The organism is Fructobacillus sp. ChS1-6f1-1-27 (assembly GCF_059579415.1).
In genome coordinates this window covers 1-57671 of record NZ_JCAOER010000007.1, presented here as the reverse complement: position 1 = coordinate 57671, position 57671 = coordinate 1, and the positions used below count along the sequence as shown (strand labels likewise).

The window sequence follows — 57671 nt, the reverse complement described above, 5'->3', positions numbered from 1 at the left end:
ATGTTTTTCAAAACTTTGTTGACCATTTTCGGCCAAAAATGGATGCGGTTGGCGTCATTCGGAATGGTTCCTTGAAGGAACCAGATGCTTTTATCCACCGAGAGGTACCAAAGCCCCGTCCGAAGGCTGATGAAGTCTTAATTAAGGTTTTGGCTTCGGCGGTTAACCCGGTCGATACCAAGATGCGGGCTGGTTACCAGGATACTGGGGCCTTTCGGATTTTTGGTTTAGACGTCGTTGGCCAAGTTGAAGAAGTCGGTAAGAAGGTGACCGGGTTTGAAGTGGGTGACCGGGTCTTTTATGCTGGTAAACAGCTTCAATCTGGAGCTGATGCTACTTACCAAGCCGTCAATGCGGACTTGATTGCTCAAGCCCCAAAAACATTGGATAATGTTGATGCAGCCGCAATGCCATTAACATCGATTACGGCTTATGATGTTTTACACCATGGCTTTCATTTGCCAGTTGAAGAAGGTGCTGGGACTGGTAAAACAGTTTTGATTATTAATGGTGCTGGTGGTGTTGGGTCTGTCTTGATCCAAATGGCCAAGTACCTGGACTTAACAGTTATTGCCACGGCTGGCTCAACGGACTCCAAAAATTGGGTCCGTAAACTTGGTGCCGACTTTGTTTTAGACTACCATGAAGACTTAGTCCAGCAGTTGGCTGCCATCGACCATCCAACCGTTGACTATATTGCCAACTTACAGGATACAACGGCTTATTGGAATTTGATGGTTCAAACAATTAAGCCTTATGGTGAAATTGCGGCGATTGTGGATACAACCTTGCCAGTTGACTTGGGAGACTTGAAGAGTAAGGCTGCTTCATTTGCCTGGATCTTTATGCTAGCCCGGGGCAACGAAGACTTTAACTTGGCAGAGCAAGGTGAAATTTTGGCCAAAGTGGCAACCTTGCTTGATGATGGTGCGATTAAGCCAACCGTTACCAAGGTCTACCAAGGCTTAACCGCTGATAATATCCGCTTTGCCAACCAAGATGTTGCTGGCCACCACACCACGGGAAAGGTGGTAGTTGATTTCTTAGTTGATGAAGATGGTCAAAGCGAGGTTGCTGAAACCCAGTTAGACCATGTAGCACCCGTTGAAATTACTAATCAAGAACAAATTAACCAAGACTAGTTTAACCAGGAACAGACTTGTTCCTGGTTTTTATTTAGAAGAAGGAATCAAGATGATCACTTATCAAAAAATTGTCTGGCAGGTGCCAGCTGAACTTCAAGACATTGCCGTGGCCACTTTGGTTGCAGCTGGGGCTGATGGGGCTGAACTGGGAGATGCTGATGCCAAGGGCTTAGTATCGGTAACGGTTTACCAAGATATTAGTGTTCCAAACTTCGACGACCTAGTCCAGGGATTTACGCAGGGACTAGTCGACTTAAGCGCTCGGGGGCTGACGATTGACCCAGAACCAGTGGAATCGACCCGGTTAGATTCTAGTCTGTGGGAAAATGAGTGGAAAAACTATTACCACGCGGCCCGGGTTACCAACCACTTTACAGTTGTCCCCGCTTGGGAGGACTATCAAAAAGTCCAGGACCAAGAGAAGTTAATTGTGATGGACCCTGACCAATCTTTTGGAACTGGAACACATTCCACAACCGCTTTAATGCTCCAAGCGCTTGAAATGGTTGTCCGTGGTGGTGAAAAAGCAATCGATGTTGGGACTGGGTCGGGTGTTTTAGCGGTGGCCGCTAAACACTTGGGTGTTGGTGACTTGTTAGCCACTGATATTGACCAAGACGCGGTGACAACGGCCAAAGAAAACCTGGCACTTAACCCGGTTGCTAAAGATGTTTTAGTGGTTGCTTCTGATTTGATGAAAGATGTACCAGCTGAATGGCACGACTTAGACTTAGTGATGGCCAACATTTTAGCCGATGTGATTACGCCTTTAATTCCCGAGGTTTATCCTCGGCTAGCAACCGGTGGGATTTTCTTGGTCTCAGGCATTTATGACGACGTGAAAGGTTCAATCGAACAAGCATTATTGGACCAGGGCTTTTTGATTATCCAAGAAATGAAACAGGGCACCTGGCATGCTTTTGTCGCTAAAAAGGGTGAGTTAGAGGCATAAGGAGTAACTATGCACCGTTATTTTTTAACTGATACAATTGATGGGCAGATTGTTTTAAACCAACCAAGCGAGACTTACCACCACTTAGTTCGGGTGCTTCGAGCTAAAGTTGGAACCAAGGCGGAATTTGTCGACCAGAACCAACACTTGGTTTTGGGGCAAGTAGCAGTCCTAGATGAAAACCAAGCGGTAATCGATGTGTTAGAAGACCTCGACCAGCAAGTTGAGTTACCTATCCAAGTGACGTTAGTCGTTTCGCCAGTGAAAAACGACCGGACAGACTGGTTTGTCCAAAAGGCGACAGAACTAGGCGCTCATCGGATTATTTTGACGGAGATGGAACGGACGGTTGTTTTTTGGGGTAAGCAGCAAGAAAAGCGGTTGGCTCGGTTAAAAAAGATTGCGCTCAATGCAGCTGAACAGTCTCACCGCTTGCAAGTCCCAACAATTGAATTGAAAAATTGGGATGAGCTTTTGACCCTTGAAAAGAACCAGGGCTTGGTCGCTTGGGAAGAATCTGCAAAGCAAGGTGAGAGTGCTACGCTAGTGCAAGCGGTCCAAAATAGTCAAGTAAATGACCACCTCGTTGTTGTCTTTGGCCCTGAAGGGGGCTTGTCTGAAGAAGAAGTCCAACAATTGACTGCGGCCAATTTTGCACCAGCCGGTCTTGGACCGCGGATTTTGCGGGCGGAAACGGCACCGCTTTATACACTTTCGGCAATTTCAACCTTGGTTGAACTGCAAAATATGGTAAAATAAATCCTTGAATTGGCAAAATACTTGCCGAATGGGGCAAAACAGCCTATAATTTAACTATTGATTTAGGATTAATGAGGTTTTTAGATGCGTAACTTGCTGAACAAATTACACCAATCAGCTTGGTTTTATAACTTGTTAGTAATGGTCGTTGTGGCGATTATTGTGCCATTTGCAGCCGATAAGCTCCACTGGTCTGATATTAGCCAGATTTTTTGGGTTTACTTTGTCTTGAATGGCGGTTTTGCCTTGTACTTTGGCTACCAAATCCGGAAAAAGGGTCTACGTTTTTACTGGATTTTTGCCCAAGCAGCTTTGTTTGCTGTGGTAACGACTTGGTATGGGGATTGGGCTGATGATGGTTACGGCTATTATTTGGCTGCCTTGTACTTTGTCTTGACGCTGTTTACTTTCTGGGCTGACACTCGGTCAGATCCTGACGAAAACGTCACACTAGTTGATGGCGGGTACCAAGATATTTAAATTATTGTGTTAAAACGTCCTTTTTGGGACGTTTTTTTGTTAAAATGGATAAAGATAAATTTATTTTTTTCAACTATAATTGGAGGACAAATTCTTGATTACAGTTTCAGAAATGTCATTTTCTTTTTCTGGTAAGAAGCTTTACCAGGATGTTAACCTAAAGCTCGTTCCTGGCCATACGTACGGTATTATCGGTGCCAACGGGGCCGGCAAGTCAACTTTTTTGAAGTTACTCCAGGGTGAATTAGAACCAACTGAAGGGGTAATTTCAATCCCTCAAAATGCCCGGATGTCTTCTTTGCAGCAGGACCACTTTGCCTTTGACGAATCAACGGTGATGGATACAGTTATCCAAGGTCATAAGCGCTTGTATGAAGTCAAAACTGAGATGGATGCCATTTACGCTAAGCCTGACTTTTCAGATGAAGACGGTGTTCGCGTTGGTGATTTGTCAGCGGAATTTGAAGAATTAGATGGTTGGAATGCCGAAGCCGAAGCGGCTCAGTTGTTGACCAAGCTTGGCATTGATGACTCGATGCAACAAACTTTGATGGGTGAATTAACCGAAAATGACAAGGTGAAGGTCTTGTTGGCCCAAGCTTTGTTTGGTAACCCTGATATCTTGGTCTTGGATGAGCCGACCAACGGGTTGGACGTGCAAACAATTGCTTGGTTGGAAGACTTCTTGGCCGACTTTGAAAACCTTGTGATTGTGGTTTCTCACGACCGACACTTCTTGAACGTAGTTTCAACCAACATTTTGGATGTCGACTACGGTAAAATTACGCCCTTTGTTGGGAACTATGACTTCTGGCGTGAATCAGCCGAGTTGGCTCAGCGGTTGGCTTCTCAGCAAAATGCTAAGAAGGAAGAACAGATTAAGCAACTGCAAGAATTCGTTGCCCGCTTTTCTGCCAACGCTTCGAAGTCTAAGCAGGCGACTGCCCGAAAGAAGCAGTTAGATAAGATCACTTTGGACGATATTAAGCCGTCATCACGTAAGTACCCTTATATTTCTTTCCCAATCAACCGTGAAATGGGGAATGACCTGGTGAAGGTCGAGGGGATTTCAAAGACGATTGATGGCGAAAAGATTTTGGATAACATTTCCTTTGTTGGCCGTCCAGGCGACAAGCTGGCAATCTTGTCCAAGTCTGATCTGGCAACGACTACTTTGATGCAAATTATGGCCGGTACAATGGAACCAGATGCTGGTTCCGTTACTTGGGGGGTTACGACCTCACAGTCATACTTAGCTAAGGATTTGAATGATAACTTTGATGACCAGGAAATGGTTATCTTGGACTGGTTGCGTGACTTTGCAGAAGAGGAGCAAAAGGACAATACCTCACTACGTGGGATGTTGGGCCAGATGCTCTTTAAGGGCGATGATGCCTTGAAGCAAATTAAAGTATTGTCCGGGGGCGAAAAAGTCCGAATCGTCTTGGCCAAGTTAATGTTGCTAAAGGCCAACGTCTTAATTTTGGATGACCCAACCAACCACCTGGATTTGGAATCAATTCAGTCACTAAACGATGCGGTTGCGGACTTTAAGGGTTCTGTTATCATGACTTCTCATGACCACGAGTTCTTGGAAACGACAGCTAACCATATTGTGGAAGTGTCAGCTAATGGTGTAGTTGACCGGTTGGATACGACTTATGATGAATTTATTAACTCGGAAAGCATCCAACAAAAGGTAAAAGCACTTTACGAATAAGAACAAGCAGATTGGGCGCTTAGGCGCCTTTTTAGCTATGAGAAGGGAAGAAAACATGGCAGTTGGTATTGATCAAATCGCCTTTTACACGCCAGAATTTGCCTTAGATTTGGTGGAATTGGCCAAGGCCCGTGGTGATGAACCTGATAAGTATACGATTGGGATTGGCCAAAGTGTGCAAACCGTTATTCCAAATTATGAGGATGTGGTGACGATGGGGGTCAATGCGGCGAAGCAAATTCTGACCCCAAAAGACAAGGACCAAATCGATATGGTTGTCTTTGCCACTGAATCTGGGATTGACAACTCCAAGTCGTCAGCGGTCTTTGCTCAAAAGCTCTTAGGACTTTCGCCTTATAGCCGGACGATTGAAATGAAGCAAGCTTGCTATGCTGGTACCTATGGTTTGATGCAGGCCAAGGACTACGTTACCTTGCATCCAGACAAGGAAGCCTTGGTGATTGCGGCCGATATTGCCCGGTATGGGTTAAGTACGCCTGGGGAAGTTACCCAAGGGGCTGGTGCGATTGCAATGGTTGTCAGTGCTAATCCAAGAATTGCTGAAATCAAGGACAATTCGGTTTACATGAGCCAAGACGTGAAAGACTTCTGGCGGCCAGTTGATTCAACCACGGCCTTAGTCGATGGTCATCTCTCAACAGACATCTACAAGGAAATGTTCTTGGATTTGTGGGGGAAGTTTACTGCTAAAACCGGTTTGGCCTTGGATGACTTGGCCGGTTTTGCCTTTCATTTGCCATATACGAAGATGGGTAAGAAGGCCTTGGACCAAATCATGGACCAGGCTAGTTCAGCCCAACAAAACCATTTGAAAGAAGCCCTGATGGCTTCTCAGTACTATAGTCGTTACGTTGGCAACCTTTATACCGGTTCGGTTTACCTATCTTTGCTGTCTTTGCTAGCAAAGGGTGGAGTGAAAGCCGGACAGGAGTTGGGCGTCTTCTCATACGGGTCAGGGGCAGAAGCCGAACTGTACTCTGTTCAATTAGTGCCAGGTTTTGACCAGCACATTAGTGGTGCCGTTGACCAAATGCTTTCAGACCGGCACTGGGTTTCAGTGACGGAATATGAAGAAATTTTCCAGTCCCAGCTCTTTGACTCAAGCAAAAATACCAAAACGAATGCACCATCAGGAACAGACTTGTGCCAGTTTGTTGGTTGGCAAGATGGTCACCGCGAGTACCGTTTTAGTTAAAGGCAAACATTGTTAGTAAAAGGTTTCAATTGTTCAGATTTTAAAGGCAATTGTGGCCGAGAATGTCCCATTTTTGTCATAGACCTTTGGTAAACTAGAAAAAAGAGATAAATAAAGGAGAATACCGATGTCAAAGCGGATTTATTTGGCCGGGCCATTTTTTTCAGACCGGCAAATCAAAAAGGCAGAACGCCTGGAAAAGGTCTTAGATGACCATGAGCAGGTTGGGGATGTCTTTTCACCACGCAAGCACCAACACAAAGAATTTGAATTGTTTTCAGAGCCATGGCAAAAGGCTGCTTATGGGTCGGACGTTGATGCAATTGATGCTTGCGATGTAATGGTTGCTTTGGCTGATTTTGATGATGCTGATACTGATTCTGGGACTGCTTGGGAAATTGGCTATGCCCACGCTAAGGGGATTCCAGTCGTTGTGATTAAAGAAGACGATGTGACCTTGAATCTGATGATTGCTCGGTCATTGACTGCTTATTTGGAAAAGATTGAGGACTTAGCTGATTACGACTTAGAAAAGTTGGCTAAGTTGCCTTATACTGGCGACGTCGTCTGACCTTAGTTAGTGTTCGTAAAAGAGGAGAAGCAAAATGATTAAAGCTGTTGTAACTGTTGTTGGCCAAGACCAAACTGGCATTGTGGCCGGAATCGCCACGACTTTGTCGAAGCATGGTGTCAACATTTTGGATATGTCACAAACCATCATGTCCAAGACCTTTACGATGTCAATGTTAGTGGCCATTGATGAGGCCGATGCCTTTAACGAAGTGCACGCGGCCTTGAAAGAAGAAGGCGCTTCAATGGGTGTGACTGTTCATGTCCAACGTGAAGAAATTTTTGATACGATGGCCCGAGTTTAATTTGGAATAATTAGAGATAGTTCATTATGGATACAACACAGATTCAAGAAACGATTAAGATGGTCCAAGAGGATAACTTTGATATCCGGACCATTACGATGGGAATTTCACTGCTAGATACAGTTGGCGGAACCGTTGAAGAAACCGCTAAAAACGTTTACCAAAAGATCACCACTTATGCCAAGGACTTGGTTAAGGTTGCTGAACAAATTGAACGAGAACACGGGGTTCCCATTACCAATAAGCGGATTTCCGTTACCCCAATTTCCTTGATTGCCGGTTCAGCCGACGAAAAGGAAATTTTGGTTTTGGCCCATGCGCTGGATGACGCTGCCAAAGAAGTTGGCGTTGACTTCATTGGTGGATACTCTGCCTTAGTGCAAAAGGGCTTTTCTCATGGCGACTTGGCTTTGATTAAGTCTTTGCCAAATGCTTTGACCGAGACCGATGTGGTGATGTCATCAGTGAACATTGGTTCTTCAAAAGCCGGAATTAATCTGGATGCTGTGAAGTTGATGGGTGAAACCATTAAGGCAATTACCGATAAGTCAGATACTGCTAACTCTAAGATGGTTGTCTTTGCTAACGCTGTTGAAGATAACCCCTTCATGGCAGGAGCCTTTCACGGGGTTTCAGAGCCAGACGTTGTGATTAACGTTGGTGTTTCTGGACCTGGGGTGGTTAAGCGAGCCTTGGAACAAGTGAAGGGTGAATCAATTACGACGGTTGCCGAAACGATTAAAAAGACCGCCTTTAAGATTACCCGGGTTGGCCAATTGGTTGGCTCAATTGCGGCTGAACGGTTGGACGTACCATTTGGTATCGTTGACTTGTCACTGGCACCAACACCCGCCCGTGGTGACTCAGTTGCTGAAGTCTTGGAAGAAATTGGTTTGGAACAAGTTGGAACCCACGGTACAACTGCTGCTTTGATGCTCTTAAACGATGCCGTTAAAAAAGGTGGCGTGATGGCCTCACAAGGTGTTGGAGGCTTGTCAGGGGCCTTTATTCCCGTTTCTGAAGATGCGGGGATGATTGATGCCGTCAAGGCTGGAACGCTCTCATTGGCCAAATTAGAGGCGATGACGTCTGTTTGTTCCGTTGGGCTTGATATGATCGCTATTCCTGGTGATACAGAAGCTACGACGATTTCAGCGATGATTGCGGATGAAGCCGCTATTGGAATCCAAAACAACAAGACCACTGCTGTCCGAATCTTGCCAACCAACGGGGCTAAGGTCGGCGATATGATTGATTATGGTGGTTTGCTTGGAACTGCACCAGTGATGCCAGTCGTTGATAAGTCATCTGCTGACTTTATCAACCGTGGGGGCCATGTGCCAGCACCAATCCACTCATTTAAAAACTAGAGTACTAAAAAAGAGGACTGCTTTAAGCAATCCTCTTTTAGTTTGAATTTGTCAGGCAAATAAAAAAAGCCGTACCGGCTTTTAAAATTCAATATGGTGTTTAGCAGCTCGACTGCCATAAGAATAGCGGTCATTGTTGGTGGAAACACGTTTGTTTAGCAAATCTTTTGCTTGGTGGTGGGTTGGTTGAAAGGTTTGACCGGTCTTCCAAGCTTCACGTTGGTCACGGTTGTTTAAGACGTTGTCACGGAATTGTAGGAAGAAGGCATCAAACTTGACCCGCTTCAATGACATAACATGACGCAAGTAATCAGATGTTGAAGTTACTGGTAAATTCATAAAAAGCCTCCATATACTTTTCTTATTAGGACTACTATACAGCGAAAGGCTGTCAAATGGGGGCTCATTAGCCAAATCATAACAATCTTAAGTTCTTCTTAACCATTATAAAGTTATAATTAAAACATGGAGACGCGTGAACAAAAACAATACCAAGAATATTTAAAAGCGGAGCGGGGTTACTCTGAGCAAACGATTATGGCCTATCGAAAAGATATTGAGGCCTTTCGCAAGTACTTGGAAGAGACTGGCGGATTTGCTGGTTTTACCGCCGTTAAGAGCTTGGATGTCCGGGTCTACTTGGCTAGTTTATATGACCAGGTTTTGGCGCGAACAACAATTGCCCGTAAGGTTTCGAGTTTGAAGAACTTTTATTCCTATTTGATTAGTGAAGAAGAGGCAGTCGATAACCCCTTTGAGGGTGTTGCCCTACGGAAACACCAGGCCCACTTGCCTGAATTTTTCTATGATAATGAAATTCAAGAACTCTTTAAAGTGGCTTATGACCAAGATGACCACCCGCTTTGGCAACGGGATTCAGCTTTGTTGGAATTTTTATTTGCCACAGGAATCCGAGTTTCAGAATTAGCTAACTTAACAATCGGGCAAGTTGACTTAGACCAGCGGCTGGTTTTAATCCATGGAAAGGGGAACAAGGACCGGTTTGTACCCTTTGGTTCTTATGCAAAAAAGGCAGTGGCTGAGTACTTGAAAGAGTGTCGGCCTGATTTGGCGGCTAAGAAAAAGGGGGACAGAAACCGTCAAATTGTTTTCTTGAATGCCAAGGGTGGACCACTGACTTCTGCTGGCATCACGTACATCTTGAACCAGTTGATGGATAAGACGACTCTAACCGGTAAAATCCACCCGCACATGCTTCGTCATACCTTTGCTACTACCTTGTTAAACCGTGGCGCCGATATGCGGACTGTCCAAGAACTGCTAGGGCATGCCAATTTATCGACGACCCAGATTTACACCCATGTTTCCAAGGCAGTCCTGCAGTCCTCTTATCAAAACTACTTTCCCCGGGCCAAACGGTCAGAGGTTGATGAAAAAGAGTGGCCAAAGCAGAATTAAATTGTCTTTAATCTTAAAGGATAGTAAAATAAAAGTATGATAATCCTGGAAAATGACAAGTTAAAGGTTGAAATCAGTGAACACGGTGCGGAACTGATTTCTGCTTGGAATAAGGAAGCGGAACTAGAGTACATTTGGTACGGTGATCCCATGTATTGGGGCCGTCATGCGCCTAACCTTTTCCCCATCGTTGGTCGGTTGCAAGGGGACCAATACCAATTAGCCGGTCAGACTTATTATATGAACCAGCACGGTTTTGCCCGGAATATGGACTTTACTGTCATCAGTCAGCAAGACGATGCTGTTCGGCTACGATTGGAAGATTCGGAGTCAACACGACGGATTTATCCGTTTGCTTTTTCCTTTGACGTGGTCTTTACGGTGGTTGGGACTGAATTAAAGGTTGATTACATCGTGAAAAATCCGGCTGAACAAGAATCATTATTCTTCTCAGTTGGAGGCCACCCGGCCTTTAACCTGCCGCTTGATGGTGGGAAATTCTCGGACTACTACTTGTCTGTGACCCCAGAAAAGGTTTATGACCGGATTCGTTTGGTTGGTCCTTACTCCAACCCGAACGTACCAATTCCGTTTAACTCCAATATTCCACTCCGTTTGCGCCAAGAAGACTACCATGATGATGCGATTATCCTGAAGTTGGACCGGCAAAAGACGAGTTTCTTGCTGGCAAGGTTGGCCAACCAGCACGGCATGGAAATGATCGTTGAAAATGCCCAGTTTGTCGGTATTTGGACACCCGCTGGAAAAGACGCACCTTTTATTGCGGTTGAACCCTGGTGGGGAATTGCCGATACAGTTGATTCCAGTGGTAACTTTAAGGAAAAGTTTGGTGTCAACGTTTTGGCTGCCGGTGATACTTTCCGTGGCTCTTATGCGATGAACTTCTTTTAAACAGGTAAATAAGAACTTGAAAAGCCAGCTGGTTTCAGCTGGCTTTCGCAGTATTGATAGGATAAATAATGAAAATTACTGAGATTTTTGAACAGAAAAAAGCGATTGCTCAAGCAGCCTTAGCTGTCCCAATGGCTCTTGGACCAAATGATAAGTTTACCCCCTTCAAGAATATGTTGGACCAAAAGAACCCGGATGCCGTGGTTTGGCAGGCTGATGCGATTGTGGATGAATTTTCGAAAGAAGTTATTTGGTCACAAGTCAAAGATGGTGGAGCTCAGGCTGTTGATGAGCGGGACCTCTCGTCAATCAAAAAGGCTGAAATGAAGGCAGAGTTAGACCAGGCCTACCAGGAATTCTTAGGGAATTGGCCAGCGATCCATGAACAAGTTGTCCAAGAATTGGTTGATAATGCCTTGCAAACAGCGGGAGACCGACTGGTGCTGTTGGCTTATACAGGCCAGGAATTTGGTGGCCAAGGAGAATTGGCCCCCGCTGACCAGGCCTTCTTTTTAACGACTGCTTTAAAAGTATCTGGTGGCCGCTTTGCAGGGGTTTATCTGAACGACGGCTTGGATGAAAACTTACAGGAAAAGGTGACGGAAGCGGCTGCGGAAGTCGATGTACCAGTTATTGTGACTAAGACGGCAACTGACTTATCAGAAGAAGCCCTTCAAGCAGTCTTTGAAAAGGCCAGTGAGCAAAGTCCGGCAGTGGTTAACTTGGAAATTGCTAGTTCACTTTTGGCTGAGGTTGACTTGGCTGACATGGAACTTGTCTTCCATGGCTTGGCCGACCGTCAGGATGGACCAGCCTTTATCCTAACGATGACGGAGGCCTTGATGAAAGATCAGGTGGAAGCTTGGTTGGTTTTCCACTCTGCCTTGGTTACCCTGGCTTTGGGTGAAAATTGGCAGACGCCTTTGATTAGCTCGACGATTAGTGAATTAGGCTGGGCCTAACAAGAAGTTATTTGTGTGGTGGTAGGTTGGCAGAGACGTTGCCAACCTTGTCTGCCGACAAAGACCATGCTATAATAAAGGCAACCAACTGAGGTAGTATCTATCTACCTACCCAGCACCCGTTAGGGTGCTGTTTTTATTTGCAAATAAAAGAGCCCAGGTCAACGGTATTACCGCGAACCTGGGCCTTTTTAGAACTAAGTGTTAATTGTTATTGGGGTATTCAACTTTTAGGTAGTTAATTAACCCAGTCTTGATGTTTTTAGCAATTTTTTTCTGGTAACTAGTGCTTCGGATATAAGAGAAGTCCTTGTCATCATTGATAAACCCATTTTCAAGCAAGATTGCTGGTCGAGTGACGTCCTTAATCACTAGGTAGGCCATCGACTGGTAGCCCCGGTTTGTCAGTGGCATGTTGTTAAAGGAAGAATTCATCGCTTTAACCAGGTTAAGTGAGTTATCGTTGTAGTAGTACTGTGAAATACCAGAAGCAGAGTTATCCGATTCGGATGAATCAAAGTGGAAAGAAATCTGGGCATCGGCATCGTACTTTTCAGCCGTACGAGGAATGTACAGCAGTGGGATGACCTTATCAGTTGTCCGGGTCATCAAAACCCGGGTACCGGCTTTTTCAAGCAGTTTTTGCGTGATTTTGGCAGTTCTTAACGTATAAGTCTTTTCGTAATGCTTGTTATCAGTTGAAATCGCCCCAGTATCAGAACCCCCGTGACCGGGGTCCAAAACAATTGTGGCTTCTGATAGTTCGGTAGCAGTCTTTAAGTGAGTATTGTTAGCAACCCAGGAGGCGACCCAGCCAAGGCGCTGATTATTGCCACGTTTAACTTCCCACCAACCATTATTCTTTTTAACAACGGTTAGTTTAGTACCGGAGGAAAGGGTGGTAATTTTTTTGTAACTAAGTCCAGGGCCGGTCCGAAGAGCGACGTTATTTGGACGGGTTGTCAGCTGGTTTTGCTGGGCCAGTGACGAGATTAGGACAAAGGTGGCGAAGGTGAAGACTGCCAACATGATTGCCCCAATTTTGTTTGTTTTTATCCAATTAATCCAAGTGAACATGTAAAGGGCCTAATTTCTTATACTTCTGTTTATTTTAGCACGATTAGATGAGAAAATTTCGTTCTTTTTCAGTATAATGAACTGTATGAAACAATTTCGAGTAGAAAACCTAACATCAGTTTATGGTGAAAAAGTTCTTTTTGATGACTTAGCATTTCTAATTAGTCAAGGTGACCGGGTTGGTTTGGTTGGTGTTAACGGGTCTGGAAAGACAACCTTGTTAAATGCACTATCCGGCAAGCAACCTGCTGACCACGGACAAATTACGACCCAAAATGATTACCGGATTGGCTTTTTGGAACAAGAACCGGACTTAGCTGGGCACTTACAAGTTTTAGATGCAATTTATGCTGGTGACCAGCCTGTCTTTCAAACTATCCGTGCCTACCAGGATGCCTTAGATTTTTTAGCTACAGAACCAGAAAGCCAAAAGGCAGCTGACCGGTTCGAAAAAGCTCAAGCGGCAATGGACCGTGACGATGCTTGGACTATTGAGGCTCAAATTAAGACTATTTTAACGCAGTTACATTTAACGAATTTAAAACAAAATGTAGCTGATTTGTCAGGTGGACAGAAAAAGCGGGTTGGTTTAGCCCAGGTTTTAATTCAAGAGCCAGATTTGTTAATTTTAGACGAACCGACCAACCACTTGGACTTTGATTCAATTGCCTGGCTGGAAAAATACTTGGCTAAGTTCCAGGGGGCCTTACTGACAGTGACCCACGACCGGTATTTCTTAGACCGGGTAACCAACCGCATCTTTGAATTATCTTTTGGTAAACTCTACGAGTACCAAGGAAACTATCAAGACTATCTGACCGGTAAAGCAACCCGGCAGGAAATCGAAGCAGCAGCGGAACACAAGCGCGAAAAGCTTTATGAAAAAGAAAAAGTTTGGATGAATAAGTCCGCCCGGGCAAGAACGACTAAGCAAAAGGGTCGGGAAAAGGCTTTTGCTAAATTGGAAGACTCGCTTGGTAATGTTCAAGTGGACCAAGATGTCGAGGTCTCATTAGGACAGCAACGTTTGGGTAAGAAAGTGATCGAACTGAAGGATGCGACCCTATCTTTTGGGGACCAGGTCATTTTTAAGAACCTATCATTGTTGTTTGGCCAGCGTGACCGGATTGGCATTACGGGGCCAAATGGGGTTGGAAAATCATCTCTTTTGAACGTCTTAGCTGGTAAAGTCCCATTGACTGATGGTGTGCTGACAGTCGGTGAGACTGTTCGCTTGGGTTACTACACGCAAGTAACAGAAGATATTCCGTCCGACAAGCGAGTTATTGAGTATTTGACAGATGTTGCCAGCTCGGTGAAGGACCAAAACGGAGACTTGATTACGGCGAAGGACTTGTTAGAGCAGTTCTTATTCCCATCATTTATGCACGGTACTTTGGTCCGTAAGCTTTCGGGTGGTGAAAAGCGGCGGTTGTACTTGCTGAAAATTTTATTGCAAGAACCAAACGTTTTGCTCTTAGATGAGCCAACCAACGACTTAGATATCGGGACTTTAACCGTCTTAGAAGACTTCTTGGCCCGTTTTGCTGGAACGGTCGTAACGGTTTCGCACGACCGGTACTTCCTGGACCAGGTGGCTGATTATGGCTACTACTTGGCTGGTAATGGCGAAGTTGACCGCTATAATGGTGCTTTTTCTGCTTACTTGGATGATCACATCCTAGCTGAAGGTAATAGCGAGGCTAAAACTGACAAAAAGCCAAAAACGAGTGATTCGAAGGCTGATACCAAGGATGAAAAGTCTAAAAAGCGTAAGCTCACTTATAAAGAACGGCAAGAATGGGACACGATTGAAGATGACATCAGTGCCTTGGAAGAACGAGTCGGCCAATTAGAAGCAGCTTTAAGTCAGACAGGGGCTGACTACCAAAAGGCGGCTGAGATTCAAGCAAACCTGGACCAGGCCAACCAAGACCTTGAAGCAAAAATGAACCACTGGGAAGAACTTAGTGAGATTGTGGAAGGACAGGGCTAAACCCTGTCCTTTTGAATTTGATTAGTCAAGGGTAAGACCTTGGATGTTTAATTAATCGAATTAATAACGAAAAGTGACCAAATTGGTCGCTTTTTTTGTAAGAAATTCTCTTTCTCTTCGTCTAATCGAATAAAGGAGAAAGAAAATGACATTCCAACAATTCTTACTAGCACTGCATTTGACCAAGGGGATCGGTAAGGCCAAGGAAAGCCAATTAATCCGGTTCTTTAACCAGCAAGTTGATTTAAACCAGGAAGGGACTTATCCCTGGCCGTTTTTAACCCTAGCCCTGGTTTTAGAACTAAACCCTGATAGTTTTTCATACCAGCAAATTGAGGTGTCCTATGACAAAGCAACCAACCAAGCGCTGGCTTACCAAGGCAATTACCTGACTTACTTTGACCAAGAATACCCAGAGAGCCTACGGCAAATTTTTCAACCACCGTTAGTTTTATTTTATGAGGGGGACTTACGGGCTTTACAGCTACCAAATGTAGCGATCGTTGGCACGCGGCAAGCAACACCCTATGCCTTAGATTGCTTACGGTTCTTAGTTCCAGACCTCGTTCAAGCCGGTATTGCGGTTGTATCTGGCCTTGCTAAGGGGGTCGATGTGATGGCACACCAATTAACCTTTGCTAATGGTGGTGTTCCGGTGGGAGTGATTGGGACTGGGTTAAATCGGGCATATCCAAGTAACCACCATTTTTTACAAAGGCAAGTAGCTGACCAGGGATTATTGCTATCGGAATACCAGCATAATGAACCACCGTTAAGAGGTCACTTCCCAGACCGGAACCGGATTATTGCTGGGTTAACCTCAGCTGTGGTTGTAATTGAGGCCAAACGCCGATCTGGTTCTTTAATTACGGCTAATATTGCTTTGCAAGAAAACCGGCAGGTTTTAGCAGTGCCAGGACGAATTAATGAATTGAGTTCAGCAGGGACAAACGATTTAATTCAGGCAGGGGCTTTGCCAGTTTTGACTAGCAGTGATATTATTAAAGCCGTGAGAAAGTTACCATGAAATTTGGCCTATTATAGTAGGAAAGTCTTGCAAAAGTTTAAAGTCTTTTGTTAACATGGTAAGGTTAATCTAACGATTGTTTGTTTTGTGCCGCCTTTAACGTCGGTTTTACTTAGGTAATTTAAACTGCAAAGCAACGAAAAAGATGGAGAAGATACGTTGGTAGAAGCAAAAACCAAGAAAAAAACAACTCGGAAGAAAACGAGTAAGACAAAGACTAATAAAAAATTGGTGATTGTCGAAAGTCCGTCAAAGGCTAAGACAATTGAAAAGTACTTAGGTTCCACTTACCAAGTTGTGGCTTCAATCGGTCACGTCCGTGACTTGCCAAAGTCAACTTTGGGTGTTGATGTTGAAGAAGACTACCAGCCAAAGTACATTAATATCCGTGGGAAAGGTCCGGTTATTAAGGACTTAAAGAAGGCTGCCAAGGCTGCTAAACAAGTTTATCTCGCATCCGATCCGGATCGCGAAGGAGAAGCGATTGCCTGGCACTTGCAGTATATTTTAGACTTAGATCCAGAGCAAAAGAACCGAGTGGTCTTTAACGAAATTACAAAGGACACGGTTAAAAACGCTTTTAAGGAACCTCGGACCATTAACCAGGACTTGGTTGATGCCCAACAGGCTCGTCGGATTATCGATCGCTTAGTTGGTTATTCGATTTCACCAGTTTTGTGGAAGACAGTTAAGCGTGGTTTGTCAGCTGGTCGGGTGCAATCGGTTGCCTTAGGGTTAATCATTGCCCGTGAACGCGAAATTCAAGCTTTCCAGCCAGAAGAATATTGGACGATTGATTCTGAATTTAAAAAGGGTAAGTCCAAGTTTAAGGCCAACTTCTATGGCTTTGATAACAAGAAGCAGGCTTTGCCAGATAATGATGCCGTCCAAGGCGTCCTGGCTGACTTAGATAAGTCCAAGCCATTTACCGTAACTTCTGTTAAGGCCAAAGAACGTAAGCGCCAACCACAGGCACCATTTACGACCTCAACCATGCAACAGGTGGCCAACACTCAGTTAAAGTTCCGGACAAGAAAGACGATGATGACTGCCCAGCAGTTGTATGAAGGCATTAACTTAGGACGGGGACTCGGTCAGGTTGGGTTAATTACCTATATGCGTACGGATTCAACACGGCTATCATCAGTCGCTAAGAATGCGGCTGCCCAGTACATCCATGATGAATGGGGAGAAGAGTATTCTCGCCATAAGCCTGTAGCTGGGACACCGCAAGAAGGGGCCCAAGATGCCCACGAAGCCATCCGCCCAACGGATGTCACTCGGGCTCCTGCTTCAATCAAGGATAAATTAACCCCTGACCAGTTTAAGTTGTATTCATTAATTTGGTCACGGTTTGTCGCATCCTTGATGACTCCTGAAGTCTTGGATACGATGGCAGTAACAGTGGAACAAAACGGCGTCTTGTTCCATGCTAATGGGTCAAAGACAAAGTTCCCAGGGTTCACGAAGGCTTACCCAGCTGCTAAGGAAAAGGACAATGTTTTGCCTGACCTAACAGAAGGCGATGAAGTCAACTTAGCCAAGATGGACCCAGAACAGCACTTTACGATGCCACCTGCCCGGTATTCTGAAGCGGCCTTGATTCGGGCTTTGGAAGAAAATGGGGTTGGTCGGCCATCAACTTATGCGCCAACCTTGGATACTATTCAACGCCGGAACTATGTCCGGATTGATGCCCGTAAGTTTGTGCCAACGGAATTAGGTGAAATTGTCCAAAATATTGTGGAAGATAAGTTCCCCGATATTACAGATACGAAGTTTACCGCCCAGGTTGAACACTCTTTGGATGACATTGAAGTCGGTGAAAAAGAATGGGTGCCAGTAGTTGATAGCTTCTATAAGCCATTTTCAAAAGAAGTTGAAAGTGCTGAAAAGACGCTGGAAAAGATTACGATGCACGATGAGTTGGCGGGGATGGACTGTGAGGTCTGTGGTGCGCCAATGGTTGTCAAGATGGGCCGCTATGGTAAGTTTTATGCTTGCTCTCGTTTCCCGGATTGTCGAAATACGAAGGCGATTGTACAAGAAATTGGCATTCCTTGTCCAAAGTGTGGCAAGGGTCAAGTTGTTGAACGCAAGACCAAGCGGGGTCGGAAGTTTTACGGTTGTTCTCGCTACCCTGAATGTGACTTTGTTTCTTGGGACAAGCCAAAGGCTGAAAACGAAGACAAAGAAAAGTCTGACAAGAAAAAAGAAGCCGCTACTAGTAAGTAAGGTTATTTAAAAAAGGGGGCTTATTCAGCCGCCTTTTTTATTAAGAGGAGAAAAGTTAATGCCAGAAGAAGGCGTATTAAAAGTACTAACAATTGCCGGATCTGACTCACTGTCTGGTGGGGGATTGCAGGCTGACCTTGCAACTTTTGCGAGTGCCGGGCTAGCTGGATTTTCCGCTATTACTAGTATTGTTTCAGTGATGGAGGATGACGTGAGGATTGGCCCGGTCCCAACCACTGTTTTTCAGGATGAATTGGCGTCTTTGAAGCAAGTGAAGGATTGGGCCGCTATAAAGGTTGGCTTTCTTGCATCAGTTGACCAAGTCGACTTAGTGGCTGATTTCTTAACCGATTATCAGGGACCAATCGTGGTTGACCCGGTTTTGTCTTTTAAAGAGGGCGGTCTTGTCCAAGATGAAACGATTATGGCTGCTTACCGGGAAAAGTTGCTGCCACTAGCGACGGTTGTGACACCGAATTTGAAAGAGGGACTGGCCTTGGCTGGGCGGTCTGCTGACCAACTAATTCAAGATGAGCGGACCTTAACGTCGGTGGCTGAAGATTTGTTTAAAAGTTATCAGGCCAATATCTTTTTAAAGGGTGGATCAGGAATTATTGCCGGTCAAACATTGGATTTATTAGTGACAAAAGATGGTACTCAGCCTTTGCCACTAAGAGACTTAGGTGAAGCGGCCATGGTTAATGGCGCCGGTTGTACGACTGCTGCTGCGATTGCTGGGCACTTGGCAATGGGCCGAGACCTGCAGGCAGCCGTTTATCGCAGCCAATGGTTTGTTCATGAAAGTATTGAAAGTGGCTACCACATTAATGCTAACCGGTCAGATGGCAATGTTTTTCAGGCGGGCCATGAATTTTAATTAGCAGTAAACAAAAAAGAGACTTAGCTTTTTAAGCTGAGTCTCTTTTGCTATTGAAATAAAATTGTTTAGCCCTTACCACCTTGGAACGAGGGGTAGAGTTTCATGCCGCCATCAACGAAGAGGGTTTCACCAGTAACATACTTAGATTCTGTTGAGGCTAACCAAGCGGCCGCAGAGGCAACGTCTTCAGGGTCACCAATCTTTTGCATTGGAATCATTGATTGGGTTTCCTTGTATTGTTTTGGATCAGCAAATTTTTTGGCGTTGATCGGTGTGTTAATTGCTCCAGGAGCAATCGCGTTAATTCGGATATTTTCAGGGGCGTATTCCATCGCCGTTGTTTCAGTAAAGAGTTTCATGCCACCCTTTGCACTGGCATAAGAGGCAAATGTTGGCCAAGGAATTTGTTGGTGGACAGAGGACATGTTGATGATGTTGCCGGCCTGTCCCTTATCCAACCAGTACTTGATAGCGGCCTTAGCACCTAAGAAGACGCCAGTCAAATTAATGTTCAAGACCTTGTTCCATTCATCAAGTGAAATTTCATGGGTAGGGCGTTGAATTTCCATTCCAGCGTTGTTAACCCAAATATCCATGCCACCAAAGTTATCCAAGGCAGCTTGCAAAAGCGCCTCGATTCCTTCTTCTTTGGAAACATCTGCTTGGACGGCGACGGCGTCGCCACCATTTTTCTTAATTGCTTCGACAGCCTTATCAGCGCCAGCTTGGTCGGAGTGGTAATTAATCACGACATTCATTTTTTCTTGGGCGAAGCGTAGGGCAATCGCATTACCAATTCCCTTCGAACCACCGGTGATAACTGCTACTTTTGTTTTTAAATCTTGGTACATAAAGTTCCTCCTAATAAAAAACAGCGAACGGTTAATTCGCTGTCTACTCTAAACTTTTTTTAATTAACAAGCAAACTTACTTGATTTGCTTGCGGTATTGAACGGCTGTTAAGCCGACTTGCTGCTTGAAAACGGTATTGAAGTAAGAAAGGTTTGGAATACCAACCTTTAAACCAACTAAAGCAACGGAGTCCTTGGTTTCACGTAAAAGCTTCTTAGCATGGAACATCCGAACTCGAAGTAAGTAGTTTTGGGGGCTTTCTTGAGCAATGGTCATAAAGGCCCGGTGCAAGATACCAGAAGAAATATCAAAGTCTTCACTAAGCGATTCCAAAGTGATCCGTTTCTTGTACTCACTTGATAGGTATTCTTTGACCTTGAAGACTAAGTCGGCCCTTTCGGATAATTCACCGAAGGGGTGGCAGTCTTCGCAGGGAACGTAGCCTTCAAATAGAGCTTCGTCGTTGGTTTTGAAAATTTGAATATTTTCCGGAGCCACATCATCTTCTCGAAGGCAAGAAGGGCAGCAAACTCGTTTGTCAGATACGACTCCGTAAATGAAGTCGCCATCGAACTCCATATCATTATCGTGGATGGCTTGCCAGCGCTTTTTAGTTAATGAATACATCAGCGACCTCCTGTTAGAATAAATATAATTTAATATAAATCATTAAAAATCTGCTAGTACAATCATACCATGAATTGGTCTATTCGACTATTACTCTCTTTTTACGATGGAAACACTTTTGTAATTTCTACTGAATTTTAGTAAAATATTAGGTAAGAAAACGCTGAAAATAGCGGTAAGTGAGGCAGTTGATTTGATCAATTATGCAGAAGAAATGTTGGCGGCAATCCGTCTGGGCCAATTGGACCAGGCCAAAAAGGCTTTTGACCAATCATTAAAGGAAGATGACGATGACTTGGTCTACTCATTAGCAGAAGACTTGTATGCGATGGGCTTTGTCGAAGAATCAAAGGTAGCTTACCTGCATTTGGCAGAAAAGTTTCCAGAAGAAGGGCAGCTACAAACGGCTTTAGCTGAACTGGCAATTGAGGAAAATAACTTGGACGAGGCCCAGGAATACTTGGCCAACATCACGCCCGATTCACCGGCCTACTTGGAATCTTTGATGGTCAAGGCTGACTTGTACCAGTCAGAAGGAATTACTGAATCAGCCGAACATGCTTTATTGGAAGCGCAGAACCTAGCCCCCGCTGAGCCAGTGGTTCAGTTTGCTTTAGCGGAATTTTACTTTTCAACTGGTGAATACCACCAAGCAATCAAGCTTTACCGGAACTTGCTTTTGCAAGGAGAACGTAAGATTGCTAAGGTTGATATGGCAGCCCGGATTGGGACGGCCTATGCGGCAATTGGCAACGTTGAAAATGCGATTGCTTACCTTGAACAAATTAAGTCAATCGACTTGACGATTGATACCAAGTTCCAACTAGCCTTCTTGTACGCTGAAAATAAGGATGATGACCAAGCCTTGCCGCTGTACCAAGAAATTTTAGACCAAGACCCTCAGTATACTTCGGTCTACCCATTATTGGGCCAGTTATATGAACGGATTAGTGATCAATCAAAGGCCTTTAAAACCTACCAAGAGGGCTTGTCTTATGACCAAACCAACCCGGTCTTGTACCGGTTGGCAGCTAACTTAGCCTTCCAGCTTGGTGATGATGGTCAGTCCAAGGAATATTATTTGAACGCCTTGGACTTAGATGACCAAGAAATTTCAACTTATACCGGCTTAGCTGATTTGTACTTAGCCCAGCATGACTATAACCAAGTGATTGAAACAGTTACGGCAGCCAATGATAAGGACTTAGTTGATCCGAAATTTAATTGGGATATGGCCCGGGCTTACCATGCCAAAGAAGACTTTGAGAAAGCGAGCTCTTACTGGGCTAACGCCGCTAAAGATTATCCGGCTGACCCTGATTTTTGGCATGACTATGCTGATTGGTTCCACGAAGTCGGTAAGCGGGAGGAAGAGCAGGTTGCCTTGGAAAAGGCTGTTGACTTGGACCCTGATAACTTCGAATTAGCAGACCGGCTAGCCGATTTGTCCCTAGACGATTAAACCACTGCTTTTCACTAGGTGAAAGCCGTGCAAATCAGGTTAAAAATTGCTAATATTAAGTTAGGCAGTTTTTTTTAGAAACGGGGGAGTGGAAATGACCACAAGCCAACAATTTTTGACCCTACCAGAAGAACTGGTAGCGGCCAAGCCAATTCTAAAGCAGATTAATCAAGCCGGCTTCCAGGCTTATTTTGTTGGCGGTTGTGTCCGTGACATGGTATTACAAAAGCCCTTGCATGATGTTGATATTGCTTCATCTGCTTACCCAGAAGAGATCAAAAAGATTTTCAAGAAGACGGTTGATACCGGTATTCAGCATGGGACAGTGATGGTCTTAGACCATGGCGAAGGCTACGAAATCACCACTTTCCGGACAGAATCAACTTATACGGACTTTCGCCGGCCGGACCAAGTGACCTTTGTGCGGTCTTTATCAGAAGATTTAAAGCGACGTGATTTCACCATTAATGCTTTTGCCTTAAAAGAGGACGGTCAGATTGTCGATTACTTTGACGGGATGACTGATTTAAAGAACCGGGAAATCCGAGCAGTTGGCGTGGCCGAAGAACGGTTTACTGAGGACGCTTTACGAATGATGCGGGCTTTGCGGTTTGCCGCTCAGTTAGACTTTAAAATTGAGGAGCAAACCTTTTTGGCCTTGGTCAAATTGGGTCCTAATTTGGCAAAAATTGCCGTCGAGCGGGTCCGAGTTGAATTTGAAAAAATGATGGCTGGTCAGGCGGCTAGTCAGGCATTGCTTGACCTAGTTCAGGCGAAGTTGTTACCCTACTTTCCTGGCAAAAAGGGCTTGGTAACTGATGAGTATCTGTCTCGGTTAGCAGACCAGGTTAAAAACCAGCAACCTAGCAATGAAAAGGTGACTTGGGCCTTGTACTTGGGACAATTAGGGTTGGATGCTGGCCAGTTATCACAAGAACTGCGAGCTTGGAAGTTATCAAAAGATGTGATGCAAACGGCTCTTGCCTTAGCACCAATCATTGAACAAGCTGGCCAGGTGGATATCTTGACTATCTACCGAGAAAACCAAGACATTGAAACCTTACTGGAAGTTGGCCAATTAATTGGTTGGCCGGTTGACCGTTTGAAGACTTTAAAAGAAACTTACCAGGCTTTGCCAATTCACAGTAGTAAAGACTTGGCCCTTTCAGGTGGTGACTTAATTAAAGCCGGCCTGGCGCAACCAGGTCCGCAGCTTGGTAGCTTGTTAAAGAAAATTGAAGAAGCGGTGGCAACCAAACAGGTTGAAAATACGGATGCTTCGATTACCAACTTCGTAAAGGAGAACGATGGTGGCAACAATTAAAATGGTTTGGGCTGAAGATGACCGGCATGCAATTGGCAAAGATGGTGATTTGCCCTGGCATATTCCAGCTGATTTAAAGCACTTTAAGGAAGAGACCTTAAACTCAATGATGGTAATGGGTCGAACGACCTGGGAAGCGATTGGGCGACCATTGCCAAAACGGACGACAGTTGTGCTAACCCGGCAAACCGATTTTGACCCCGGCTTTGATGAGGTTTTGGTCGTTCATTCCTTAAAGGAACTAGAACGGTTAATTCACAATGAAGTTAATGCCGGTAAGCCGGTTAGTGTTGTCGGTGGCGCCCAAATTTATGCGGCCTTGTTACCATTGGCAACTGATTTGGAAATCACGAAGGTTCACGGAGACTTTGATGGCGATACCTTTGTTTTACCAGTTTCAACTAAGCATTTTAACTTGGTTAACCGAGTCGAACTTGAAGATTCTGGTTACCAATTAGAATTTTTGACCTATCAACGGATTGGGGGGAGAAAACCATGGCTAAAGTACAAATTGTAACGGATTCAGCGGCTAAATTAACACAGGCCGAAATTGACCAGTACGGTATCAAAATTGTGCCCTTGTCAGTCCAAATTGATGGCAAAATCTACCAGGATGGGGTCACCATCTCAGCTGAAGAATTTTTGAGTGAGATGGCAGCTAGCGATAATTTACCACAGACTTCGCAACCTGCAATCGGGGCCTTTAAGGAAGCTTACGATGCTTTTTACCAAGAAGACCCGGAAGCTAGTATTTTGTCTTTACATTTGTCATCGGGCCTGTCAGGAACCGTTAATGCTGCTGCGCAAGCAAATGCATTGACCAAGGCGGATGTGCATGCCTTTGATACCTTAGGAGCTGACCGGTCAGAAGCCTTTGTTGTCTTGGCGGCAGCCAAAGCAGCAGCTGCTGGGAAAGATTTAGAAGAAGTCATTAAGGCAGCAGAAAAAGCTCGTAATAACACTTACATCTATTTGTCGTTCCGGTCGCTTGATAACATGGTCGCCGGTGGTCGTTTATCAAAGACCCAGGGATTGATTGGTAATTTGCTAAATATCAAGGTTGGGGCTAAGGTAGACGAAGAAGGTAAGGTTGATGTCGTGACAAAAGGCCGTGGGATGAAGACCATTAAGGCCTATAACGATTATATTATTGAAACCATGAAGGGCTTTAAGAAGGTTACGTCCATTGGCGTAACTTATACAGATGTGACGGATGAGGCTGAAGCGATGGCCAAACGATTAAACGAGATTTGGCCAGACATTGATATCTTAATTTCAGTAGCAACGCCAATCATTTCAACCCACACCGGTAATGGTGCCCTAGCTGTTTTGTTTGAAGCAGAATAAGGGTTTTAGAAGAGGAGTATCATGAAAAAACATAGTTTTATTTGGTTTTGGTTATTTTGGTTAACCATTGTGGCCCTGGCTTTTGGTGCCTTATATACGGTTTATTTGGCAGTGGCCCCAACACGGACTGAATTTTCAACCCAAGCAAATACGACGGATTCTTCATTTGATATTTCCTTGAACCGCGACCAGGTTAATGACCTTGCTCAAACCTACCTCAATGATAAAAATGAGGGGAATAAGTACTCGATTAAGGTCACAAGTGACCACGTTTATGCGACTGGCACAGTCAAAATTTTTGGTCAAAGTATGGATGCAAAATTAACGATGGATCCTCAAGTAACGGCTGATGGTAACATCATCTTTGCCGTGAAAAACGTTGACTTAGGTAAGATTTCTTTGCCGGTTAACGTTGCTTTGGGCTACATGAAATCAATGTATTCAGGGCCGAAGGGTGTCAAAATCCAACCTGACCAAAGCCAAATTTCTTTGGATATGGCCAAACTAACCAAGCACGGTCAGTTAACCTTTAAGGCTAAGGAAATTAACCTGGCCGACAATACCTTTAAATTCGCTGGAGTAATTCAATAATGCCAAGTAAGTCACGGACCTTTTATGGTTGGCTGATGACCAACCGTAACCCGGTTGCAGCTGATGAAATTCAACAATTTGCTAACAACGCTTTTTTAGACCAGAGCTTTCCAAAGCAATCGACTAACTTTGACGAGCTTTCAAACTACTTAGAAGGTTCGGCTAGTTATTTAATGTCGATGACGATTTTTGACGAGGCCTGGTCTTTGTACCAAGCTTCACGCTAACAGACGAAAGGAGGCCCTGATGGCACAAGTAATTCAATGGTATCCCGGCCACATGGCCAAGGCTTTTCGCCTGATGAAAGAAAACCTCAACTTGGTCGACATCGTTTTTGAACTCGTTGATGCCCGCTTACCCCAGTCTTCTCGTAACCCAGAAGTTGATAAGCTGATTGGTGATAAGCCCCGGTTACTGGTTTTAACCAAGGCTGATTTAGCCGACCAAAAACAGACGACGGCTTGGAAAAACCACTTTGAAGCTCAAGGGCTGAAAGTGATTGTTTTAGACACCCGTAGTCCAAGAACACCGCAAGTGATGACCAAGGCAGCTAAAACTGTCTTGGCCGATAAGATTGCCGCTCAGACGAGCAAGGGAATCGAAAACCGACCAATTCGAGCAATGCTAGCTGGGATTCCAAACGTCGGTAAGTCGACTTTGCTGAACCACTTGGTTCAAAAAAACGTGGCCCCAACGGCTAATAAGCCCGGTGTGACGAAGAAGATTGCCTGGCTGAAGACACCTGCTGGCTTGGAGATTTTGGATTCTCCCGGCGTTTTGTGGCCAAAGTTTGAAGACCAGTCAATTGGGTTAAAACTAGCCTTGTCAGGGGCCGTTAAGGATACTCTGTTTGCTAAAGACGATGCTGCTTTGACGCTAATTGAGTTCTTCCGTGGCTACCACCAAGAAGCAATTATTGACCGCTACCACTTGGAGGATTCAGCTTTTGATCAAAGTAACGTTGACTTGCTGTTAAATATCACGGCTAAGTTGGGCTTTAAAGATGATTACGATAAGGCGGCAACCCGGATGTTAAACGACCTCCGGCAGGGCAAGCTCGGCCAGTATACTTTGGATTTAATTGATGACTGAAACGATCGCACAAATTAAAGAAGCTTTGCGGACTGCTCGGGTCGATGATGGCCGTTTGATTGAATGGCGGGCTGATCCTCGTAAGGGCGTGGTTACTGCTCTTGCAGCCTTTGATAAGCGACTAGCCAAAGAACAGGCGCAAAAGGCTGCTTTTGAAACGCGGTTTGCGTATGAAAAAGAGCTTTGGAGCCAAGGCTTTCAATCGGTAGCTGGAATTGATGAAGTCGGACGGGGGCCGCTGGCTGGGCCAGTGGTTGCGGCCGCTGTGATTTTACCAGCTGATTTTGACCAATATGGGGTGATTGATTCCAAACAGGTGAGTGCCAAGCACCGGTTGGAGTATGTTCAAACCATCAAAAAAGAGGCCGTCGCCTATGGGCTTGGCGTGGTTGATGCGCAAACAATCGATGAGGTTAATATTTACCAGGCTAGCCGACTGGCGATGAGGGCGGCGGTGTTGGATTTGCAAGAAACAGCAGATTACTTATTAATTGATGCGATGACGGTTGACTTAGACCTGCCACAACAGTCGTTGATTAAGGGTGATGCTTTATCAAATTCAATCGGAGCTGCTAGTATCTTAGCCAAGGTCACCCGTGATGAAATGATGGTTTCTTATGACAAACAATATCCGGGTTACGGCTTTGCTGATAATGCTGGTTATGGGACAGCCGTTCATTTGGCGGGGTTAGAAAAACTTGGGCCAAGCCCAATTCACCGCAAAACCTTTGCCCCGGTTAAAAAATACTTAAATTAACGCAGCACAGTCACTTGTCTGTGCTTTTTTTCAAACCAAGACTTACATAAAGGAAGCAGAAATGACGGACATTAACTTAAGCCCGCGGTTACAAGCGGTGGCTTCATATATTCCCCAAAACGCCATCATGGCTGATATTGGTTCTGACCACGCTTACTTGCCAGCTTGGCTCTTAGAAAAGGGCCAAATTCAACAAGCAGTCGTTGGTGAGGTAGCACAGGGCCCACTTGAAAACGCTGAACATACGGTGAAAGTAGCCGGCTTGCATAACCAGGTGACTACTCGGTTAGCAGATGGTTTGCATGCCATTCATGCTGCTGACCAGGTGTCAACGGTGGTCGTCGCCGGTATGGGTGGTTTGTTAATTGAAAAAATCTTGGCAGAAAAACCAAATAATTTGCCAGCCTTTAACCGGCTCGTCTTGCAGCCCAATACCGACCAAGAGGCGGTTCGAACTTGGTTAAACCAAAACCACTACCAAATTATTGCCGAAGCCATCGTGGCTGAAGGTCGACACCGTTATGAAATTATTGTGGCAGAGCCTGGTGACCAAAACTTAAGTCAGGCAGACCTGTTTTTTGGTCCAGTTTTAAAGCAGGAAAAGAATCCGGTCTTTTTGGATAAGTGGACAGTCGAGTTGAACCGGGTTAACCAAGTCTTAGATAAGCTCAAGGAGGCTGGTCAAGGTCAAAGTCAAAAGTTCAAGGACTTACTCACTAAAAGGGATTTTATTATCAAGGAGGTATTTGATGGTCAAAGCAAGTGATTTAATTCAAAAAATTGAAGCTTTTGCTCCTAAAAATTTGGCTGAAGAAGGGGATCCAACTGGCATCCAGGTTGGTGACCCTGACCAAGAAATTCACCGAGTTATGACAACGTTGGATGTCCGTCCAGAAGTTGTGCAAGAAGCCATTGACCAAGACGTCGATTTTATTTGGTCGCACCATGAACCACTTTTCTTCCCAGCCAGGAACTTGGACTTGTCTAACCCGCAAAACCAGATGTATGCTGACTTAATTAAGCATGACATCGTTGTTTACGCCTCACATACTAACTTAGATGCAACAGTCGGTGGGTTGAATGACTGGCTTTGCCAGGCCTTTGAAATTAAAAATACGAAGCCGTTACTGGCTAATGCTGATGGTCAGTCCGGCTTGGGCCGCATTGGTCAGCTAAAAGAGCCAATGGCCTTAGGACAATATGCCGAATTCGTTAAATCAGCCTGCCAAGTAGAAGCAGTCCGCCTAGTTGCCAAAAATCCGGATCAACCAGTTCAAACCATTGCCGTCCTGGGTGGTGATGGTGGTAAGTTCTGGAAAACGGCTCAGGCAGCCGGTGCAGACCTTTACATTACGGCTGATTTATACTACCATTCAGGTCATGATATCCTGGCAGCTGACTTTGCCGTTTTGGACCCAGACCACCATATGGAAGCCTTGGCGAAAGAACCAATGGCTAATAAGGTGCATACTTGGTTCTCTGGCTTAGAAGCCTTTGCTAGCATAACAAATACTGATCCCTATACCTACTTGTAGGTCAACAACTTCGGAGGTAATTTTATGAGCAGTAAGTATCCAAACTTAGTTTCACGGTTTTTAAAGTACGTTCAAGTCAATACCCAGTCCAATGAGGCCAGTCAAACAACGCCTTCTGATTCGAAGGAAGTCCAATTCTTAAAGAATTTAGCGGTCGAATTGAAGGACCTTGGCTTGAAAAATGTCCGAACAATGAAGGACGGCTACCTTTTTGCTGAGTTACCTTCAACATTGCCAAACGGCGGAGGTGAAAAGGTTGGTTTCATTTCTCACGTTGATACGGCCGACTTTAATAGCGAAAATATCCGGCCCCAAGAAGTCAACAACTACGATGGTCAGTCAATTATTAAATTAGGTGACTCAGGTTTTTCTTTAGACCCTAAGACTTTTCCAAACTTGAATAATTACCAGGGCCATGACCTGATTACAACGGATGGAACAACTTTGCTTGGTGCCGATGACAAAGCTGGGGTTGCTGAAATCATTGCCTTGGCCGAATACTTAATTGCCCATCCAGACTTTTTACACGGACCAGTTCGTTTCGCCTTTGGCCCTGACGAAGAAATTGGCCGTGGTGCTAATAATTTCAACGCTAAGGACTTTGATGCTGACTTTGCCTATACGGTTGATGGTGGACCACTGGGTGAATTGGAATGGGAAACTTTCAATGCCGCTTCGGCGGAAGTCTTGATTAAAGGACAAAACGTTCATCCTGGAACTGCCAAAGACACAATGGTGAATGCGCTTCAAGTTGGTGTTGATTTCCAATCAGCCTTACCAGAACATGACCGTCCTGAAAAAACAGAAGGGCGGGAGGGCTTTTACCACTTAATCGAAATGGTTGGGACACCAGAAGAAGCTAAGTTAACTTACATCATTCGTGACCATGACCGCGCGGTTTTTGAAAATCGTAAGGCAACCATGAAAGGCATTGGCCAACAATTTAACGAGAGTTTCGGCCAAGACCGAGTCGAAGTGACAATTGCTGATCAGTACTACAATATGGGTGAGATCTTAAAGGATAACCAAGAACCGGTAACTTTGGCAAAAGAAGTCATGGAAGACTTACAGATTCAGCCCAAAATCGAACCGGTCCGTGGCGGAACTGATGGGTCAAAGATTACCTTCTTAGGCTTACCGACACCAAACCTATTTGCTGGTGGTGAGAATATGCACGGTCGCTATGAATTTGTTTCTAAGCAGGTCATGGAACAGGCTACGGATGTCTTGCTAGGCATCTTAGCAAAAGCCGCTAAGTAATTTAGCATCTAAACAGCAAAAAAAGACTTGTAAGCTTTGTCAAATAGACGAGAGCTTACAAGTCTTTTTTAGTTAACAATTACTTTTGTGATTCGGCTGACTTTTCTTCTGTATTACCAGTTAAAGCAGGAACCAAAATCAAAGCAGCTTCACCAACAATAACTGTGACGATAGCTGTTGCCGCTGGATTAAAACTAACAGCAGTCATTTGACCAACTAAGTAACCGAGAACCTCACCAAAGAGTGCACACCAGATGGCGGCCATGATATAGCGCATGTTTCCACTTCCTTTGTTATTTACCAACTATAATACGCTCCTTTTTAGAATTCGCAAGGGAAAGAGGCTGATTTTGGGGCAACAATTTTTCGAATCTGTCGGATAGGTTTTTAAAAGAAATTTTCGCCAGGCAAACAAATTTTCGCTATAATACCAGTAGAGTAATTACAACTGGGAGGACTTGTATGTACGCACCACTTCAAATCAAAAGTGCTTATTCACTTTTGCAAAGCCCAAATTCAGTTGAACAAATCATTTTAGCCGCTAAAAACCGTGGCTACCAAGCAGTTTCACTGGCAGAAGAGAACGTTTTGTATGGCCTTGTTAGCTTTTTTAAATTGGCCAAAAAAGCAGGAATCAAGCCGGTTTTTTCGCTATCGTTAAAAGTTAACGGCCTTGTCAATATTGCCACTGAGTTTCCTGTTTTATTGACCGCTTTAAATCAAATAGGTTACCAAAACTTGGTTTTTTTGTCTTCTAAAAAGATGACCCGAGAAGACGGTGAATCGTTTACTTTTGCGGATTTGGCCGATCATTTGGATGGCTTAGCAGTGACGCTGACGCCGCAATCAGAACTAGGACAGCTCATCGTTGGCCATGATGATAGTATTAAAACCTATTTTGACCAATTAAAAAAGGCGACCAAATCAGAAAAGTTTTACCTCGGTATTAATCCAACCCTATCTGCGGGCCACCAGGAAGCTTTGATTCGCTTTGCTAAGGATTCAAATTTAAGGTTAATCGCTTGGGACCAAATTGATTATTTGAACCAAGAAGACGCCTTTTCGACTCAGGTTTTAAAGGCCATCAAGCAAGGGACGCAATTAACTGACTTGAACTTGTTGGCTAATGAAAAGGGCGCCTTTTACTTAAAGCCCTTAGATGAGGTGAAAGCATCTTACCAGCAAAACCCAGACTTAGCCCAAGCCTTTCAAACCAATGCTGGTTTAATTGACCAGGCTGCGGTTGAGCTGACTTTTAAAAAGCCTAGTTTGCCAGTCTTTCAACAAGACTCTGGTTTAGACTCAAAAACATACCTCACAAAGTTGGTGCAGGCTGGTTTAAAAAGACGGCTGGCCGATTTTTCTGGAAACACGCAACCTTACGTTGACCGCTTAGAAAAAGAACTGGCAGTCATTACTGACTTAGGTTTTGCCGATTATTTCTTGATTGTTTGGGATATCCTAAAATATGCCCATGACCACCAAATTCAAACCGGAGCAGGCCGTGGTTCTGCTGCCGGTTCCCTAGTGGCTTATACGTTGGGAATTACCAATGTTGACCCTTTGATTGATGGTTTGTTGTTTGAACGGTTCTTAAATAAAGACCGAGCCCAAATGCCAGATATTGATATTGACTGGCCTGATGACCGTCGCGATAAGGTTCTAGCATACTTGCATGAAAAGTATGGGCAGGCAGACTTTGCCCAAATTATTACCTTTGGTACTTTGGCCGCCAAGCAGGCGTTGCGCGATACAGCCCGGGTTTTTGGCTTGGATACAAAAGACCAGAAAAAATTGTCAGATGGTATTCCAGCTGGGAAAAATGGTCGTAAAGTCCCTCTGATGGAGGCGTGGAATAGTCCAGATGGCAAGTTGCAGCGAGCAGTTAGCCACTTAGAATATGGTCAATTGCTCTTTAAAACTGCTTTGGCCCTAGAAGACCTACCACGGAATTACTCGACCCACGCGGCGGGAATTGTTTTAGCGAAGGAACCCTTAGTTAAGACGTTACCCGTCCAAGCGGGGAGTGATGGTTACTTACTAACCCAAGTTGAAAAGGGACCAGTTGAAGAACTAGGACTATTGAAAATCGATATTTTGGGTCTGACCAATTTGAAAATTTTGGCCCAAACGATTGACTTAGCAAAAGATGATTTGCCTGATGGCTTTGACATTAAAAAAGTGCCGTTGACCGATGAAAAGACTCTTGGTGTATTTGCCCAAGGTCAAACGACAGGGATTTTTCAGTTCGAATCAGCTGGGATGAAAAACGTTTTGCGACGGCTTCGGGTCGATGACTTCCGCCTGATTGTGGCTGCAACCGCTTTGTACCGGCCAGGACCAAGTCAACACATTGATTCCTTTATCAAACGCCGGCTAAAAGAGGAGATAATTCCAAGCGTTGACCCAGTGGTTGACCACATTTTGGCTGAAACCTACGGCATTTTGGTTTACCAGGAGCAAGTGATGCAAGTAGCGGCTGCCTATGCTGGTTTTTCTTTGTCTCAGGCCGATTTTTTACGGTCTGCGATGTCTAAAAAGAAGCAAGAACAGATGGCTTCAGCCAAAACCGCCTTTATCAAAGGGGCAATTAAAAAGGGTCACCAGCAAAAAGAAGCTGAGCAGCTCTTTGAATATATTGACCAGTTTGCCAACTATGGTTTCAATAAGTCGCACGCGGTTGCCTATAGTCAGCTCTCCTATGACTTGGCTTACATGAAGGCCCATTATCCACTGGCCTTTTATACCGCTTTACTAAACGCTCACCAAGGTGGGGCTGATAAGGCCCAAACGTACTTAGCTGAGGCTAAGAAAGTTGGCTTGAAAGTCTTGCCTCCAGACGTTAACCTTTCGAAAAAGACCTGGCGTATTCAAGCAGGGGCCTTAGTGATGGGCCTACAAAATATTTCTGGGCTGCAAACGGCCTTTGTGAATGAATTACTGGCTGCAAGAAACGCAGTTGGCAAGTTTGATAGCTTGCAAGATTTGATTAAGGCATTGCCAGACAAGTTCCGCCAAGAAAAGTACCTCACGCAGTTGGTTTATGCTGGGGCCTTGGACCACTTCGGTTATAACCGGGCAGAATTATTGGTAAACATTCCAGATTTGATTAGTGCGGCTGCCTTTGGCGACTTGGTCTTGTCTGAAACAAAGATTAAAAAGCAGGCAGACTTGCCACTTGTTGAACGGTTGCAAAAAGAAAAAGACGCTTTGGGCTTTAACTTGTCCGGCCATCCAAGCGAGGACTTTCAAGCGTACTTTGATGAAGGGCGGGTAGTGCCAATTGACAACTTGTCCGAAAACCAAACCGTCCAAGTCCTTGGCTTGGTTAAGAATGTTAAAACAATCAAGACCAAGAAGGGCGACCCAATGGCCTTTTTGTCAATTTCAGATATGACGGGGGCAGTCGATGTCACGGTTTTCCCAAAGCTTTATGAAAAAAAACAGGGTGACTTAAGAATCGGTAAGTTGGCTATGGTTACTGGTAAAACAGAAGTTCGTCAGGGCCTAGCAGTAATTGCTAACCAAATTAGTGCTTTGGATCCAAGTCAAGCGCCAGCGGCTGTCCAAAATCAAGAGCAACAGCACCCAGTACACCAGGTAGACCAAAAGCAAGAATCAAAAAAACAATTCACCAATGGGACATGGTTCCTTCGGTTCGATGAAGAACACGACGATGAGCAAATCAAGCGTCAATTATGGCAATTGATGCAACAAAATCCTGGAAATTATCCAGTAATTTTGTATTGGCCAGTATCAAAAACGAGAAAAGTCTTACCAGACCAATATAATTTAGCCAAATCAGACCAGGTCAAAAGTGCTTTAGAACGGGTTTTGGGTGAAAAAAATGTTATTTTCCGACAAAAAGACTAAATTGTGTCTTGTGAACTGGTTATAGAGTGTATTACAATATGAAAAGGAAGTTGTTTGTAGGCAACTCACCAAGATATCAAAGGAGCTATTTACCCATGAAAAAGACGAAAATCGTCTCAACACTTGGTCCATCATCAACTGATGTTGACACTATTGTGAAGTTAATCGAAGCTGGTGCGAACGTATTCCGTTTCAACTTCTCTCACGGTGATCACGAAGAACACCTTGGTCGTATGCAAGCTGTTAAGGAAGCTGAAAAGATCACTGGTAAGACAGTTGGTTTCTTGCTTGACACAAAGGGTGCGGAAATCCGTACTACTAAGCAAGCTGACGGTAAGATTGAATTTGCCACTGGTGATGTTTTCCGCATCTCAATGGACGACAGCTTGGAAGGTACTAAGGAAAAGATTGCTGTTACCTACCCAGGATTGTTTGACGATGTTAAGGTTGGCGGACAAGTTCTCTTTGATGATGGTTTGTTAGCTACAACTGTCACTGAAAAAGACGATGCCAACAAGGAATTGGTCGTTAAGGCTGAAAATCACGGTTTGCTTGGTTCACGTAAGGGTGTTAACGCACCTGGCGTTTCAATCAACTTGCCTGGTATCACTGAAAAGGATGCTGATGACATCCGCTTTGGTTTGGACCACGAAATCAACTACATCGCTGCTTCATTCGTTCGTAAGCCTGAAGATGTTTTGGACATCCGTGCCTTGTTGAAGGAAAAGAACATGGAACACGTTCAAATCATCCCTAAGATCGAATCACAAGAAGGTATCGATAACTTGGATGCTGTCTTGGATGTTTCTGATGGTTTGATGGTTCCACGTGGTGACATGGGTGTTGAAATCCCTGCTCAAAACGTGCCTTTGATCCAAAAGGACATGATCGAAAAGATGAACAAGCGTGGATTGCCAGTTATCACTGCCACTCAAATGCTTGACTCAATGGAAGAAAACCCACGCCCAACGCGTGCCGAAGCTTCTGATGTTGCCAACGCTGTCTTTGATGGTACTGATGCAACGATGCTTTCTGGTGAATCAGCTAACGGTGATTACCCAGTTGAAGCTGTTGCTACTATGGCTGCTATCGATGAAAAGGCAGAAACTGCTTTGAAGTTGTACAGCCGTCACGCTGACACTTTCTATGGTGATGATGACGTTGAATCAGTTGCTTCAGCAGCTGCACGTTTGTCAGACTCTGTTGAAGCCAAGGCTGTTGTTGTCTTGACTGAATCAGGTTATGCTGCTCGCATGGTTTCAAAGCACCGTCCAGCTGCAATGACAATCGCATTGGCATCAACTGAACGTGTACAACGTGGTTTGACTTTGAACAACGGTATTTTGCCAGTCTTGGCTGATGCTCCTAAGTCAGTTGATGACTTGGTTGCACTTGCTAAGGAAACTGCTAAGGCTAAGGGCTTGGCAGAAGCTGGTGACAAGATTGTTGTGGTATCTGTTGCCCCAATCGACCCATCAAAGCCAACTAACAACGTTTCTGTTGAAACTCTTTAATGATTAGTTGAAAAGTCCGATTAATTTCGGGCTTTTTTTGTGCCTGAAAATTGGTAGAGATGGTGCTTTGACTTGCCTTGATTTTGTGTCGCAAAATGAGGCTTAATGGTATAATAAAAGCAGGAACACTGGTACTTAAGAAGACGTTTTTGTCAACTCGGCTACCAGGTTTCCGACCAAGAAGTGTGCTACGTAGAAATCACTCGTTCTATGATAAAATAGGACTAGTTTAATTTAAACGAGGTAAAAAATTTTTGGCAACGCAAACTGAAAAACTGTTCACCTTTGAAAACATTGAACAACAGACCAAGATTGCTGGTCCAAAGGACCAACTTCTTTCTTTATTAGAAGAAGGACTAGGGGTTAAACTTCTTGTTCGCGGCAACCAGGTTGCCATTCAAGGAGAATCTGAGCAGGCGTCAATGACCCTGTCTGTCCTAGAAGCTTTGGCCCAGTTGATTAAAAAACAGATTTCAATTGGGCCAGCGGATGTTATGTCTGCGGTTACGATGGTCAAAAAGGGGACACTTCAGTATTTTGCTGACCTCTATAGTGAAAGCATTATTAAAGATAACAAGGGTCGGTCAATCCGGGTTAAAAATTATGGTCAACGGCAATATATCCAGGCAATTCGCAAGAATGATTTGACCTTTGGAATTGGTCCCGCCGGGACTGGAAAGACCTTTTTGGCGGTAGCCATGGCCATTTCTGCCTTGAAAAAGGGTGAGGTGGAACGGATTGTAATTACTCGTCCAGCCGTTGAAGCCGGTGAATCACTTGGGTTCTTGCCAGGTGATTTAAAAGAAAAGGTTGACCCTTATATGCGGCCAATCTATGATGCTATGAATACCCTAGTTGGTTCTGAGCACGTTGCCCGGTTAATTGAACGGGGGGGTTTGGAAATTGCACCATTAGCTTATATGCGTGGGCGGACCTTAGATGATGCTTTTATCATTGTCGATGAAGCTCAAAACACGACGAATGCGCAAATGAAGATGATTTTAACCCGACTTGGTTTTGGGTCAAAAATGGTCGTAAACGGTGACCCATCTCAAATTGACTTGCCACATGGCGTTCGGTCTGGCTTAATTGCTGCTCGACGGATTTTGGAAAATGTTAATCGGATTGGTTTTATTACCTTTCAAAGTGCAGATGTTGTCCGTCACCCAGTTGTTGGACAAATTGTTTCTGCTTATGAAGCGGCCGATGCCCGCCTCGCTGAATTAAAGAACAAGCAAAAGGAAGCCGAAGTTTAATGGATTTAGCTTTAATTGATCAAACAAAAGAAGGCGTTACCCAGTTCCACCAGGACTTGGTTCGCGCTGTCTTAAACTATGCCGGTTCATACTTAGATTTGCCGGACAATACCGAGATGTCGGTCACCTTTATGAATAACGATGAAATCCAGGCTTATAACCGTGATTACCGTGATAAGGATAAGCCTACTGATGTTATTTCATTTGCCATTGAAGAAGATGGGGACGATAGTCCCGTAATTTTTGATGAAGAAATGGAAGAAGATATCGCCAAGAATATTGGCGATATCCTTGTTTCAGTCGATATTATTGAAAGCCAGGCGGAATACCTCGGTCATTCCTTTGAACGGGAACTGGGATTTTTAGTTGTTCACGGCTTTTTGCACCTGAACGGTTATGACCACATGTTGGGCGATGCCGAAGAAAAAGAAATGTTTGACCTGCAAAGGAAAATTTTAGATGACTACGGACTCGCACGATAAGAACCAAGAAGAAACAGAAAAGTACCAACCCAAGTCGACCTTTGAAAAAATGGCCGAAAAGACGAACCCTGAAGCGCCCTCAGGACGGAATAAAAACTTCTTTATTTCAATGTTTCACGCCCTTCGTGGAATTTTTATGATGGTTGTCCGGGAGCGCAATATCCGCTTTCACTTGAGCTTTGCCTTTTTCGCTTTGGTCATGGGCCTTTACTTTGGCCTAAACCGGTCAGAATGGCTGTGGGTCGTAATTGGTGTCTTTTTGCCAATTTATAGTGAGTTCTTGAACACGGTAGTGGAAGCTGTGGTTGATTTGGTGGTTGAACGGAAGTACCACCCGTTAGCAGGACTGGTGAAGGATGTCGCTGCTGGAATGGTCTTGGTAGCGGTGGCTGCCGAATTAATCATTTTGGCTCTGATCTTCCAGCCTCACGTCTGGCACTACTTTGGTATTCAGACAGACTTTTCACGTTTCGTCCACCGATTGAGAGGGTAAGATATGACAAAAGAAGGATTCAAATCAGGCTTTGTGGCCATTATTGGTCGGCCAAACGTTGGAAAGTCGACGCTGTTAAACCGGATTGTCGGTGAAAAAATTGCGATTATGTCTAACAAGGCACAAACGACTCGGAACAAGATTCAAGGAATTTATACAACCGATGAGGCACAAGTGGTCTTCATCGATACGCCAGGAATCCATAAGCCTAAGAATTCATTAGGTGATTACATGGTTAAATCAGCCTTCTCAGCCCTTCATGAAGCGGATGCGATTTGGTTTGTTGCCGATGCTAGCATGAAGCGTGGTGGTGGTGATAATTACATTATTAACCGTTTAAAAGAAGTACAAAATACGCCAATGTACTTGCTGATTAACAAGGTTGATTTGTTAAACAAGGAAGACTTGTTTGCGGTAATCAATGAGTACCAAGAAGATGCACCGGCTTGGAAGGAAATTTTCCCAATTTCTGCTACCGAAGGTGATAACGTTCCAGAATTGTTAGATACAGTCATCGGCGACCTTGATGAAGGTCCACAGTACTTTGATTCTGACCAGCTAACAGACCACCCAGAACGGTTTGTTATTGCTGAATTAATTCGTGAAAAGGTTTTGCAACTAACCAAGCAAGAAGTGCCACACTCAGTGGCTGTGGTGATTGATAAAATCGAGTCCGACCCTGATGGCTTGGTTCATATCCAAGCAACCATTGTGGTTGAACGGCCAACACAAAAGAATATTGTGATTGGTAAGCAGGGACAAATGATTAAGCAAATTGGTACCCGGGCCAGAAAAGATATTGAACGTCTCTTAGGGTCAAAAGTCTTTTTGGAAACTTGGGTGAAGGTCGAAGAACGCTGGCGTGACCGGCCGCAGGCTTTACAGTCATTTGGCTACCGCAAAGACGATTTTTAAAAGAGAACCAAACAGGTTGTAAAACGAGGCTAGTTGTTAAAACGGTCTCGTTTTTATTAAGAGATTTGGAAAGGAGGGCCTGATGGCATTAGTTGAAGGAATTATTTTGTATACCAGGTCCTACCGGGATAACGACCTCTTGGTCCGCGTTTTTACTAAAGACCAGGGGATTCTTACCTTCATGGCCCGCGGTGCCAAAAAGCCAAAGTCAAAAATCGGCTTTGCCTGTCAGCCTTACACCTGGCTAATATTTGACGGCGCTTACCCGAAAAATGGAGCTGGCCTGGGCTTTATGAATGATATCCAAGATAGTCGACCTAATAAAGCGGTTGGGACTGATATTACCATTAGTGCTTATGCAGCCTTAATCGCTAAGCTCTTGGACCTAGCCTTTGAAGAAGGGCAGAGTAAACCTAAATGGTATCAGAAGGCCGTCATCGGTTTTCAAAAACTAGAAGAAGGTGTTGACCCCCAAGTCATTACGAATATCTTCGAGCTACAGTTGTTGCCGATTTTTGGTGTTGCCCCAAACTGGCAGGCTGACCCAATTTCAGGGGCAGTCACTGGTAATTTTGATTATTCAGAAAAATATAATGGCATCATTGATAGTTCACACTTTGACTTGGACGATAACCGTTTGAACTTAGACCAAAAAACGGTTTATTATTTGCGGCAGTTTTCTGCGATTGATTTGAGTAAGTTAGGCCAGGTTAGTTTGTCATTAGTTACCAAACGAGGCGTTCAGCGTCTAATTGACTACCTTTACGACCGTCAGGTCGGACTACGACCAAAAGAAAAAGTCTTTATCCAAAAAATGGCTGCCTGGGAAGGACAGCTAACCGTCCCTGTTAGGAGAGAAAAACCATGAAAAAAATTTTAGTACTACATACCGGTGGCACGATTGCCATGCATGAAGAGGCCGGTGGTGCTGTTGAACAGGGGAGTGAAAACCCGCTGAATAATGTGCAATTCAATTTGCCAGAAGTTGATTTAACAGTCGAAAACATTTTTCACCTGCCATCAGAGCACATCACCCCTGACCATATGTTAGCGTTGTATACCCGCTTAAAAGACGCTGACAAGGACTTTGACGGGGTGGTTATTACTCATGGGACTGATACCTTGGAAGAAACCTCATTCTTCTTAGATAATACCTTAAACTTGGAAATTCCAGTGGTCATGACCGGGGCAATGCGGTCTTCAAATGAAATTGGCGCGGACGGCCTCTATAATTACCAGTCAGCTCTACGGGTTGCCATTGATGACCAGTCCAAGGGTCGTGGTGTTTTAGTGGTCTTAAATGACGAAATTCATGCTGCGCGCTTTGTGACAAAAACCCATGCAACGAATGTTGCCACCTTTGCTTCACCAATTTCTGGTGCAATGGGTATGGTCAATAAGCGTAAGATTTTATTCTTTTATGACCTACCAAGTAAGCAAACATATCCGATTAAGGCTGTTACAAAAAGAATTCCGGTTATGAAAGCCTATGCCGGAATGGATGGCCATATTTTGACCTTGCTGGCTGATGCTGGAATTGATGGCATCGTGATTGAAGCTCTTGGGGCCGGAAATTTGGGGCAGGACGCGGCACGCGGTGTTTTGGACCTACTGGCAAAGGATATTCCAGTCGTCATTGTTTCACGATCCTTTAAGGGAATTGCTGAACCCGTCTATGATTACTTGGGCGGGGGTGTTCAGTTAGAAAATGATGGGGCCATCTTTGCCACAGCGGTCAACGGTCAAAAAGCACGGTTGAAACTGTTAATCGGTCTGGAAAACGGCCTAAACACGAACGATTTAAGCGATTTCTTGCATGAATTTTAATAAAAGTCATACTTAACTCACCAAAAATGAGAAAGCATTTGCTATAATAACTATAAAGTAATTTAGATGTTGCTTCGTTGTTGGTCCCATTTGATGTAATTTTTGCTAGGAGAGCAGATCATGAATTTCACAGAACACGACCCATTGATTTTTTCAGCAATTCAACAAGAAGGCGCCCGCCAAAACCGGACAATCGAATTGATTGCTTCTGAAAACTTTGCTTCAAAAGCAGTCCGGGCGGCCCAAGGGTCCGTTTTGACAAACAAGTACGCTGAAGGTTACCCATACAAGCGTTATTATGGTGGAACTGAATACGTTGATATTGTTGAACAAGCAGCAATTGACCGTTTGAAGAAATTGTTTGGGGCCGAATACGCCAACGTTCAACCACACTCAGGTTCACAGGCTAACGCCGCTGCTTACATGGCCTTTTTGAATCCCGGTGACACGATCTTGGGAATGGACTTGGATGCCGGTGGTCACTTGACCCACGGTGCTAAGGTTTCTTTCTCTGGTAAGGTTTACCATTCAGAAAGCTATGGCTTGGACCCTGAAACTGAAACAATTGACTATGATGCAGTTTTGGCCAAGGCCAAAGAAGTTAAGCCACAAATGATCGTGGCCGGTGCTTCAGCATATTCTCGTTTCATCGACTTTAAGAAGTTCCGTGAAATTGCTGATGAAGTTGGCGCTTTCTTGATGGTCGACATGGCCCACATCGCTGGTTTAGTAGCCGTTGGCTTGCACCAAAACCCAGTTGGGATTGCTGATGTTGTGACGTCAACGACTCACAAGACTTTGCGTGGCCCACGCGGTGGGGTAATCTTGTCACAAGAAAAGTATGCCAAGAAGATTAACTCAGCCATCTTCCCAGGTTCACAAGGTGGGCCTTTGGAACACGTGATTGCTGCTAAGGCTGTTGCCTTTGGTGAAGCTTTGCAACCTGAATTTAAGGACTATGCTAAGCAAATCATCAAGAACTCTAAGGCGATGGTGGAAGTCTTTAACCAAGAAGACGATATCCGGGTCGTTGCCGGTGGAACTGACAACCACTTGTTTAACTTGGATTTGACCAAGACAGGTTTGACCGGTAAGGAAACGCAAGAATTGTTGGACAAGGTTTCAATTACGACCAACAAGGAAGCTTTGCCAAATGAAGAACGCAGCCCATTCATCACTTCTGGAATCCGAATTGGAACACCAGCCATTACAACTCGTGGCTTTAACGAAGAAGCTAGCGCAGAAGTGGCTCACTTGATTGCCGATGCTATCCATAACCATGATGATGAAAAGGCTTTGAAGGAAATTAAGGCTAAGGCAGAAAAGCTTGCCATGGTTCACCCGCTTCCTTAATAAGTCAACTTATTTTAAAAAAGCTGGTTAACAGCTTTTTTATTTTACCTATAGAGGTTTTTATGACTGATAAAAAGCAAGTTCGCAAGGAGCAAATCAAAAAGTTAAAGGCTCTAAAAGAGGCGGACAAAGAAGAACAAGAGCAAATTTTGTATCAAAAATTATTTGAAAGTCAGGCCTGGGAAGAGGCTCAAGTGGTTGCTGTCACGGCGGCTTTGCCCTTTGAGGTTGAAACCAAACCGATTATGACAGCTGCCTGGGGGGCCGGAAAGACGGTTGCCCTAGATAAGATTAAAGGGAATGACTTGGAATTTGTAAAAATTACCGAAGAGACGGTCTTAGAAGATGGGTCAAGTTTTGGAATCTTAGAGCCTAAGAGTAATGAAGTCATTACCAAAGCTGAAATCGACCTTTTGTTAGTGCCAGGGGTTGCTTTTTCAAGTGATAACCGCCGGATTGGCTTTGGTGGTGGTTACTATGACCGCTATTTAGATGGCTTTACGGGCCATTCAATCGCTTTAGCACTAAAAGAACAAGTCCGGGATGACTTTGATTCTGAAAGCTTTGACCAAGTAGTTAACCAAGTCATTCGCTAATTTTTCAGATAAATATGAGAGCTAGAGGGGAACCTCTGGCTTTTTTCTTAGTAATTTTTTAACCGTTTTCTCTTGCCTATGCGAACATCTGTTCGTATAATGAGGAGTAAGAATAACGGAGTAAGAACGATATGGAACAGCAAACGTTTGACCAGGTTTACCAACAGGAAAGCCGCCGGGTCATTTTTTTAATCGACTCAAAAAGTTTCTATGCCAGTGTCGAGTGTGTGGAGCGGGGCTTAAACCCGTTGCAGGCGATGCTAGTGGTGATGTCTCACCAGGAAAATGACACTGGTGGCCTAGTACTGGCTTCCTCGCCGATGGCAAAGAAGAACTTAGGCATTTCAAACGTGACCCGGCAAAAGGACGTCCCGGATATTCCAGGCTTGGTGAAGGCTGAGCCACGGATGAACCTCTACATTCAAAAAAACCTAGAAATCAATGCGATTTACCAGCAGTACGTTGACCCAGAGCACTTATTGCCTTACTCAATTGATGAATCAATCTTAGATATCACGGACTTTTGGCATTTGTTCGGTAAGACGCCGGTTGAAGTTGCCAAAAAAATTCAACGGCAGGTCCTTAATGAAACTGGAATTTATTTAGCAGTCGGTATTGGTGAAAGTCCAGCAATGGCTAAATTAGCACTGGACTTAGATGCTAAAAAAGCACCACATTTATTGGCAGATTGGCACTATGGTGATTTGCCAGAGAAGCTTTGGCCAATCGATAATTTTAGCCACGTCTGGAGTATTGGGCAAAAAACAGCTAATAAACTGGAACGGTGGGGAATTGCCACAATGGGGGACTTGGCTCATTACAATCCTTACCTGTTAAGGGAGAAGCTTGGTTTGGTTGGCGAACAGCTGTATGGCCTAGCTTGGGGAATTGACCGGTCAGACTTAAGTGAGAAGCTCCGAGTTAAAAATAAGTCTTACGGAAATTCGCAAGTCTTACCCGAAAACTACCACAAAAAAGAGGCTATTCAGGTCGTTATCCAAGAAATGGCGGACCAGGTTGCTAGCCGACTGCGGGCTCATGGTAAACAGGCGGCGGTAGCAAGTCTCTACTTGGGCTATGCGAACCAAGGGATTCATTTTAACACCCGGCACCGGCCAGAAACTGGTTTACACCAAAGCATTCGAATTGACCCAACCAACCAAACAAAGACGCTGATGAAAGTTTTAACTAATTTATTTAATAAGTACTGGTCCGGTCAGCCGGTCCGTTACATTGGAGTGACCTTTGGCGATTTACACACAGAACTTGCTCAAGAGATTTCCTTGTTTGAACCAGAGCCAGTTCAAAAGGAGCAAGAGGACCCGATTGATGCGGTTGTTGATCAAATCCGACAAAGGTTTGGCTCAGCTAGCTTAGTCCGGTCGATTTCGTTGGAACAAGGTGGGACGGCGATTAGTCGGGCTAACCTGGTAGGTGGCCATAATGGAGGAAATAGTTATGAATGATTTTTTAACTGGTGATGAGCTGGCTAGAGTTGCTAAAACATACTTTGAACAGGATTACCGTGACCGCGGTAAAGTCAAGTGGAACGGTTTCTTTTTATCGGACCATACGGCTCAGCTAAACCGGCAGAAACAAGAACTTTTAGCTCTTGATGAAGCTGGTTGGCAGCCGCAATTAGACTATGAAACAATCTTTCAAACAGTTCACGCCGCAGCAAAGGCCGGTCAAAAAATTCTGGTGCAAAAAAACGAACAAAACTTAGATGGGCAAGTTGATGCAACCCAAGCTGGCCATGTCACAGGCTTCTTTGAAGATGGCTTTTACTTGGATTATGACCCTTATGAATGGGCAAATATCCGCTTTGTTAGCCAAAGCCATGCTGACCATTCTGATAAGCAAGGCAAAAACCTGATTCAAGAGCTAGAAGACTTAGTTATTCCTCTATTTAAAAAAGAGAAGAATACCGTTTATGAGCTGCGAATTGTTGAACAGCACTACAGTCAGCGAATTAACTTCTTCTTTGAGTGGGGACTGGTTGGTCGGGCCACCGTCTCCCGGCAAATTAAAACAGTTGAGATGAAGCAGGTACCGAACTTAGAAGAATTGCGTAATAAATTAATTCAAAGGCTACCGGTTAAAGTGGCAATTGCCGACTAATTTGTCTAATAAGTTGACCAACCGTGCTGTTCATGACAAGAAATCGACATCTTTTGACATCTTAGCGATAATATTTTTACATATATGTAAAAAAGAATTATAATAAGTCTAAATAAAGATGAATAGGAGATGTCTTATGTCAGAAAATGTCATTCCAGCAAGCACCGCGATGTTGCGAGTCCTTGGAAATTGGGGCGTTGACCACTTGTTTGGTTATCCAGGTGGCTCTTTCAATTCAACGATGGCGGCGTTGGCCGACCAGGATCAGTTGAAATATATCCAAGTTCGCCACGAGCAAGTCGGCGCCTTGGCTGCTGCAGCTGACGCTAAGTTAACTGGTAAAATTGGTGTTGCCTTTGGTTCTGCCGGACCCGGCGCAACTAACTTACTGACAGGTCTTTACGATGCCAAGGAAGACCACGTCCCTGTTCTAGCACTGGTTGGGCAAACACCACGAACGGTCATGAACTATCATTTCTTCCAGGAATTTAACGAAGATCCTATCTTTGAAGATGTGTCCGTTTATTGTCGGACGGTCATGACCCCTGAAAGTTTGCCACACGTTGTTGACCAAGCAATCCGTGAAGCCTATAAGAACCATGGTGTTGCAACCGTTATCATTCCAAATGACTTAGGCTATGCAGAAATTCCAGATAAAGATTATGGTTCACACAGCACGACCGATGATAAGTCTGAACCACAACCAGAAGCTACTGATGCTGAAGTGAAAGAATTCTTGCAAATGGTCAAAGCTGCTAAGCGACCCGTTATCCATGTCGGACGTGGAATCCAAGCTGGCGGTGATGACTTAGTCAAACTATCAAAGCAATTACAAATTCCATTGGTGATGACTGGATTAGCCAAGGGACATGTTGATGAAAGCTATGAAGGTAACCTGGGAATGGCCAACCGTGCCGCTTCCAAAGCAGCCGATGAAATCATTGCTAGCGCTGACCTTTTGATTGCTATTGGGGCGGACTTCCCATTTGCAAACTTGGTTTATACCACCCATGATTTCAAGTTTGTCCAGGTCGATAACGACCGGGCTGAATTAGGCCGGCACCATGACTTGGACCTTGGTATTTGGTCTGATGCGACAAGCTTTGTTAAAAAAGCAGTTGCTATGAGTGAACCGGTGGCCGAAACACCATTCTTTAAGGCGGCAGTCGCTGATAAAAAGAACTGGTTTGACTACCAAAAGCAGCTCCAAGATGATACTAGCGAACCGCTGAAGGCCGAACCAATTTACAAACAAATTAACCGGGTGGCTGACTCGGATGCCGTCTTTGCCATTGACATCGGCGATAACATTATTAACTCATTCCGGCACTTGCAGGTGACGCCAAAGAATAAGTTTGTGATTTCTGCAATCTTTGCTTCAATGGGTTCTGGCTTGCCAGCCGCATTGTCAGGGCAGCTGTCTTACCCTGGACGCCAAGTTTGGAATATTGCTGGTGATGGTGCCTTTTCAATGATCATGCAGGACTTGCTGACAGAAAAGAAGTACGACTTACCAATCATTAACGTGGTCACTTCCAACAAAACGTTGAACTTTATTAAAAGTGAGCAAGATGACGTTAAGATGCACCATTCTGGTATTGATTTGGCAGACCAAGACTTTGCGATGATTGCAAAAGGAATGGGGGTCGAATCTGTTACCGTTACAAAGACAAGCGAATTACCAGCAGCCTTTGATCAGGCAGTGAAAGTTACCAAGGCTGGTCGGCCATTCTTGATTGATGCTAAGATTTCTGATGCTCGGTCATTGCCAGTTGAAGAGTTGCAGTTGAAGACAACTAATTCAGGTGTTGAAGAAACCTTGAACCCAACTTATAACAGTAACTTCGACTTGCAACACCCAGGCTCAGTCCGTGAGTTCTTGGACTCATACGATGGCCAAGAATTGAAGACTCTACCAGAGTTCTTCCAAGAAAATGGGGTTGAGTGGTAGAAATTAATAAGTGAACTTATTTAAAAAGTCGTCTAAATAAGGCGGCTTTTATTTTGCCTAACTTTGATTGCATGGCAAGCTAGAACCGGTGTAAAATAGGGAACAAGGAGCGGATATCATGGCAAAACTTGTTTTACTACGACACGGGCAAAGTGAATGGAACCAAGCTAACCGTTTTAATGGTTGGATTGATACTTACTTGTCTGAAACCGGAAAAGATCAGGCTAAGGCTGCTGGTCAGGCATTAAAAGATCAAGGGCTTATCTTTGACCAAGCCTATAGTTCTGTTTTAAGTCGAACCATTATGACTGTTAACCGGCTCTTAGACCAATTAGGCCAGTCTTATCTCCCTTTAACAAAGACTTGGCGGTTAAATGAGCGCCATTACGGGATTTTACAGGGTGAAAACAAGGATGACATGCGAGCTGAATACGGCAAGGAGACCGTTCAAACCTGGCGTCGGTCATATGATATTTTGCCACCTAAGCTGGGCGAGTACCGTCCAGCCGTAGTCATTGACGGTCAGACTTATCCAGCCTTTGACCACCGTTACCATGATATTCCACTAGGATTGCTACCTCGTAGTGAAAACATCCAAAGCACTGAAATTCGAGTTCGGCCATTATTTGAGAAAGAAATTAAACCCCGGTTATTTGCTGAACAAAATATTTTGATTGTTGCACACGGTACTTCAGTTCGGGCCCTAACGAAATTAATCGAGGGACTAACGCCAGAAGAAGTCACACAAGTTGAAATTCCAAATGGACAACCAATCGCCTATGACTTTTCGGCTGATTTGTCATCTTATACAAAAACAATAATTTAATGAAAGCGCAGGAACAGTTGTCCCTGTGCTTTTTTCGTTAAAAATAAACTAGACCAAAATATTTTAGCGGTTGAATTTTAGTTATTAGGCCTGGATAATAGAGGTAGTCAGCATTTTGTATTTCTTAAAAATCGGAGGATTTTATGGACGTTCAAACCGCATTAGAACAACGGAAGTCAGTTCGTTGGTACCAAGACAAGCAGGTACCGGTAGATTTGTTGACCAAAATTGTGGCAGCTGCCCAAAAGGCCCCCTCATGGGTTAATACCCAACCAGTACGGCTAACAATCGCTACTGGAAAGACACTAGAAACAATTCGAGCAAGTCACGCGAAGGCAAACTTGGACGAAAATGTTCATGGTAATTCAGTCTTGCCATACCAAGCAATGGGTGACTGGGATGAAACGTCACAAAAAAATATGATGACATGGTTTGCTGGGTCTGCTGAGCAAGCAGGCGACGATTGGACGACCAAGATTGGCAAGGCTAGTACTCAGCTTTATAATGCCCAAGCGGTTGTTTACTTTACTTTAGAAGCTGGTTACCCCGACTGGTCATTAATTGACCTCGGCTCGATGATGCAATCACTATTATTGGCTGCCGAAGAAGAAGGATTGGCCTCTTTGCCGGCTTATGAATTTGTTAAGTACCCTGACCAATTAAAGGAAGCCTTGCATTTGCCAGGAGATCGGTTGCCAATTATGGGCGTTGGCCTTGGTTACCGAGACGGTGACCATGATTTGAACAAAATTGATGCCAACCGAATGGCAACAGAAGATATTTTGACAATCTTAGATTAAAAGGTATGAAGGAGGAAGAATGACAAAAACGTTAGTAATTGGTGCACACGGCAAGGTTGGACAGTTGTTAGTAAAAGAATTGGCCGAAAATGATTTTCAGGTTTTAGCTGGCTTTCGAGATGAAAAACAATTTGATACGGCCGACGGTTTAGCCAATGTGACGCCAGTTCACTTTGATTTGGACCAAAGTGGAGCAGAGATGGCCGGCTTTTTAACTGAACACGATGTTGACCAAGTCGTCTTCACCGCTGGCGCTGGTGGCAAAGGTGGGGCAGAACGAACTACTCAAGTTGACTTAGATGGCGCCGTAAAAACGATGGATGCTGCTAAAAAGGCTAATATTAAGCATTATTTGATGGTTTCAGCTGCAGGAGCTGATAATCGTAAGGCTTGGGCAGCTTCTGGTATTTATACCTATTATATGATGAAACACTATGCCGATCGCTTCCTACAAGCCTCTGGACTGCCTTATACAATCTTGCGACCAACTGGGTTAACTGATGACCAGGGGCAAGAAACAGTTTCTCTAACAGTTGATTTTGCTAATGGTCCAATGACAATTAGTCGGGCAGATGTTGCTCATTTCGCTCGAAAGGCCCTCCAGTCGGAGAAGACAATCGGCCAGATTTACAGTTTAACTAGCGGTTCTAATCAGATTGACCAATTAATCTAATAAATTTCTTCAGGCGCTTGACTTAGAGTGAACTATAGGGTGTTTAATAGGGGTGTCGTGAAAGAAAATTAATTTTGTTAGGAGATTTTGAATGAAGCAAACGATGTTTATGAAAGCTGGCCAGGTTCAAGTTGAAGAGGTTGAAAAGCCAACAATTCAGCAGCCAGATGATGTGATTTTAAAGACTGTCCGCGCTAGTGTCTGTGGGTCAGACCTTTGGCCTTATAGCGGTGGTGATGACAAAGAAGAACACTCATTGAACACTGGTCACGAAGCAATTGGTATCGTTGAAGAAGCCGGATCAGCTATCACTACTTTGAAAAAAGGTGACTTTGTGATTGCGCCATTTATCCATGGTTGTGGTCACTGTGCTGCTTGTTTAGCTGGCTATGAAGCTGGCTGCTTAAGCCACCAAGACAACTTCAGTGCCGGTGAACAAGCGGAATACATCCGTTACCAGCATGCTAACTGGTCATTGGTTAAGGTCCCTGGCAAGCCTGAAGATTACACACCTGCGATGTTGAACTCATTTTTGGCTTTGGCCGACGTTATGCCAACTGGTTATCACGCCGCTAAGTCAGCTAATGTCCAAAAGGGCGATACTGCTGTCGTTATTGGTGATGGTGCCGTTGGTTTGTCTGGGGTCATTTCAGCCAAGATGCGCGGTGCTAAGAAAATCATCATTATGAGCCGTCACGAAGACCGTCAGAAGTTAGCCATTGAATTTGGTGCGACGGATGTTGTTGCCGAACGCGGTGACGAAGGAATCAAAAAGGTCCGTGAATTGACCAATGGTGTTGGTGCTGACGCGATTTTGGAATGTGTTGGTTCTGAACAAACAATGGCGACCGCTGTTGGCGTTGCCCGTCCTGGTGCCGCCATTGGCCGAGTTGGTTTGCCACACGGTAATGGTGTCAACCAAGCCCAAACTTTCTATGGTAATATCACGGTTGCCGGCGGCCCTGCATCAGTGACAACTTACGATAAGGGCTTCTTGTTGCAAGCTGTTTTGAACGGTGAAATTAATCCTGGTAAGGTCTTTACCGACGAATTTGCCTTGGATGATATTAACGATGCTTATCAGGCAATGGCTGACCGGAAGGCAATTAAATCTGCAATTCGAATTTAATATTGAGAATGAAAGAGTGCTAGTTGGCGCTCTTTTTGTTTAAAATGAAAATATTATTAGAAATAGGTTGAAAAATTCTAATTTAAGAATAGAATACAAGGTAACAGATAAGAACAGCAACGATAAGAAAACGCTTTTGCTTGGGATTTAAGGGACCGTTGGGGCAGTGCGACAACGGATGAACAGCAAGAAGCCATCCTTCTTTAGCTAGTGACTGAAAATAGTAGGCTCACTCGGCAGCAACCGTTACCATGCCACTGTATCGCCTTTGGGGCCGTGCGGGTTGAGGTTAGAGCCTTGCTCTAACAAAATAAGGTGGTACCGTGCAGAAGCACCCTTAGTTTTAGCTTTTATAGTTGAAATTAAGGGTGCTTTTCTTTATCTGGATTAAACTGAAAGGAGGTTGTTGATTTTTTGCTCGTTACATTCGTTTAACAGACCAACAGGAGGCCAATATGACAATGATGGAAGAAGTGAGCCAAGTAGCAACCAAGAAAACGCCGGTAGAACTGGCTAACGCCCTTTTTCAGGCATACCAGAATAAAGAAGCACTAACGATTAGTGATTGGGCCGATGTGGTGGATGACGAACAGACTGCCTACCAAGTCCAAGACCAGTTAACCCATTTGAAGGGTCAGCCCTTGGGCGGGTACAAGGTCTCTTTGACTAGTGAACAAACTCAAAAGATGTTTGATTCCGTTGAGCCTTTATACGGTGCTCAAGTTCAAAGCCATTTTGTAGAAAGCCCAACAGAATTATCGTTAAAAAGCGACTTAATGGATCCTTTAGCAGAAGTAGAGCTAGTTTTTAAAGCCAAAGAAGATTTGACGGGAGAGGAATCTTTGGCTGAACTACAGGCTAAAACCACCGTGGCAGCCGGAATTGAAGTCCCTGATTCACGGTTTTCAGAATGGTTTCCAAGTCTAAATAAGTACCTGGTGATGTCCGATAGTGCAGTTGGTGGTTTTGTCTTATACGGCAAAGAACGAGATAGTTCTGATTTACCCTTTGATGAATTTGCCAAGGTAAAGGCACGGCTCTACCACAATGATGAGTTAGCGGGTGAGGGGACAGCGGCAGAAGTTCTGGGAAACCCCTTATACGCACTCGAATGGCTGAACAAAAAGCTAGCCAGTCAAGGCAAGACTTTAAAAGCTGGCCAACGAGTTTCTTCGGGAACTTTCTTGTTGCCACCACACCTAACGAAAGGGACCTGGACGGCAAGCTTTAGCCACGACTTTCCAACCGTGAAGGTCAAGGTTGATGATTAAAATTTTAAGTAACTTGCCTTTTGCTGGAATTATCCGCTATAATTCTTTCTTGGGGAGTCCGGGTGACGGGCTGAGAGGAAGGTAACCCTTCGACCCGTTGACCTGATACGGATCATGCCGTCGTAGGAATTATGTTTAATTCTTTTTAATGGACGCTTTGACGTACAGTCAAAGTGTCTTTTTTATTTGCTAGCAGATAAAAATTAGTGCAAATGACGCAAGGTCTAACTATTTAAATTCAAAGGAGGAGATAACAACGGTTCACGGACCAATCCGTGCGGGACAAGGGGAGCGCCTTGTTTTTGAATAACAGCGATGGGAAGCCGTGTTCCGGCGTGAGAGGAAACCAGCAAGTTTCGACCGACTACTCGATGAAAGTGGCCACCGTGCCCTAACTTAGTTGAGAAGCGTCGCTGTTAAAACCGTCGTTTCTCATGATTTTGAAGGAGAATGTTTGAATGAAAACGAAAAGAATTGTTACCACTGCTCTCTTAGCTGTCCTGGCTTATATCTTAAATACTTTTGTAGTTTTTCCAGCCATGGCGCCGTTTCAACACTTTGTCGACGTGTTAGCGGCTGTCTTAGTTGGACCGTGGTATGGCTTTGTAGCAGCCTTGTTAACTGGGTCAATGCGGGTGTTACTTGCCGGCCGGACTGCCCAAGCCCTCTTAGGGGCTGTGTTTGGACCAATTATTGCTGGCTATTTATATAAATGGACCAAGAGCCTTACCCTGGTTTTTCTCGGTGAAGTTTTTGGTACTGGGGTCATCGGTGCTTTAAGTTCTTACCCGGTCATGAAGTACTTGTATGGTTTGGACGTGCACCACTGGTATTACTTTATTCCATATTACCTGCCAGCTGCGATTGTTGGGGCTGGGCTCGGTGTAATCGTGCTCTTAGCCTTAAAAAAATCAGGAACACTTCACAAAATGATTAATACAATTGAAAAATAGAAAAAGCACACCGAGGAGTGACGTATACCCCGAAAGTTAAAGTACTTTCGGGGTATACGTCAAAGGGTGTGCTTTTTTCGTTACTTTAATTTGCTAGGCAAGTCAACTAATTCATTAACCTCCGCCGTTGGGGCAACATCCCCCGATAAATCCTTATTCTTCAAGTTCACCCAAATGGTGTCTAACCCATAGTTGTGACCACCTAGAATATCTGAGGTGAGGCCGTCGCCGATCATCACCGTGTTTTCCTTATTCATTGCAGGATTATCATGAAAGATTCGGTCATAGAATGCTTGGTCAGGTTTTGAAGCACCAAGCATCTCGGAAGTATAGATTTGGTCAAAATATTTTTCAAGGCCGGTTTCTTTCAAGCGCCGACGCTGAGTTTGGTCTTGACCGTTGGTTCCAGCCAAAATGGTATATTGGCCATTTAGTGACTTCATTAATTCAGGTGCGTAGGGGAGGACCCGGTAGTTTTCATCTCGCAGGGTAGCGTACTCATGCTCTAAAGCCATCGCATCCCCAGTTAATTCCAACTTAGCTAACGTCTTAGGAAACCGTGTCGCAAAAATCTCTTCGCGGTTAATTTGGTCAAGCTCATAGGCCTTCCAAAGGCCTGAGTTGGTTTCTTGGTAAGCAGCTAGAGCCTGGTCTAATTTTTGATCGGTTAAGCCGAAGTGCTTATTAAAAAGGTATTTGACGTCTGCAATCTCACCACCCTTAAAGTCTAAAAGGGTATCATCTAGGTCAAAAATTAAGTATTGGTACATTATCGAAGCTCCTATAAAGATACAAAAAGTGATGCTTTGTTATGACTTATATTTTCCACTATTTATACAAAAAATTCAAATAAATCTAAAATTTTCTTGATTTATCGAGAAAACCGTCTATAATTGCTCAATGTAAAACACACGAACGGAGTTGCATATGAAAATTCAAAAGAAGCACGTCATTGGGATTGTTTTAACAATTTTGATTTCATTACTAGCTGACTTTTTGGCCAAGTTCTTACCACAGCTTGGAGCGGAAAGTATTGCGATGCTAATCGGAATTTTGTTGGGAAATACAATCTTTAGTAACGAACGCTATGCTGCTGGGGTCAAGTGGTCTGAAAAGTACCCGATTGAAATCGGAATTGCCTTGCTTGGATCAACATTGACCTTTAAGACCTTGTCGAAGCTAGGGTTTAACGGAATTGGCTTTATTATCTTAAATATGATTTTGATTATCGGAATCGTATTCGTCCTTGGTAAGTACGTCTTTAAAGTTGGTGACTCCAGTACCATGTTGATGGGGGCTGGAAATGCTGTCTGTGGGTCCAGTGCGATTGCCGCCGTTGCCCCAGCTATCCAAGCAAAAGATGATGACCGTCGAACAGCGGTTGCCACTGTTTCTTTGACTGGAATGTTGCTCTTGCTAACTTTGCCTAGCTTATCACACTACTTCTTTGGCTCAAACGACTTGCTTCGTGGTGCTTTAGTTGGTGGAACTGTTCAATCAGTTGGGCAAGTGGTCGGAACTGCTGCTTTGATTAACAGTAACGTTGTGACCTTTGCTACCTTGTTTAAGCTTTTACGTGTCATGATGTTGGCCTTTGTCGTAATTGGCTTTGCCACTATGGCTCGCCGCAAGGCTGCTAAGGAAGGTAATGGAGAAGAAGTTAAGGCTGGTAAGGTGACTATCTTGCCTTGGTATATTATCGTCTTTGCCATCCTCTTGGTCATTAACTCAATCTCTGCTCTGCCAAATGCAGTTCACTCAGTTAGCCACACTTTGAGTACCTTCTTCGGAGTAGTCAACTTGGCTGCAATCGGTTTGAACTTGAAATGGACCGTTATCAAGAAGAGTGGTGTCAAATTCTTGAGCTTTGGCTTCTTGGTTGGTACTGTTCAAGTTATCTTAGCGGTTATTTTGATTAAGCTGTTCTTCTAGGAATTTGATAATCGAATTTCAAAAAGGCAAACCCTTAAAAGGTTTGCCTTTTTTCGTTTTAATTTATCTTTTTTAAAGGCTTTGAAAGGTGTAAACTGAATTTATGCAAAAAAGTCATTTACAAGTTAACACCACCCGGGTGACCACGATTCTTACCGGTATTATCGTTGGAATCCTAGTGGGGACAGTTGTTTCACTCTTCCGGTTTGGGATTGAAAAGTCTCTCGACTGGTGGCGAAGTATGTATACATATGTTGTAAACGGCCATTGGGTAGTCTTATTATTAATCATTGCGATTAATCTGGTGATTGCCGTTATTGCCGCTGCCTTACTCAAACAAGACCCACAAATTGCTGGGTCTGGTATTCCTCAAGTAGAGGGGCAGTTAATGGGTCAACTGCAATTAAACTGGGTTTCAATCTTGTGGCGGAAACTAGTGGCTGGTGTCTTAGCCATCGGTAGTGGTTTAATGCTTGGCCGCGAGGGTCCATCGATCCAGCTCGGTTCGGCAGTCGGACAGGGGGTTGCTGAACAGCTCGGCCTTGATGAAAGCAACAAGCGGAGCCTAATTGCTGCGGGAGCAGCAGCCGGACTATCTGCTGCCTTTAACGCACCCTTAGCCGGTGTAATGTTTGTTTTGGAAGAAATTTACCACAGCTTTTCGCCCTTTGTTTGGGTTGGGGCTCTATCCGCAGCGATAGTGGCCGATTCCGTTTCCACCGTCGTTTTTGGTCAAACACCGGTTTTGTCAGTTGGCCAACTACCATTAGTACCAATCCACTTATATGGACTGCTCATCATTTTAGGCTTGTTACTTGGTCTCCTTGGCTTATTTTACCAAAAAACGTTGTTAGCCAGTTCTAAGTTTTACAGCCTGTTTCATTTGCCAAAGCACTGGAATGGGGTCATCGCACTATTACTCATTATTCCAGTAGGTCTGATTTGGCCAAAGGGGCTTGGGGGCGGAAACAACATTGTCTTAGCACTCGGACACCATGTGCCCGGCTTGCAAATTTTATTAGCAATGGTGGTTGCTCGCTTCATCTTTTCAATGATGAGCTACGGGTCAGGACTTCCTGGTGGTATTTTCCTACCAATCCTAACCCTAGGAGCCTTAAATGGGGCAATTATTGGGCAAGTTTTCGTGATTTTGCACCTCATGGCTGCTAAGTACCTAATTGACTTTGTTGTGATTGGGATGGCGGCTTATTTTGCTGCGATTGGAAAAGCACCATTTACTGCCATCATTTTAATCGTTGAAATGGTCGGATCAGTCACGCACGTCTGGCCCTTGGCCTTTGTCAGTTTAATTGCTTATGCCGTCGTTGATTTCTTCAATGGGGCACCAATTTACGAGTCCTTATTAAACCGACTCTTGACAAATAAAGTCACCAACAATGCGTCAGAAATGATTGACCTTGAAATACCTGTTCTTGCTGTCAGTTCCATTGAACACCAAGAAATTCGAGACATTGACTGGCCTGCTAAAGCAATTATTATCAAGGTCCAACGAGGAGACGAAACGCTTATGCCATCAGCAGACTTAGTTCTTCGAGCCGGTGACATCTTATTCATTCGAGTTGCTAAACAAGATAGCCAAGAAATTCATGAATCACTATTGTTAAAAATGTGAGTGGCTATAAATAACTATTTTTAATAATAATAAGGCGCTGGCAAATGTGTTGATTAGCATTTGTCAGCGCCTTATTTAGAAAGAGAATCGGGTGAAGCTAGTACCAAAGAATGGGAATTTTTGGTTTAGGTGAGATTTGTTACTGGGGAGTCGAACCCCAGACTAAGCTATTTTTCGTACTATTCATAATTACAATTCGTAGTGCTAAGGACTAAAAAATTTAAGGAGGTTCCATCAATATGGACCAATACGGATAATGTGAGTTTAGTACTAACTATAACGGAACGCCCTCCGTCACCCTAAAAAAAGTATAGCAAGAAAATTAGTTACCTCTGTTCCAAACAAAAGTCTTTTTTTAAAATAAATCGGTCTAAGAGATATTGCATGATAGAAATGTCTAAAAACGCCTCAACAGCAGTATTTTAGAGCAGTTCAACATGTTATAATCTCAGTAGCAAACAAGTAAAGATGGTGGCTATCCTGAAAAGGAGGTGGTACTTATGGTGTCAAAACTATAAACGCAACCACTTTAGGAAAGGAGAAGCCTTGGTGACCATTTCGGACATCATCGCATTACTGATTGCGTTTGGGATGTTCATCCTAGCGTTAATCAGGATTGTGGTTGAGCTAATCGATAAGATTTGCAATAAAAAATAACCATCTCAAAGCTTTGACCAGCTGATGGTTATTTTATAATCTATAAGGCTAGCCACCGTTTAATGGGTTTGCTAGGGGAGCTGTAGTTGATGCTACAGCTCCTTTCATTTGCCCTTATTATAACACGGTTTTTCAGTGTGCATGCTATAATAATTGTATTAAGGGCAGATGCAGGCGAAACCCATATCAAATTGCCGTTGAAAAAGGAGGCTTTTTTAATGCGCATTAATGTTTTGCAACATACACCCAACGAGGGACCTGGCAGCATTGCTAAATGGTCTGAAACGCATGGTCACGAAATGACTACCTATCACCCGGCCCAATTTGACGGCGTCTTACCCACACCTGAAGAAACTGATTTATTAGTTATTTTGGGTGGGCCAATGAGTCCTAATGATGACTTAGACTGGATTAAACAAGAACGAGTATTAATTCAAGCATTGCTAAACCAGCATAAACCAATCTATGGTGCTTGTTATGGGGCTCAACAAATTGCCAAAACACTAGGCTACCAAGTGATGGATTCACCTTATAAAGAGGTCGGCTGGGCACCAGTCATGAAGCAAAGCGACCGAATCCCTGGTTTGCCAAACCAATTAATTGGTCTGCACTGGCATGAGCAAATGTTTCAGGTTCCAGACCAGGCTGACTTATTATTTAGTTCTGACCTAGTGAAAAACCAAGGCTTTGTCTTTGAAAACGTGGTTGGCCTACAGTTTCATTTTGAACCATTAGCAGACAATGTCCGAGAAATGGTCGCAAATGACGGGTCATATGCTGATGACCCTAACAACGCCTTACACCAGGATGGTCAACAGATTTTGGGCCATGGTGTTCCAATGGAAAATCAAGCCGTGATGTTTCAATTGCTAGATTATATAGTTGCGAAAAATAAAGATTAATCAAAAAAGGCCCTAGCTTTTAATGACGTATACCCCAAAAACTAAAGTAAATATTTACTAGTTCGCTAAGCGGCTGGTTGCCGATATTCAATCGGTGACCGGCCGCTTAGTTTTGTTTGGATGCGTGTTTCGTTGTAGTACTGAATAAACCACTTAATCTTCTTGACCAATTTTGTCCTTGTTGGATATTGTTTCAATGGACCAATTTCAGTTTTTAATTTATTGAAGAAACTTTCAATGACGGCATTATCCAAGGCAGTTGCTTTCCGTGACATGCTTGGTTTAATGCCGTTTTTCTTTAATAACCGTTGCCAAGCACGGTGACGGTATTGCCAACCTTGGTCAGTATGTAACACCGTTTGATAATGCCTGTGAGGCATTTTAGGTAATAAATCTTGTACCGCCTTTAAGGCAAAGTCTAGGTTCGGACGCGTAGCGATTGAATAAGAAACAATCTCACGATTATACAGGTCCATAATAGGCTCTAAGTAAATTTTTTGTCCTGTTTCGCCCACCTTAAACTCCGTCACATCACTGACTAACTTTTGAAAACGGCGGTCAGCGGTGAAGCGACGACGAATGCGATTCTTAACAGTTTGACCATTTGGTCCCGGATAAGAATTATATTTCCGAATTTTCTTA

Annotated in this window: 57 protein-coding genes and 1 riboswitch (1 of these 58 running past the window's edge); of the genes, 50 read left to right on the top strand and 7 right to left on the bottom strand. The window is 44.2% G+C overall.

Features of this window, described 5'->3' with window-relative positions; translation table 11 throughout:
• The 9 genes from AC5162_RS04675 to AC5162_RS04635 all read left to right on the top strand — a co-directional run.
• Nucleotides 1–1142 carry the 3' portion of a zinc-binding alcohol dehydrogenase family protein gene (locus tag AC5162_RS04675; RefSeq protein ID WP_496534095.1) on the top strand. Its footprint begins 13 nt before the window's first position, so 1142 of the gene's 1155 nt are visible here — the last part of the coding sequence; the start codon falls outside the window, past its left edge; the stop codon is at nt 1140–1142.
• Between the two features lie 52 nt (nt 1143–1194).
• Complete coding sequence (gene prmA, locus AC5162_RS04670; protein ID WP_496534094.1) at nt 1195–2097, top strand: 50S ribosomal protein L11 methyltransferase; 903 nt, start codon at nt 1195–1197, stop codon at nt 2095–2097.
• A 9-nt stretch (nt 2098–2106) separates the two neighbouring features.
• Nucleotides 2107–2856: an RsmE family RNA methyltransferase gene (locus AC5162_RS04665; RefSeq protein ID WP_496534093.1), complete on the top strand. Its 750-nt coding sequence runs from the start codon at nt 2107–2109 to the stop codon at nt 2854–2856.
• A gap of 84 nt (nt 2857–2940) precedes the next feature.
• Entirely contained in the window at nt 2941–3336 is a 396-nt protein-coding gene (locus tag AC5162_RS04660) for a hypothetical protein (protein ID WP_496534092.1), read from the top strand.
• A gap of 94 nt (nt 3337–3430) precedes the next feature.
• Entirely contained in the window at nt 3431–5056 is a 1626-nt protein-coding gene (locus AC5162_RS04655) for an ABC-F family ATP-binding cassette domain-containing protein (protein ID WP_496534091.1), read from the top strand.
• Nucleotides 5057–5111: 55 nt separating this feature from the next.
• Nucleotides 5112–6272: a hydroxymethylglutaryl-CoA synthase gene (locus AC5162_RS04650; protein WP_496534090.1), complete on the top strand. Its 1161-nt coding sequence runs from the start codon at nt 5112–5114 to the stop codon at nt 6270–6272.
• A 127-nt stretch (nt 6273–6399) separates the two neighbouring features.
• Nucleotides 6400–6843 carry a nucleoside 2-deoxyribosyltransferase gene (locus AC5162_RS04645; RefSeq protein WP_496534089.1) on the top strand — a complete coding sequence of 148 codons (444 nt, stop codon included), beginning with the start codon at nt 6400–6402 and terminating at the stop codon, nt 6841–6843.
• 34 nt (nt 6844–6877) lie between these two features.
• Nucleotides 6878–7147 (top strand): ACT domain-containing protein, encoded by a 270-nt coding sequence (locus AC5162_RS04640; protein ID WP_496534088.1) that lies wholly within the window; start codon nt 6878–6880, stop codon nt 7145–7147.
• Nucleotides 7148–7173: 26 nt separating this feature from the next.
• On the top strand, nt 7174–8517 hold the full coding sequence (locus tag AC5162_RS04635; RefSeq protein WP_496534087.1) for a PFL family protein: 1344 nt from the start codon (nt 7174–7176) through the stop codon (nt 8515–8517).
• Nucleotides 8518–8598: 81 nt separating this feature from the next.
• Here the strand turns inward: AC5162_RS04635 and AC5162_RS04630 are convergent, their stop codons facing one another.
• Complete coding sequence (locus AC5162_RS04630; RefSeq protein WP_496534086.1) at nt 8599–8856, bottom strand: hypothetical protein; 258 nt, start codon at nt 8854–8856, stop codon at nt 8599–8601.
• A gap of 126 nt (nt 8857–8982) precedes the next feature.
• Here AC5162_RS04630 and xerC point away from each other — a divergent pair, with 126 nt between their 5' ends.
• From xerC to AC5162_RS04615, 3 genes are all read left to right on the top strand, one after another.
• Nucleotides 8983–9936 carry a tyrosine recombinase XerC gene (gene xerC, locus AC5162_RS04625; RefSeq protein WP_496534085.1) on the top strand — a complete coding sequence of 318 codons (954 nt, stop codon included), beginning with the start codon at nt 8983–8985 and terminating at the stop codon, nt 9934–9936.
• Nucleotides 9937–9972: 36 nt separating this feature from the next.
• On the top strand, nt 9973–10848 hold the full coding sequence (locus tag AC5162_RS04620; RefSeq protein ID WP_496534084.1) for an aldose 1-epimerase family protein: 876 nt from the start codon (nt 9973–9975) through the stop codon (nt 10846–10848).
• Nucleotides 10849–10916: 68 nt separating this feature from the next.
• The gene (locus tag AC5162_RS04615) at nt 10917–11810 is read left to right on the top strand and encodes a hypothetical protein (RefSeq protein ID WP_496534083.1); all 894 of its coding nucleotides are present in this window, start codon (nt 10917–10919) and stop codon (nt 11808–11810) included.
• A 204-nt stretch (nt 11811–12014) separates the two neighbouring features.
• On the opposite strand, the gene AC5162_RS04610 is transcribed toward AC5162_RS04615, so the two are convergent.
• Nucleotides 12015–12887, bottom strand: a complete 873-nt coding sequence (locus AC5162_RS04610; RefSeq protein WP_496534082.1) for an N-acetylmuramoyl-L-alanine amidase family protein — start codon at nt 12885–12887, stop codon at nt 12015–12017.
• A gap of 85 nt (nt 12888–12972) precedes the next feature.
• On the opposite strand from AC5162_RS04610, the gene abc-f reads away from it, so the two are divergent.
• The 4 genes from abc-f (at nt 12973) to AC5162_RS04590 (ending at nt 19022) form a co-directional block, all read left to right on the top strand.
• Complete coding sequence (gene abc-f / locus AC5162_RS04605; protein WP_496534081.1) at nt 12973–14883, top strand: ribosomal protection-like ABC-F family protein; 1911 nt, start codon at nt 12973–12975, stop codon at nt 14881–14883.
• Nucleotides 14884–15028: 145 nt separating this feature from the next.
• Nucleotides 15029–15910, top strand: a complete 882-nt coding sequence (gene dprA, locus AC5162_RS04600; protein ID WP_496534080.1) for a DNA-processing protein DprA — start codon at nt 15029–15031, stop codon at nt 15908–15910.
• Nucleotides 15911–16069: 159 nt separating this feature from the next.
• The gene (topA, locus tag AC5162_RS04595) at nt 16070–18145 is read left to right on the top strand and encodes a type I DNA topoisomerase (RefSeq protein ID WP_496534079.1); all 2076 of its coding nucleotides are present in this window, start codon (nt 16070–16072) and stop codon (nt 18143–18145) included.
• Nucleotides 18146–18203: 58 nt separating this feature from the next.
• A complete protein-coding gene (locus AC5162_RS04590) occupies nt 18204–19022 on the top strand; it encodes a hydroxymethylpyrimidine/phosphomethylpyrimidine kinase (RefSeq protein WP_496534078.1) in 819 nt (272 codons plus the stop codon).
• 68 nt (nt 19023–19090) lie between these two features.
• On the opposite strand, the gene AC5162_RS04585 is transcribed toward AC5162_RS04590, so the two are convergent.
• Nucleotides 19091–19876: a glucose-1-dehydrogenase gene (locus tag AC5162_RS04585; protein ID WP_496534077.1), complete on the bottom strand. Its 786-nt coding sequence runs from the start codon at nt 19874–19876 to the stop codon at nt 19091–19093.
• A gap of 76 nt (nt 19877–19952) precedes the next feature.
• On the bottom strand, nt 19953–20504 hold the full coding sequence (locus AC5162_RS04580; RefSeq protein ID WP_496534076.1) for an Ada metal-binding domain-containing protein: 552 nt from the start codon (nt 20502–20504) through the stop codon (nt 19953–19955).
• A 193-nt stretch (nt 20505–20697) separates the two neighbouring features.
• Here AC5162_RS04580 and AC5162_RS04575 point away from each other — a divergent pair, with 193 nt between their 5' ends.
• The 11 genes from AC5162_RS04575 (at nt 20698) to pepT (ending at nt 29872) form a co-directional block, all read left to right on the top strand.
• A complete protein-coding gene (locus tag AC5162_RS04575) occupies nt 20698–21966 on the top strand; it encodes a tetratricopeptide repeat protein (protein WP_496534075.1) in 1269 nt (422 codons plus the stop codon).
• A 94-nt stretch (nt 21967–22060) separates the two neighbouring features.
• The gene (locus AC5162_RS04570; protein ID WP_496534074.1) at nt 22061–23290 is read left to right on the top strand and encodes a CCA tRNA nucleotidyltransferase; all 1230 of its coding nucleotides are present in this window, start codon (nt 22061–22063) and stop codon (nt 23288–23290) included.
• Nucleotides 23277–23807, top strand: a complete 531-nt coding sequence (locus AC5162_RS04565; RefSeq protein WP_496534073.1) for a dihydrofolate reductase — start codon at nt 23277–23279, stop codon at nt 23805–23807. Before AC5162_RS04570 ends, AC5162_RS04565 begins: the two co-directional genes overlap by 14 nt.
• Entirely contained in the window at nt 23786–24637 is an 852-nt protein-coding gene (locus AC5162_RS04560; protein WP_496534072.1) for a DegV family protein, read from the top strand. The genes AC5162_RS04565 and AC5162_RS04560 overlap by 22 nt, the downstream gene beginning before the upstream one ends.
• Before the next feature lie 21 nt (nt 24638–24658).
• Entirely contained in the window at nt 24659–25228 is a 570-nt protein-coding gene (locus tag AC5162_RS04555) for a YpmS family protein (RefSeq protein ID WP_496534071.1), read from the top strand.
• Entirely contained in the window at nt 25228–25455 is a 228-nt protein-coding gene (locus AC5162_RS04550; protein WP_496534070.1) for a YozE family protein, read from the top strand. The genes AC5162_RS04555 and AC5162_RS04550 overlap by 1 nt, the downstream gene beginning before the upstream one ends.
• Nucleotides 25456–25474: 19 nt before the next feature.
• On the top strand, nt 25475–26320 hold the full coding sequence (ylqF, locus tag AC5162_RS04545; RefSeq protein ID WP_496534069.1) for a ribosome biogenesis GTPase YlqF: 846 nt from the start codon (nt 25475–25477) through the stop codon (nt 26318–26320).
• Nucleotides 26313–27077, top strand: coding sequence for a ribonuclease HII (gene rnhB, locus AC5162_RS04540; RefSeq protein WP_496534068.1), 765 nt, complete (start codon nt 26313–26315; stop codon nt 27075–27077). The genes ylqF and rnhB overlap by 8 nt, the downstream gene beginning before the upstream one ends.
• Nucleotides 27078–27138: 61 nt before the next feature.
• A complete protein-coding gene (locus AC5162_RS04535; protein ID WP_496534067.1) occupies nt 27139–27843 on the top strand; it encodes a tRNA (adenine(22)-N(1))-methyltransferase in 705 nt (234 codons plus the stop codon).
• A complete protein-coding gene (locus AC5162_RS04530) occupies nt 27827–28612 on the top strand; it encodes a Nif3-like dinuclear metal center hexameric protein (protein WP_496534066.1) in 786 nt (261 codons plus the stop codon). The genes AC5162_RS04535 and AC5162_RS04530 overlap by 17 nt, the downstream gene beginning before the upstream one ends.
• Nucleotides 28613–28636: 24 nt before the next feature.
• On the top strand, nt 28637–29872 hold the full coding sequence (pepT, locus tag AC5162_RS04525; protein WP_496534065.1) for a peptidase T: 1236 nt from the start codon (nt 28637–28639) through the stop codon (nt 29870–29872).
• Nucleotides 29873–29951: 79 nt separating this feature from the next.
• On the opposite strand, the gene AC5162_RS04520 is transcribed toward pepT, so the two are convergent.
• Nucleotides 29952–30149, bottom strand: coding sequence for a YjzD family protein (locus tag AC5162_RS04520; protein ID WP_496534064.1), 198 nt, complete (start codon nt 30147–30149; stop codon nt 29952–29954).
• A gap of 185 nt (nt 30150–30334) precedes the next feature.
• On the opposite strand from AC5162_RS04520, the gene AC5162_RS04515 reads away from it, so the two are divergent.
• The 19 genes from AC5162_RS04515 (at nt 30335) to thiW (ending at nt 51905) form a co-directional block, all read left to right on the top strand.
• Nucleotides 30335–33745: a DNA polymerase III subunit alpha gene (locus AC5162_RS04515; protein ID WP_496534063.1), complete on the top strand. Its 3411-nt coding sequence runs from the start codon at nt 30335–30337 to the stop codon at nt 33743–33745.
• A gap of 95 nt (nt 33746–33840) precedes the next feature.
• Entirely contained in the window at nt 33841–35259 is a 1419-nt protein-coding gene (gene pyk / locus AC5162_RS04510) for a pyruvate kinase (protein ID WP_496534062.1), read from the top strand.
• A gap of 254 nt (nt 35260–35513) precedes the next feature.
• Nucleotides 35514–36515, top strand: coding sequence for a PhoH family protein (locus tag AC5162_RS04505; RefSeq protein WP_496534061.1), 1002 nt, complete (start codon nt 35514–35516; stop codon nt 36513–36515).
• Nucleotides 36515–36997 (top strand): rRNA maturation RNase YbeY, encoded by a 483-nt coding sequence (ybeY, locus tag AC5162_RS04500; RefSeq protein WP_496534060.1) that lies wholly within the window; start codon nt 36515–36517, stop codon nt 36995–36997. Before AC5162_RS04505 ends, ybeY begins: the two co-directional genes overlap by 1 nt.
• Nucleotides 36998–37046: 49 nt before the next feature.
• Nucleotides 37047–37490 (top strand): diacylglycerol kinase family protein, encoded by a 444-nt coding sequence (locus AC5162_RS04495; protein ID WP_496534115.1) that lies wholly within the window; start codon nt 37047–37049, stop codon nt 37488–37490.
• Between the two features lie 3 nt (nt 37491–37493).
• The gene (era, locus tag AC5162_RS04490; protein WP_496534059.1) at nt 37494–38405 is read left to right on the top strand and encodes a GTPase Era; all 912 of its coding nucleotides are present in this window, start codon (nt 37494–37496) and stop codon (nt 38403–38405) included.
• Nucleotides 38406–38487: 82 nt separating this feature from the next.
• On the top strand, nt 38488–39273 hold the full coding sequence (gene recO, locus AC5162_RS04485; RefSeq protein WP_496534058.1) for a DNA repair protein RecO: 786 nt from the start codon (nt 38488–38490) through the stop codon (nt 39271–39273).
• Nucleotides 39270–40232: an asparaginase gene (locus AC5162_RS04480; protein ID WP_496534057.1), complete on the top strand. Its 963-nt coding sequence runs from the start codon at nt 39270–39272 to the stop codon at nt 40230–40232. The genes recO and AC5162_RS04480 overlap by 4 nt, the downstream gene beginning before the upstream one ends.
• A 120-nt stretch (nt 40233–40352) precedes the next feature.
• Complete coding sequence (gene glyA, locus AC5162_RS04475) at nt 40353–41585, top strand: serine hydroxymethyltransferase (protein WP_496534056.1); 1233 nt, start codon at nt 40353–40355, stop codon at nt 41583–41585.
• Nucleotides 41586–41647: 62 nt separating this feature from the next.
• The gene (locus tag AC5162_RS04470; RefSeq protein WP_496534055.1) at nt 41648–42181 is read left to right on the top strand and encodes a 5-formyltetrahydrofolate cyclo-ligase; all 534 of its coding nucleotides are present in this window, start codon (nt 41648–41650) and stop codon (nt 42179–42181) included.
• A gap of 131 nt (nt 42182–42312) precedes the next feature.
• Nucleotides 42313–43647: a Y-family DNA polymerase gene (locus AC5162_RS04465; RefSeq protein WP_496534054.1), complete on the top strand. Its 1335-nt coding sequence runs from the start codon at nt 42313–42315 to the stop codon at nt 43645–43647.
• Complete coding sequence (locus AC5162_RS04460; protein ID WP_496534053.1) at nt 43640–44302, top strand: hypothetical protein; 663 nt, start codon at nt 43640–43642, stop codon at nt 44300–44302. Before AC5162_RS04465 ends, AC5162_RS04460 begins: the two co-directional genes overlap by 8 nt.
• Before the next feature lie 136 nt (nt 44303–44438).
• The gene (gene spxB / locus AC5162_RS04455) at nt 44439–46253 is read left to right on the top strand and encodes a pyruvate oxidase (protein WP_496534052.1); all 1815 of its coding nucleotides are present in this window, start codon (nt 44439–44441) and stop codon (nt 46251–46253) included.
• 118 nt (nt 46254–46371) lie between these two features.
• Nucleotides 46372–47079 carry a 2,3-bisphosphoglycerate-dependent phosphoglycerate mutase gene (locus AC5162_RS04450; protein ID WP_496534051.1) on the top strand — a complete coding sequence of 236 codons (708 nt, stop codon included), beginning with the start codon at nt 46372–46374 and terminating at the stop codon, nt 47077–47079.
• A 143-nt stretch (nt 47080–47222) separates the two neighbouring features.
• Nucleotides 47223–47879 (top strand): nitroreductase, encoded by a 657-nt coding sequence (locus tag AC5162_RS04445; protein WP_496534050.1) that lies wholly within the window; start codon nt 47223–47225, stop codon nt 47877–47879.
• 19 nt (nt 47880–47898) lie between these two features.
• On the top strand, nt 47899–48552 hold the full coding sequence (locus AC5162_RS04440) for an SDR family oxidoreductase (RefSeq protein WP_496534049.1): 654 nt from the start codon (nt 47899–47901) through the stop codon (nt 48550–48552).
• A gap of 91 nt (nt 48553–48643) precedes the next feature.
• Nucleotides 48644–49681, top strand: a complete 1038-nt coding sequence (locus AC5162_RS04435; protein WP_496534048.1) for a zinc-dependent alcohol dehydrogenase family protein — start codon at nt 48644–48646, stop codon at nt 49679–49681.
• A gap of 464 nt (nt 49682–50145) precedes the next feature.
• Nucleotides 50146–50952, top strand: coding sequence for a 2-keto-4-pentenoate hydratase (locus AC5162_RS04430; RefSeq protein WP_496534114.1), 807 nt, complete (start codon nt 50146–50148; stop codon nt 50950–50952).
• A gap of 40 nt (nt 50953–50992) precedes the next feature.
• Nucleotides 50993–51098, top strand: a riboswitch (TPP riboswitch).
• Nucleotides 51099–51410: 312 nt separating this feature from the next.
• The gene (gene thiW / locus AC5162_RS04425) at nt 51411–51905 is read left to right on the top strand and encodes an energy coupling factor transporter S component ThiW (protein WP_496534047.1); all 495 of its coding nucleotides are present in this window, start codon (nt 51411–51413) and stop codon (nt 51903–51905) included.
• Nucleotides 51906–51985: 80 nt separating this feature from the next.
• Here thiW and AC5162_RS04420 read toward each other — a convergent pair whose 3' ends face one another.
• Nucleotides 51986–52675 (bottom strand): YjjG family noncanonical pyrimidine nucleotidase, encoded by a 690-nt coding sequence (locus tag AC5162_RS04420; RefSeq protein ID WP_496534046.1) that lies wholly within the window; start codon nt 52673–52675, stop codon nt 51986–51988.
• A 157-nt stretch (nt 52676–52832) separates the two neighbouring features.
• Between AC5162_RS04420 and AC5162_RS04415 the strand changes: the two genes are divergently transcribed.
• From AC5162_RS04415 to AC5162_RS04400, 4 genes are all read left to right on the top strand, one after another.
• Nucleotides 52833–53837: a YeiH family protein gene (locus tag AC5162_RS04415; RefSeq protein WP_496534045.1), complete on the top strand. Its 1005-nt coding sequence runs from the start codon at nt 52833–52835 to the stop codon at nt 53835–53837.
• Nucleotides 53838–53940: 103 nt separating this feature from the next.
• The gene (locus AC5162_RS04410; protein ID WP_496534044.1) at nt 53941–55470 is read left to right on the top strand and encodes a ClC family H(+)/Cl(-) exchange transporter; all 1530 of its coding nucleotides are present in this window, start codon (nt 53941–53943) and stop codon (nt 55468–55470) included.
• A 468-nt stretch (nt 55471–55938) separates the two neighbouring features.
• Nucleotides 55939–56127 carry a putative holin-like toxin gene (locus AC5162_RS04405; RefSeq protein WP_496534043.1) on the top strand — a complete coding sequence of 63 codons (189 nt, stop codon included), beginning with the start codon at nt 55939–55941 and terminating at the stop codon, nt 56125–56127.
• 218 nt (nt 56128–56345) lie between these two features.
• Complete coding sequence (locus tag AC5162_RS04400; protein WP_496534042.1) at nt 56346–57029, top strand: type 1 glutamine amidotransferase; 684 nt, start codon at nt 56346–56348, stop codon at nt 57027–57029.
• 65 nt (nt 57030–57094) lie between these two features.
• Here AC5162_RS04400 and AC5162_RS04395 read toward each other — a convergent pair.
• Nucleotides 57095–57671 (bottom strand): IS3 family transposase (locus AC5162_RS04395; RefSeq protein ID WP_496534041.1); only part of this gene is annotated, 577 nt, incomplete at its 5' end.

Bases quoted from the DNA above. Each gene is read 5' to 3' on its own strand.
- dprA (WP_496534080.1), top strand. From the start codon at position 15,029: ATGACATTCCAACAATTCTTACTAGCACTGCATTTGACCAAGGGGATC.
- AC5162_RS04460 (WP_496534053.1), top strand. From the start codon at position 43,640: ATGAATGATTTTTTAACTGGTGATGAGCTGGCTAGAGTTGCTAAAACA.
- AC5162_RS04630 (WP_496534086.1), bottom strand. From the start codon at position 8,856: ATGAATTTACCAGTAACTTCAACATCTGATTACTTGCGTCATGTTATG.
- AC5162_RS04450 (WP_496534051.1), top strand. From the start codon at position 46,372: ATGGCAAAACTTGTTTTACTACGACACGGGCAAAGTGAATGGAACCAA.
- AC5162_RS04665 (WP_496534093.1), top strand. From the start codon at position 2,107: ATGCACCGTTATTTTTTAACTGATACAATTGATGGGCAGATTGTTTTA.
- AC5162_RS04465 (WP_496534054.1), top strand. From the start codon at position 42,313: ATGGAACAGCAAACGTTTGACCAGGTTTACCAACAGGAAAGCCGCCGG.
- pyk (WP_496534062.1), top strand. From the start codon at position 33,841: ATGAAAAAGACGAAAATCGTCTCAACACTTGGTCCATCATCAACTGAT.
- AC5162_RS04590 (WP_496534078.1), top strand. From the start codon at position 18,204: ATGCCAGAAGAAGGCGTATTAAAAGTACTAACAATTGCCGGATCTGAC.
- pepT (WP_496534065.1), top strand. From the start codon at position 28,637: ATGAGCAGTAAGTATCCAAACTTAGTTTCACGGTTTTTAAAGTACGTT.
- ybeY (WP_496534060.1), top strand. From the start codon at position 36,515: ATGGATTTAGCTTTAATTGATCAAACAAAAGAAGGCGTTACCCAGTTC.
- AC5162_RS04535 (WP_496534067.1), top strand. From the start codon at position 27,139: ATGACGGACATTAACTTAAGCCCGCGGTTACAAGCGGTGGCTTCATAT.
- AC5162_RS04480 (WP_496534057.1), top strand. From the start codon at position 39,270: ATGAAAAAAATTTTAGTACTACATACCGGTGGCACGATTGCCATGCAT.
- AC5162_RS04640 (WP_496534088.1), top strand. From the start codon at position 6,878: ATGATTAAAGCTGTTGTAACTGTTGTTGGCCAAGACCAAACTGGCATT.
- prmA (WP_496534094.1), top strand. From the start codon at position 1,195: ATGATCACTTATCAAAAAATTGTCTGGCAGGTGCCAGCTGAACTTCAA.
- glyA (WP_496534056.1), top strand. From the start codon at position 40,353: ATGAATTTCACAGAACACGACCCATTGATTTTTTCAGCAATTCAACAA.
- AC5162_RS04445 (WP_496534050.1), top strand. From the start codon at position 47,223: ATGGACGTTCAAACCGCATTAGAACAACGGAAGTCAGTTCGTTGGTAC.
- AC5162_RS04440 (WP_496534049.1), top strand. From the start codon at position 47,899: ATGACAAAAACGTTAGTAATTGGTGCACACGGCAAGGTTGGACAGTTG.
- AC5162_RS04620 (WP_496534084.1), top strand. From the start codon at position 9,973: ATGATAATCCTGGAAAATGACAAGTTAAAGGTTGAAATCAGTGAACAC.
- recO (WP_496534058.1), top strand. From the start codon at position 38,488: ATGGCATTAGTTGAAGGAATTATTTTGTATACCAGGTCCTACCGGGAT.
- AC5162_RS04435 (WP_496534048.1), top strand. From the start codon at position 48,644: ATGAAGCAAACGATGTTTATGAAAGCTGGCCAGGTTCAAGTTGAAGAG.
- AC5162_RS04645 (WP_496534089.1), top strand. From the start codon at position 6,400: ATGTCAAAGCGGATTTATTTGGCCGGGCCATTTTTTTCAGACCGGCAA.
- AC5162_RS04615 (WP_496534083.1), top strand. From the start codon at position 10,917: ATGAAAATTACTGAGATTTTTGAACAGAAAAAAGCGATTGCTCAAGCA.
- AC5162_RS04495 (WP_496534115.1), top strand. From the start codon at position 37,047: ATGGCCGAAAAGACGAACCCTGAAGCGCCCTCAGGACGGAATAAAAAC.
- thiW (WP_496534047.1), top strand. From the start codon at position 51,411: ATGAAAACGAAAAGAATTGTTACCACTGCTCTCTTAGCTGTCCTGGCT.
- ylqF (WP_496534069.1), top strand. From the start codon at position 25,475: ATGGCACAAGTAATTCAATGGTATCCCGGCCACATGGCCAAGGCTTTT.
- AC5162_RS04550 (WP_496534070.1), top strand. From the start codon at position 25,228: ATGCCAAGTAAGTCACGGACCTTTTATGGTTGGCTGATGACCAACCGT.
- AC5162_RS04530 (WP_496534066.1), top strand. From the start codon at position 27,827: ATGGTCAAAGCAAGTGATTTAATTCAAAAAATTGAAGCTTTTGCTCCT.
- AC5162_RS04410 (WP_496534044.1), top strand. From the start codon at position 53,941: ATGCAAAAAAGTCATTTACAAGTTAACACCACCCGGGTGACCACGATT.
- AC5162_RS04660 (WP_496534092.1), top strand. From the start codon at position 2,941: ATGCGTAACTTGCTGAACAAATTACACCAATCAGCTTGGTTTTATAAC.
- AC5162_RS04650 (WP_496534090.1), top strand. From the start codon at position 5,112: ATGGCAGTTGGTATTGATCAAATCGCCTTTTACACGCCAGAATTTGCC.
- AC5162_RS04635 (WP_496534087.1), top strand. From the start codon at position 7,174: ATGGATACAACACAGATTCAAGAAACGATTAAGATGGTCCAAGAGGAT.
- abc-f (WP_496534081.1), top strand. From the start codon at position 12,973: ATGAAACAATTTCGAGTAGAAAACCTAACATCAGTTTATGGTGAAAAA.
- xerC (WP_496534085.1), top strand. From the start codon at position 8,983: ATGGAGACGCGTGAACAAAAACAATACCAAGAATATTTAAAAGCGGAG.
- AC5162_RS04610 (WP_496534082.1), bottom strand. From the start codon at position 12,887: ATGTTCACTTGGATTAATTGGATAAAAACAAACAAAATTGGGGCAATC.
- AC5162_RS04520 (WP_496534064.1), bottom strand. From the start codon at position 30,149: ATGCGCTATATCATGGCCGCCATCTGGTGTGCACTCTTTGGTGAGGTT.
- era (WP_496534059.1), top strand. From the start codon at position 37,494: ATGACAAAAGAAGGATTCAAATCAGGCTTTGTGGCCATTATTGGTCGG.
- AC5162_RS04580 (WP_496534076.1), bottom strand. From the start codon at position 20,504: ATGTATTCATTAACTAAAAAGCGCTGGCAAGCCATCCACGATAATGAT.
- spxB (WP_496534052.1), top strand. From the start codon at position 44,439: ATGTCAGAAAATGTCATTCCAGCAAGCACCGCGATGTTGCGAGTCCTT.
- AC5162_RS04560 (WP_496534072.1), top strand. From the start codon at position 23,786: ATGGCTAAAGTACAAATTGTAACGGATTCAGCGGCTAAATTAACACAG.
- AC5162_RS04405 (WP_496534043.1), top strand. From the start codon at position 55,939: ATGGTGGCTATCCTGAAAAGGAGGTGGTACTTATGGTGTCAAAACTAT.
- AC5162_RS04570 (WP_496534074.1), top strand. From the start codon at position 22,061: ATGACCACAAGCCAACAATTTTTGACCCTACCAGAAGAACTGGTAGCG.
- AC5162_RS04555 (WP_496534071.1), top strand. From the start codon at position 24,659: ATGAAAAAACATAGTTTTATTTGGTTTTGGTTATTTTGGTTAACCATT.
- AC5162_RS04515 (WP_496534063.1), top strand. From the start codon at position 30,335: ATGTACGCACCACTTCAAATCAAAAGTGCTTATTCACTTTTGCAAAGC.
- rnhB (WP_496534068.1), top strand. From the start codon at position 26,313: ATGACTGAAACGATCGCACAAATTAAAGAAGCTTTGCGGACTGCTCGG.
- AC5162_RS04420 (WP_496534046.1), bottom strand. From the start codon at position 52,675: ATGTACCAATACTTAATTTTTGACCTAGATGATACCCTTTTAGACTTT.
- AC5162_RS04400 (WP_496534042.1), top strand. From the start codon at position 56,346: ATGCGCATTAATGTTTTGCAACATACACCCAACGAGGGACCTGGCAGC.
- AC5162_RS04470 (WP_496534055.1), top strand. From the start codon at position 41,648: ATGACTGATAAAAAGCAAGTTCGCAAGGAGCAAATCAAAAAGTTAAAG.
- AC5162_RS04430 (WP_496534114.1), top strand. From the start codon at position 50,146: ATGGAAGAAGTGAGCCAAGTAGCAACCAAGAAAACGCCGGTAGAACTG.
- AC5162_RS04585 (WP_496534077.1), bottom strand. From the start codon at position 19,876: ATGTACCAAGATTTAAAAACAAAAGTAGCAGTTATCACCGGTGGTTCG.
- AC5162_RS04415 (WP_496534045.1), top strand. From the start codon at position 52,833: ATGAAAATTCAAAAGAAGCACGTCATTGGGATTGTTTTAACAATTTTG.